This is a genomic window from Halorubrum sp. Hd13, assembly GCF_002252755.1.
In the GTDB taxonomy this organism is placed as follows: Archaea; Halobacteriota; Halobacteria; order Halobacteriales; family Haloferacaceae; genus Halorubrum.
Genome location: NZ_NHOY01000096.1, coordinates 1 through 54,583 on the forward strand (window position 1 = coordinate 1; position 54,583 = coordinate 54,583).

Sequence of the window (54,583 nt, forward strand, 5' to 3'; positions counted from 1 at the left end):
AGCTTATCTGAACACGAGGGTTCGGCGCGGGCATGGGTTTAAAAAGGACCGAGCGAGTACGACCCTCCGATGGCAGCACGCCCACCCGGCGGCGGTTCCTCAGAGCCCGACGCGATCGAGTTCGGCATCGCCGTGCTCGATGAGCGGGTCGAGGAGGCCGGCGTCTCGTTCCCCGCGACCGACGAGGAGATCGTCGACGCGCTCGAGGACGGCGCGATTCCGTACGACGCCAAGGGCCGCACGATCCGAATCTCCGAGGCGCTAAACGAGGTGCCACAGACCCGGTTCGAGAACGAGACCGAATTTCTCGACGCGCTGTACCCGGTGTTCGACCGCAAGCGTCGGGAGGGCGGCGGCTTCCTCACCAGCCTCCGCGACGCGCTCCCGTTTTAATCGGCTACGCGGACTGGCCGATCTCGGCTTCCTCTTCGTCGTCGCCGCCGGTGTCGAGCCGTTCGATGATGTCGTTGATCAGCACGACGTCGCCGACGGCGCGTACCCACCGGTACGGGACGATGACGCCCGTGTTCCTTTCGACGCGCCCGGCGAACAGCTCGTGGTTGAGCTGCGCGAGCGCGAGTCCGGTCACCGCCTGCGCGTCTAGATCGAGGCGCACGTCCTCGATCTCGCCGACGAAAACGCCGTTGTTCGAGTACACCTCACGACCGACGAGCGACGTGATCTCCTGTGGGGCCGCGTTCATATCACATACGGTCAGGAGCGCGCCTATTAAGCGTTCGTTGTCGAACGACGCCCGTCAGACGGGCGGCTCGGCGGTCGGGGGCGATGAGGCCGGCGGCGAGGGTCGGCGAGGGCCAGCGAGGGTCGGCGAGCGTCGGAGACGACCCCGACCGCCCGTCCCGGCCGCTCACTCCCGCGGCGCGACCAGCTCCACGGGGTGCATCGGCGCGTCGCCGAGCAGCGCGTCGATCTGCTCGGTACAGGAGGTGCCGGCGGCGACGACGGTGCGGTCGGTGTCGCCGAACTGCTCGCGGATAGGCTCGCCAACGTCCATGCTCAGCTCGTAGTAGTCGTTCTTGTAGCCGAACGAGCCGGCCATCCCGCAGCACTCGGTGTCGGAGACGCGCACGTCGTAGCCGAGCGCCTCCATCACCGCGGTGGCGTGCTCGCCCACGCCGATCGTCCGCGCCTGACAGTGCGGGTGGTAGGCGACGCGCTTGCCGGCCGCCACCGGGCCGGTGCCCTCGACCGGCGCGCGCAGGGCGGCCGGGTCCCCGCCGTTCTCCAGCAGGCCGAAGACGTACTCCATCACGTCGTAGCTGGCCGCGGCGAGCCGCTCGTGGGAGGTCTCCGGGAGGAACTTCTCGTACTCGCTCCGGAACATCGCGAGGTCGCTCGGCTCGATCACGACCACGTCGCGGCCGGCGTCGACGTGAGTCGCGAGCCCGGCGTACACGTCCTCGGCGGCCGACTCCGCCGTCGCGATCATCCCCTGCGAGAGCGGCGGGCGGCCGCTCCCCGGGAGGTCCGGGACCCGCACGTGGACGCCGAGCGCCTCCAGCGCGCGCACGGCCGCCTTCCCGCGGTCGACGTCGACGTAGTTCGTCGCCGTGTCGGGGTAGAGCACGGCCTCGCGCTCGGCCTCGGCCGCCGGCACCCGGGCGCCGCCGCGGGCCGCGAACCAGTCGACGAGGGGCTCGCTCGCGAACTCGGGGAGGTCGCGGCGGCGGTCGATCCCGGCGACCCGCTCGGCGAGCGCACGGAGCGGCCCCGCGTCCGAGAGCCGGTTCGCGACCGGCGCGGTCCGGCTCCCCCACTTCGCCAGCGTCTCGTAGTTGCCGACGAGGCGGGTGGCCAGGTCGAGCCCGGCCGGCTCCTCGTCCGGGACCAGCTCCTCGAACATCCAGTCCGTCTGGCCCGGGTCGGCCTCGCCGCGGTTGATGCGGTCGCGGACGACCGTGTTGATCCACGGGATGTCGATCCCGACCGGACACGCCGGGACGCACCGCGAGCAGCCGGTACAGAGGTCGTTGAACTCGGCGGCGGTGTCGAGCCCCTCGATGCCGGCCTCCCACCCGGTCGCGATGCCGCCGGAGTAGGTCTCGCCGCCGAAGGCGTGGCCCCCGACGCTCTGGAAGTTCCCGCAGGCGTTCGAGCAGGCGGAACACCGGATGCAGTACAGCGTCTCTTTCAGCTGCTCGTCCTCGCGCATCTCCATCCGGCCGTTGTCGATGAGCACGAGGTGGAAGTCGCGGTCGTCGCCCGAGCCGTCGGCGAGGGGCTCGTCGTCGCTCTCGAAGTCCGGCACCGGCGAGTCGACGGGCGGGGTCAGCGTGGAGATGTACGAGGTCACGTCCTGCCCGGTCCCGGAGCGGCCGATGAGCTCGACGAACGGCGAGAAGTCCTCGACGGTCGGGACGAGCTTCTCGACGCCCGCGACGGCGACGTGGGTGTCCGTCGCGCTCACCGTCTTCCGGGCGTTGCCCTCGCTGGTGACGAGCAGCATGGTGCCGGAGTCGGCGGCGACGAAGTTCGCTCCCGTCATCCCCACGTCGGCGCCCTCGACCAGCTCGCCGAGCCGCTCGCGGGCGAACATCGTGAGCTCCTCGGCGGTCTCCGGCGGGTCGTCGAGGTCGAACCGCTCCGCGAACAGCTCCGAGATCCCCTCGCGGGACTTGTGGATCGCCGGCGCGACGATGTGCGAGGGCGCCTCGTCGGCGAGCTGGAGCACCCACTCGCCGAGGTCCGTCTCGATCACCTCCACGCCCTCGGCCTCAAGCGCCTCGTTCACCTCGATCTCCTCGGAGGTCATCGACTTCGACTTCACGAGGCGGTCGGCGTCGCGCTCCTCGGCGGTCAGCTCGGTGACGTACCGGTTCGCGTCCGCCGCGTCGTCGGCGACGTAGACGGTGCCGCCGTTGGCCTCGACGGACGCTTTCACCTCGTCGATCAGCTCCGGGAGCCGAGCGATCGCGTCCTCCTTGATCTCGCGGGCCTCCGCCTTCAGCTCCTCGTAGTCGTCGAGCCGCCCCGTCGACTCGTACCGTCCCCGATTGAACCCGCGGGTGTTCTCGGCGACCGCGTCGCCCTCAGTCGCCATCAGCTCGCGGATGCGGTCCCCCTTGGCCGCGTCGCTACTCATCGGCGGTCACCTCCGACGACACGGAGTCGCGTCCGCCGGCGTCGCCCTCCCGCAACAGCACCACGTGCACCTCCTTCGGTCCGTGTGCGCCGTGGACGAGCCCGCCCATATCGGCGGTCGCGCTCGGCCCGGTCGCGAACACCACGTCGACCGACTCGTCGCGCGCCTTCGGGCCGAGCCACTCGAACGCGTCGGGCATGTCCGGGACGAGATCGGCCTCGCGGAGGACGACGACGTGGCGGTCGACGAAGAGGCTCACCGGTTCCGTGCCGGCGGCGTCGGCCTCGATCGCGACGCTCCCGTACGCGGCGACCCCGAGCGACGCGTCGGTGACGCCGGTGTGGGCCGCGCGGAACTCGGCCGTGGTCGGGTCCGTCTCGATCCGGTCCGGAAGGGAGCCGGCGTCGAGCTCGACCCCGACCGCCGGGTCGCCGGCGGCCTCGTCGATCAGTTCCGCGCATTCGCTCTCGGTCCCCTCGGTCACGATCACGCCGAGGGAGTCGAGACGACGCTTGAACGTCGAGCGGTCGGCGACTGACATACGTCATTATTCAACGGGATATATATGGGTGTTCCGCCGGCTCCCGCGCGTCGGTGATTCCGGCGGCCGCCCCGTCGCTCGCCGCGGCGGGCGCTCGCGCTCCCGACCGGTTCTGGTTCCCGTCTGCTCTGCGGGGTCAGGGGATTTTTCATAGTTCGACCGTGAAGGTTTCTCATGGCAACTAACACGCCGGACCCGGACCCGCGGGACGGGGGGGACTTCGACTACACCGGGGGCGAGACCGAGCGTCCGGAGCTCGTGGCCGCGCTCGAACGCCGAGTCGACGGTGACGTGCGGTTCGACGACTACTCGAAGCGGCTCTACGCGACCGACGCCTCGGCGTACGAGGTGACGCCCATCGGCGTCGTGATGCCCGAATCGACCGCGGACGTGGCGGCGGTCCAGGAGTACTGCTTCGCCGAGGGGATCCCCGTGCTACCGCGGGGCGGCGGCACGTCGCTCGCCGGGCAGACCGTGAACGAGGCGGTCGTCCTCGATCTCACGGACTCGATGGACTCCGTGCTCTCGACCGACCCGGACGCGGCGACGGCCCGGGTCCAGGCGGGGGCGTACGTAGGCGACCTCAACGCGGCGGTCGAGCCGCACGGGCTGAAGTTCGCGCCCGACCCGGCGTGGCGCGACAAGTCCGCGGTCGGCGGCGCGATCGGTAACAACTCCACCGGCTCGCACTCGCTGAAGTACGGGAAGACGGACCACTACGTCGAGGAGGCCGAGGTCGTGCTCGCGGACGGGACGGTGACGACCTTCGGCGAGGTCGCCGTCGACGACCTCCGCGAGTCCGCCGACGTCGACGCCGACGCGCTCCTCCCGCGGATCCACGCCGAAACCGTCCGGATCCTCGACGAGGAGGCCGACGAGATCGACGAGCGCTACCCCGAGATGAAGCGGAACGTCTCCGGCTACAACCTCGATCGGCTGCTCGCCGAGCACCGCGGCGAGTACGGCGAGGCGGGCGTCGTCAACCTCGCTCGGCTCATGGCCGGCAGCGAGGGGACGCTCGCGACCGTCACCGAGGCGACGGTCTCGCTCGTCGAGATCCCCCACACGAAGGCGGTCGCGCTGCTGACGTACGACGACCTCCTCGACGCGATGGAGGACGTGGCGCCGATCTTAGCGCACGACCCCGCCGCCGTCGAGGTGATGGACGACGTCCTGCTGGGGCTCGCCGCCGACACGCCGGAGTTCGCCGACGTCGTCGGGATGCTGCCCGAGGGGACGAGCTCCGTCCTCCTCGTCGAGTTCTACGCCGAGGGCGACGCGGACGGGAAGCAGAAGGTCGCGGACCTCGTCGCCGACCGGGTGGGCGCGACCGACGACCGTCCCCGGCCCGAGACGGAGTCGAACCCGAGCGAGGGCGCCGCCGACGTGACGAGCCAGCCGCGCCGCGCGGTCCACGCGATGGAGGCGCACGACGCCGAGCAGCGCGACCGGTTCTGGAAGATGCGCAAGTCCGGGCTCCCGATCCTCCTCTCGCGGACCACCGACGAGAAGCACATCTCCTTCATCGAGGACTGCGCGATCCCGCCGGAGCACCTCCCCGAGTACACCCGCGAGTTCCAGGAGATCCTCGAGGACAACGGCACGTTCGCGACGTTCTACGCGCACGCCGGCCCCGGCGTGCTCCACATCCGGCCGCTGATCAACACGAAGGAGGTCGACGACGTCGAGGCGATGGTCGACATCGCCGACCGCGTCACCGACGCCGTGGTCCGGCTCGGCGGGTCGGTCTCCGGCGAGCACGGGGACGGGCACGCTCGGACCCAGTGGAACCGGAAGCTGTACGGCGACGAGCTCTGGGGGTCGTTCCGCGACCTCAAGACCGCGTTCGACCCCGACTGGCTGCTCAACCCCGGGAACGTCTGCGGCGACTTCGACATGAGCGAGAACCTCCGGTTCGACTCGGAGTACGACTACGACGCCGGCTTCGACCCCGCGATGGAGTGGGCCATCGACAACGGGATGCAGGGGATGGTCGAGCTCTGTCACGGCTGCGGCGGCTGTCGGGGGCCACAGGAGACGACCGGCGGGGTGATGTGTCCGACGTACCGCGCCTCGGAGGAGGAGATCCAAGCGACTCGCGGCCGAGCGAACATGCTTCGGGGCGCCATCTCGGGGGATCTGCCCGACGACCCCACCGGCGACGAGTTCGTCACGGAGGTGATGGACCTCTGCGTCGGCTGTAAGGGGTGTAAGGTGGACTGCCCGAGCGGCGTCGACATGGCGAAGCTGAAGGCCGAGGTCGAGCACGCCCACCACGAGGAGCACGGGATCGACCTGCGGACGCGACTGCTCGGCAACTTCGAGTCGCTCGCGCCGCTCGGCTCGAAGCTCGCGCCGCTCTCGAACCTCCCGGGGAAGATTCCCGGCGCCGGTCTCGTCATGGAGAAGGCCCTGGGAATCGCGAAGGAGCGCGACCTGCCGACGTTCCGCTCTGAGACGCTGACGGACTGGTTCGAGGCCCGCGGCGGCGCCGGCGTTCCCCGCGACGAGGCCGACCGCGAGGTCCTCCTGTTCCCCGACGTGTACACCACCTACACGAACCCCGGCGCCGGGAAGGCCGCGGTCCGGGTGTTGGAGGCCGCGAACTGCCACGTCGAGATCCCGGACGTCGACGGGAGCGGGCGCCCGCCGCACTCGAAGGGGATGCTCGACGAGTCGCGCGCGGCGGCGAGAGACGCCGTGGAGACGCTCGCGCCCGAGGTCAGCGACGGCCGCGACGTGGTCGTCGTGGAGCCGACCGACGCCGTGATGCTCCAGTCCGACTACCACGACCTGCTCGACGGCGACGCCAGCGACGTGCCGGACGCCGACGTGGCGACCGTCTCGGAGAACACCTACGGCGTCATGGAGTACGTCGACGCCCACCGGCTCGACGAGGCGATCGACCTCGACGCCCCCACGGAGTCGCTCACGTACCACGGCCACTGCCACCAGAAGGCGACGAAGAAGGACCACCACGCGGTCGGCGTGCTCCGCCGCGCGGGCTACGGCGTCGACCCCTTGGACTCCTCCTGTTGCGGGATGGCGGGCTCGTTCGGCTACGAGGCCGAGCACTACTCGATGAGCAAGGCGATCGGCCGGATCCTCTTCGACCAGGTCGCGGAGAGCGACGGCGACGCGGTCGTCGCCCCCGGCGCCTCGTGCCGGACGCAGCTGAAGGAGCGCGACGCCGGCGCCCCGGAGCCGCCGCACCCGGTGGAGAAGCTCGCGGCCGCGCTGGCGTAAGCGGCGCCGGCGTCGGTGGTGGTCGCGTCGACGTGGGCTACGGCGGCGTCAAGCTCGGCTGCCGCGTTGCCCTCGCCGGTGGCTACGGGGCGCCCGCGGGCGGCTCGGTCGGTCTCGACGCGCCTCACCCCGCGTTCGAGCGCACGTTCGCCGTGACGAGGGCGATCAGGTACGAGAACGCCGGGAACGTCACCGCGACCACCGCGAGAAACGCCGGATCGAGTCCGGCAGGGTCGTCGGAGAGCCACCCGGTGTACTGGAGGACGGCCAGCGTGAGGACCACGACCGCCGTGTTGAGCGCGTACTCGGGGAGCGAGGGGCTCGGGAACCGCATACACCCGGCTGGCGCCGCCGCTCACTCAACGCTTTCGACGCGGTCCCGCTCGCGCTCGCGACGTCGCCCTAGCACCCGCTTGAACCCCTTCCCGGGACCGCCTTCGATAGGCCACCCCCTCGTTCGCCACTGGGGCGGTTCGGGCGAGAACTCCGGGCAGGAGCCCGAACACTCCCGCGCGGTCGGAACCTTCTCCTTCGCGGCGCAGTGCGGGACGAGCGACCGCCCCTCGCGGCGGAGCTCGAAGTGGCGGCAGTCCGGGCGCATCGTCTCGTGGTACGAGCGCCACCCCTTCCCGTAGGCGCGCTCGGCGATCTCCACGCGGAGGGTCTCCGTCTCGGGGTCGCGACGCTCGTCGCCTGCGGGCGCGAGGTCGCTCGGGTGCCACGCCACGCTCGCCGCGTCGGCGCGGACGCCGTCGGAGAAGTCGGTCGCGAGGATCCCGGCCTCGACCGGCATCTCGCGGAGCAGCGCGGGCTCGACGCGCTCGCCCGTCGTCTCGGTCGCGAGCCACGCCTCGTCGGCGAGGGCGGTGTCGACGTCGTGGGCGAGCTGGTCGGCGAGCCGGTCGGCCGCCGAGCGGTCCAAGTCGGGCTTGTTCTCGACCGCGACGATCCGGTCGACCCAGTCCGGGTACGGCCGCTTCCGGCGGAGCTGGATCCGGTTGTTCCGCCGGCGTTTTTCGATCAGGTCGCGGCCCGCGGCGCGGTGGACCGCCCGCCGGACGTAGCGCCACGGGTAGCCGGGGTGCGGGAGCGCGTCGCGGTACCACGACCACTCCGCCGGCGCGTGGCGGACGACGTGGAGGAGGTCGGAGTCGATGGCCCGCTCGCCGAAGGCGCGCCGAACCGCGAACGCGGCGGGGTCGACCTCGATCACGACCGTGTCCCAGCGGCGCTCCTTCGTGCCGAGCTGCCGGGCGACGATCGCGGGTCGCGGGCCGCCGCTCGGGTGCCACGCCAGCTCGGCGTACCGGCAGACGAGGAGCTCGTAGCCGAATTCGGCGTCCGGAGTCACGACTTCGGTAGTGCGGCACCAGTTAAAAGCGAACCGCCCGCGTTATCGCTCTGGCGTCGGTCGCCCGCTCGGACGGGGTCGACGGCCTCGATGCGGCGGAACCGCTCAGACGTAGTCGCCGGATTCCTCGTCCTTCCGCTCGTCGAGGTAGTCGTGAGCGTCCTCGAGGATCTCGCGGGGCCCGTTCTGGGTGATCGTGTTGAGCGCCTGGTCGTAGTCGCGCCACTGCAGGTCTCGGTGCTCGTTCGAGATCTCGGCGCTCGCCTCGAACGAGCGCGCGATGAACAGGTGAACCGTCTTGTGGATGGTGTTACCGTTCGCCTCGAACACGTAGTCGTACTCCTTGCGGAAGCCGTCGATCAGCCGGAAATCCTCGATTCCGGCCTCCTCCGACACCTCCCTGATCGCCGTCTGCTGGAGCTCCTCGTCCCCCTCGACCCCGCCTTTGGGGAACTCCCAGTCCCCCGGTCGGCTCTTCAGGAGGAGGTACTCCCGTTCGCCGCGGGTGTCGCGGAAGAGGATGGCTCCGGCACTGGTCGCTTCGACCGTCATTAGCGTCAGGTAAGCAAGCACCCTTAAAGAGCGTGTCGGACTCGCGAACGCCGCGGCGGGCGTCGGAGCGGCCGATCGGGGCCGACCGCCGTCGGTCCCGGGCTCCGCGGGTAGATGCGCTTTTACCCCTCCGCCGACGATGGGCTGACGACCCCCAGCCATGACATTCGTCACGAAACTCTCCTTCGCCTCCGGCGACCGCGACGTGCTCGCCGAGACGGTGGCGGACCTCAAGTCGACGCTCGAACGCAAGGGCGCGGAGTGTAAGGGCCCGCACGCCACGCCCGCCGAGACCGTCCGCGTCCCGCTGTATAAACAGCTCCGCGCCGGCGACGAGTTCTCGCCGTGGAGCTACTCGGTGTACAAGCGCTCGATGGAGATCCACGGCGCCGACGACGTCGCCCGCGAGGTCGTCGGCCGCGACTTCCCCGACTCGATCCACGTCGAGGTCGAGGTCGACCAGAAGAAGCCGCTCGGCCACCGCCGGGACTGATTTTATACGGGCGGCGGCCTCGCGGTTCGGTCCTCGTCGGCGACCGCGACGGCCGCGGCCCGTCGGTTCCGCCACGGGATCTTTTAAGCCCGCGCGAGGCCACACACGCCCATGAGCGCGCTCGAATCCGACGCCTACCGCGAGTTCCGCCGCGACCTCCACCGCCACCCCGAGCCCGCGTGGCGCGAGTTCTACACCACCGCCCGGATCGTCGAGGAGCTCAGGCAACGAGACCTGACCGAGCTGCACGTCGGCCGCGACGCTCTCGCGACCGAAAACCGCATGAACGTCCCCGACGACGACGAGCTCGCCGCGTGGGAGCAGCGCGCCCGCGACGCCGGCGCCGACCCCGACGTCGTCGACGAGCTCTCCGGGGGGTACACCGGCTGCGTCGCCGTCGTCGAGCGCGGCGACGGTCCCGTGATCGGGCTCCGCGTCGACATCGACGCGCTGCCGATCCGCGAGTCCGAGGACGCCGACCACGCCCCCGTCACCGAGGGGTTCCGCTCGGAGCGCGAGGGGTTCATGCACGCCTGCGGCCACGACGCCCACGCGACGATGGGGCTCGGGACGCTCGACGCGGTGCTCGACTCCGACTTCGCGGGCACGCTGAAGGTGTTCTTCCAGCCCGGCGAGGAGCAGGTGGCGGGCGGGAAGCCGATGGCCGAGTCCGGCCACCTCGACGACGTCGACTACCTGTACGCGGTCCACGTCGGCCTGGATCACCCCTCCGGCGAGGTCGTCTGCGGCGTCGACGGATTCCTCGCGGTCCGGCACTTCCTCGCCGAGTTCACCGGGGCGCCGGCCCACGCCGGCGCGCGACCGGAGCAGGGACGCAACGCCGTCCAGGCGATGGCGGCGGCGGTCCAGAACCTCTACGCGATCCCCCGCCACGCCGACGGTCCGACCCGGGTGAACGCCGGGCTCGTCGGCGGCGGCACCGCGACGAACATCATCCCCGAGGAGTCGTACGTCGAGGGGGAGCTCCGGGGCGCGACGACGGAATTGGCCGCGTACATGTCCGACCACGCCGATCGGATCCTGGAGTCGGCCGCCGCGATGCACGACTGCGAGGTCGACGTGGCGACGAAGGGAGAGGCCCCGAGCGCGACCAGCGACGACGCGCTCGCCGGGATCGTCGGCGGGGTCGCCGGCGAGACCGCGGGCGTCACGAGCGTCGTCGACAGCGACGACCTCGGCGGCTCCGAGGACGCCACCTACCTGATGCAGGCGGTTCAGGAGAACGGCGGGCTCGCCTGCTACGTCGGCGTCGGCACCGACCATCCGGGCGGCCACCACACGAGCACCTTCGACGTGGTCGAGGGCGACATCGCGATCGGCATCGACGTGCTGAGCGGGGCGATCCTGCGGGTCGCCGAGACGCGTCCGTGAGGCCGACGCGGCGCGCCGACGCGTGACGGTCGCGACCGGCCGCGCTCGTCGCCGCGACCGCTGCCGCGATCGCCGAGGCGGGCGGCTCGCACCGGGTGCGATCGCTTCCTCCGGCGGTAGGTTTAGGCGCCGCGAACCCCTCGTTCGAGGCATGGAGGCCGCCCTCTGGTACGTGCTCACCGGCACCCGCGGCGGCCCGAACAGGGTCCGGATACTCACGGCGATCGACGACCGGCCGCGGAACGCGAACCAGCTGGCCGAGCACCTCGACCTGGACTACACGACGGTGCGGCACCACCTCGACGTGCTCCGCGAGCACGACGTCGTCGAGCGCACGGGCGACGGCTACGGCACGGTGTACTACCCGACCGAGGGAACCCGGCGGCACTGGGACCTCGTCGAGGAGATCGCCGACGGGCTCCCGGTATGACTGCGACGACCCCTCGCGACCGCGACGGCGCGCCCGGGGTGTGAGCGATGGAGTGGGTCGACGTCGCGCGCGTCAGCGTCGCCGTCAACGTCGCGATGCTGTCCGCGCTCACGTGGGTGTGGGCGCGGAACTACCTCGCGTTCCGCTCGAAGCACTCGATCGGCCTCGCGGCGTTCGGCGCCGTGCTGTTGGCGCAGAACGCGCTGTCGCTGTACTTCTACCTGTATCACCCCGTGTTGGCCGGGTGGTTCGCGACCGACATGCCGTCGCTCGCGTGGCGGGCGAACGTCGTCGTCCACGTGTTCCAGACGGTCGCGCTGGCGTTTCTGATGTGGGTGACGTGGGACTGAACGCGCGGCCTCGGAGGGGTACCGGCCGGTCGACCGGCCCGCTCAGTACTTCGCGTCGGCGCCGGTCGTCTCGTAGATCCGGTCCATGATCGCGTCGCGCTCGCCGGTCCAGTTCGCCATCGCCGCCGGGCTGGTCGGGTACGACTCGTAGTGCGCGAGCAGCTCGTCCGCGAGCGACTTCGTCTGGTAGAAGTTCCGTATCGTCCCCCAGTAGCCGAAGCTCTTGACGGCGGCCTTCAGCTTCAGCCCGAACGACATCGACGTGGAGCCCTCGTACAGCGCCTCCGCGAGCTTCTCGCCCGGGAGGGCGGCGAGCAGCCCCATGAGGTCGTCCACGTCGACCGCGGTCGAGAGCACGTTGTACACGTCGAGCCCGGCGTAGCGCCCGCCGAAGTGGTCCATCACGCGGGTGTTGTACCGCCAGAGGTTCTCCTCGCTGACGTCGCCGTCGGAGACCGCCTTCACGGCCTGTTCGCCGGCGTACTTGCCCGCGTACGCCGCCCCGGCGATGCCGCCGCCGGTCGTCGGGTTGACGTGGCCCGCGGCGTCGCCGACCGCCATGTACCCCGGCGCGACCGCCGAGTCGTACGGGCGGCGGGTCGGGAGCGCGGCGCCGAGCTTATCGCGGACCTCGGCGCCCTCGAACTCGGGGCGGTCCCGGAGGTCGCGCTTCAGCGCCTCGACGAGCTGCATCGGCTCCTCGTTCATCTGGAACCCCAGCCCGGCGTTGATCTCGGTGCTGGTCCGCGGGAAGTACCAGAGGTAGCCGGCGGCGCGGTCGGTCGCCTTGAAGACGAGTGCGTCGTCCCACTCGACCGGCTCCGGCACCTCGACGATCTCGCGGTACGCGGAGCAGAACTGCGAGTAGCGCACGTTGGTGTCGAACGTCGTCCCCTCGAAGTCCGCCTTGTCCTGGAGCAGCGACAGCGACCCGGCGCCGTCGATCACGAGGTCGGCCTCGTAGGTGACGGGCTCGCCCGCCCGCTTCGCGCGTAGTCCCGTGACCCGCCCGTCGACGGCCTGAACCACGTCGTTGATCACGGTGTCGTAGTGGAACTCCACGCCCGCGTCCTCGGCGCCCGCGATGATCCGGCGGCCGTACTCCCAGCGGTCGATGACCGCCAGCTCGCCGGGCACGGGGATCTCGAGGACCGTGTCCTCCTGCGGGATCTCGAACCGGCCGTGGTCGACGCCGGTGTTCGTGAACGCCGGTTCGAGCCGCTCTTTCGGGATGGCTTCCGGGAAGGCGTCGGCGCCCTTCAGGGCGTCGCCGCAGGCGATGTGGCCCGCCTCTTCCTCGTCTTTCCGCTCGACGATGACGACGTCGAGCCCCTCGTTCGCGATCGTCGCAGCGGCGTAACAGCCGGCGGTCCCGGCGCCGGCCACGACGACGTCGTACTCGTCGATGGTCATGTCACGTGGGTCGTTCCCCCGGTGGCAAAACTCTTTGTTCCCGATTCGGTCCCCTCGGAACCGACACGAGGGACGGGAGCCGACGCTCGGTGGCGGATCGCGATCGGGACCGCTCCCGGTGAGCGGCGCTCCCCCGTCCGGCCCTCGTTTTTAACGGACGTGCGCCCCTGAAGCCGGTTATGACCGGACTCGACCACGTCGACACGGACCGGCTCCGGGCGTGGCTCCCGGAGGTCCGCGAGGGGGAGACGACCGCCGCGACGATGCTCGCCGTCGCGTACGACGAGGGAATCGGGGCGGGCGAACTCGCCTCGTGGTACGGCCGGTCGACCGAGTCGGTCGAGGAGACGATCGCGGCGCTCGACTCTCCCGACCAGGTCGCCGAGATCGCACGACTCGAAGGGGTCAACGTGGACGGGGTCGACCTCCCGTTCGCGGAGCTCGAGGAGCTTTCCGTCAGCGAGGCGGCGAGCGCGATCCGCGACCGCGCCGAAAGGGAGTGACCCGCGGACCGCGACGCCGGCCTCACTCCTCCGTCTCGTAGTGCTCGCCGGCCGCCTCCGGGAGCCGCGTCCGACCGACCAAGGCGAGGACGAGGATGACCACCACGAACGGGGTGATCCGGATGAGCTGGCGGGGGATCCCGATCCCCTGGAGTTGGAGCACGGTCTGGACCGCGTCGAGCCCGGCGAACAGCATCGTCGAGAGGAACGCCCCGACCGGGTTGTAGTTCCCGAACAGGTACGCCACGATGGCGATGAACCCCTTCCCGTTGACCATCGTCGGGCCGTTGCCGGTGAACTGGCCGAGGTCGAGCGACAGCGCCGCGCCGCCCATTCCCGCGAGCACGCCCGAGATCAGCACCGCCGCGTACCGGACGCGGGTGACGCTCACGCCCGCGGTGTCGAGCGCCTTCGGGTTCTCGCCGCTCGCGCGGATCCACCGGCCGAACGCCGTCCGCTCGAAGACGTACCACGAGCCGAAGACGGCGGCGAACAGCATGTACACCGACGGCGAGGCCGAGAAGAGCGCGCCGAAGAACGGGATGTCGGCGAGCACCGGCACCGTGATCGACGGCGACGTCGCCACGGTCGGCGTGTTCGGGCTGCCGTAGATCACCTGCGAGGCGAACGGGGCGAGCCCGAGCGCGATGAGCCAGACCGCGAGCCCGGCGATGATCTGGTCCGCGCGGAACCCGATCGTCACGACGGCGAACAGCGCCGCGAGCAGCGTGCTCGCGACCACCCCGCCGGCGAAGCCGACCCAGACCCCGCCGGTGAGGTCGGCGACGTAGATGGCGCTGAACGCCGAGATGATCAGGAGCCCCTCCAGCCCGATGTTGATCACGCCCGACTTCTCGGCGAAGATCCCGCCGAGGGCGGCGAACGCGATGGGCACGGAGAGCCGCAGCGCCGCCGCGAGCGTGTTCCGGCTCGTGAGCGCGTCCGAGAGCGTCCCGGCGATCGAGTCCGGGAACAGCAGCCCGGCGATCAAAAGCGCGACGACCGCGGCGACCGTCACGCCGGCGACGAGCGCCCGCGTCGTGTAGCGGTCGAGGAAGCCCGCTCCCTCGGCCTTCCCGGCGGCGGTCCCGGAGTCGGTGCGGTCCGCGGGCGCGTCACTCATCGGCCTCACCCCCCCGGTCGCCGTCGGTGCCGCCGTCGGTCGCGACCGCCTTCGGCTTCGATCCCGCGCCCGGCAGCCCGCGGGCCAGAAGCCGGAAGAACTCCGGCATCGCCACGAACAGGATGATGAGCCCGCGGAGGACCCCCACGAGCTGTGGCGGAACGTCGGTCGCGAACTGGACGACCGTCGTCCCGCTCTTCAGCACGCCGAACAGCAGCGCGGCGATGCCGACGCCGAGCGGGTTGTTTCCGGCGAGGATCGAGACGGTGATCCCGTCGAAGCCGTAGGCGGGGATCCCCGTCTGGAACGTTCCGAGCACCATCATCACGTACATCGCGCCGGCGATGCCGCCGAGCGCGCCGGAGAGCGTCAGGCTCGCGACGACGGTGCGCTTGGCGTCGACGCCGCCGTACTCGGCCGCCTCGGGCTGGACGCCGCTCGTCCGGACGTCGTACCCGAAGGCCGTGTGCTCGAGGACGTAGTACAGCGCGCCGACGGCGAGGAGCCCGAACAGCAGCGCGACGATCGAGAAGTCCTGGCGGCCGCCGAACAGCAGGGCCGGGAACTGCGCGAACTCCGGCAGCGGCACGGTCTGGTTCGCGGCGCTGTTCGGGTCCTTGAAGATCCCGCTGACCAGATACAGCGCGACCCCGGTCGCGATGAAGTTGAGCATGATCGTCGTGATCACCTCGTTGGCGTCGGCGTACGCCTTCAGCAGGCCCGGAACCGCGCCGTAGAGTCCGCCGAACACCGCGCCGACGAGAAGCCCGAACGGGATCAACACGACGGTGCCGAGGGTCCCCGACACGAGCGACGACGCCCAGAGGACGCCGAGCGCGGTCGCCAGCGCGCCGACGACCATCTGTCCCTGCGTCCCGATGTTGAAGATCCCGGCGCGGAACGCCAGCGCGACCGAGAGCCCGGTGAACAGAAGCAGCGTCGACTCCCGGAGCGTGACCGCGAACTGCCCGTTCGGCGACCAACTGCCGCTGAACGGGTCGCCGAGCGCTCCGAGGAAGAGGCGGTCGAAGACGACGACGGGGTCGTAGCAGAACCCGGTGCCGAAGTAGTACACCGCCTCGCCGGCGGTGCACGTCGTCATCCGACCGGCCACGAGCACCAGCACCGCGCCGATGAGCACGGAGAGGACGAGCGCCGCCGTGCTGATCAGGATCCGCTCGGTCGCTGACGCGTCGACGAGCCGAGAGAGCGCGTCCCGCGCGCGGTCGGCGGCGCTCACGCGCGCTCACCGTCCGCGGCGTCCGTGAGCTCCGTCGGCGCGTCCGACTCCGTCTCCCCCGCGTCTCCGCCCTCCGACGCCGCCGGTCCCCCTCCGCCCCCGCCGTCGTCTCCCGGCCGCTCGCCGGCCATCAGCAGACCGAGCTCCTCCTCGGTCGTCTCGTCGGGGTCGACCACGTCGACGAACTCGCCCTCGTAGGCGACGGCCAGCCGGTCCGAGAGCCCCTGTACCTCCTCCAGCTTCGAGGAGACGAGGAGGATCGCCACGCCCTGGCGACGGAGCTCCAGCAGCCGCTCGTGGATGAACTCGATCGATCCGACGTCGACCCCTCGGGTCGGGTGGGAGGCGACGACGAGCTCGGGGTCGCGCTCGAACTCCCGGCCGACGATGAACTTCTGCTGGTTGCCGCCGGAGAGCGACTCCGCCTCGGCGTCGGCGTCCGGCGGTCGGACGTCGTACTCGTCGATGATCGCCTCCGCGTGCCCCCGCGTCTTCGGCCAGTCGATCCGACCGTTGGAGGCGAGCTCGCGGCCGTGCTGGCTCCCCAACAGTCCGTTCTCGACCAGGTCGAACTCCATCACGAGGCCGCGGTCCTGCCGGTCCTCGGGGATGTACGCCATGCCGGCCTCAATTCGCTGCCGCCGCGAGGCGGTCGTGACGTCCTCGCCGCGGAACCGGATCTCGCCCGCGTCGGGGGTCCGAAGGCCGGTCACCGACTCGACGAGCTCTGACTGCCCGTTGCCGTCCACGCCGGCGATCCCGAACACCTCGCCGGCTCGGACCTCGAACGAGACGCCGTCGACCGCGCGAACCCCGCGCTCGTCCTCGACGACGACGTCCGAGGCCGAGGCGACGACCTCGCCCGTCTCCGCGGTCCCGTGGTCGACGTCCAAGAGGACCTCGCGACCGACCATCAGCTCCGCGAGCTCCTCCTGGCTGGTCGCGTCCGCGTCGACGGTCCCGACCTTCCGTCCGTCTCGGAGGACGGATATCTCGTCGGCCGCGCGCATCGCCTCGCCGAGCTTGTGGGTGATGAAGATGATCGTCTTGCCCTGTGAGGTGAGTTCGGTGAGCACGTCGAACAGCTCGTCGACCTCTTGGGGGGTCAACACGGCGGTCGGCTCGTCGAGGATCAGCGTGTCGGCGCCGCGGTACAGCGCCTTCAGGATCTCGACGCGCTGCTGCTCGCCGACGGAAACGTCCTCGATCCGCGCGTCGGGATCGATGTCGAACCCGTAGCGGTCGGCGAGGTCGACGACGGCCTCGCGCGATCCCGCCCGGTCGACGGCGAGCCCGCCCCACTTCCGCGGCTCGTTGCCGAGCGTGATGTTCTCGGTGACGGTCATCGGGTCGACGAGCATGAAGTGCTGGTGGATCATCCCGATCCCGGCGTCGATCGCGTCCCGCGGCGAGCCGAACTCGCGCGGCTCGCCGTCGAGCCGTACCTCCCCCGACGTCGGTTCGTAGAGGCCGTAAAGAACGTTCATCAGCGTCGTCTTGCCGGCCCCGTTCTCGCCGAGGAGGGCGTGGACGGTGCCGCGCTCGACTTCGAGGTCGACGTCGTCGTTCGCCACGACCCCGGGAAACCGCTTCGTGATCCCGTCGAGGTGGACGGCTGTGGCCATTGGTCTAGTACCCTCTGGTTTGAGGGCGGGTGAATATGTTTGGATATGCTCCGGTCCGGGCGGTACACCGGACCGGAGTACCTGTCCCGAGCGCTACATCTCGGCGGGAACGTCGACGTCGCGCCGCGTTAGACCTCCGATGGGACGTCGATGTCGCCGGCGATGATGTCCTCGCGCGCGGTCGCGACCTCGTCCTGGACGTCGCTGGGGATCTCGGAGCCGAGCTGGTCGCCGTAGACGAGCGCGACGCCCTCGTTGTCGAGGCCCAGCGCGACGTTCGAGCCCCCCGGGAACTCCTCGTCGACGGTCGCGTCGATCGCGTTGTAGACGGCCGTGTCGACGCGCTTGACCATGCTCCCGAGGATGACGTCGGCGTAGTCGGGGCGCGTGACCGACTGGTCGCGGTCGACGCCGATGGCGAACTTCTCCTGCTCCTGCGCGGCCTGGAAGACGCCGGTTCCGGTGTTACCCGCGGCGTGGTAGACGATGTCGGCGCCGCTGTTGTACATCGCGGTCGCCGCCTCGCGACCCGCCGCGGGGTCGTTGAAGCTCCCGGTGTAGTTGACGCTGACGTCGACGTCGTCGCTGCCGGCGGCGACGCCCGCCTCGAAGCCGGCCTGGAACTTCCGGATCAGGTCGGACTCGACGCCGCCGACGAAGCCGACGTTCGTGGAGTCGCCCGCAGTCGAGCCCGCGCCCGCCGAGAAGTCGCGGGTGGTGAGCAGGCTCGCCATGAGGCCCCCGAGGTACGATCCCTCGTGTTCCTTGAACGTGTAGCTCGCGACGTTGTCCGCGTCGACGACCGAGTCGACGATCATGAAGTCCTGGTCCGGGTACGACTCGGACGTGTCTGACAGCGAGTCGGCCTGGAGGAAGCCGATACAGCACACCAGGTCGTAGTCCGGATCGGTCGACTCCGCGAACTGCTGCTGGAACGTGCTGAACTGCGACACCTCGTCGGGCTGGGCCTCCCGGAACGAGATGTCGAGCTCATCTTCCGCCTGTATCGCTCCCTGTTGGGCCTGGTCGTTGAACGACCCGTCGCCGAGGCCGCCGGTCGCGTACACCATCCCGACGTTCGCCGCCGGGCCGCTCCCGCCGTCCTCGCCGTCGGACCCGTCCTCCGAGTCGTTGCCGTCCATCCCGTCGGAGCCGTCGGACCCGTCAGAACCGTCGTCGGAGCCGTCCGAGCCGTCGTCGCTCGGGCCGCCGCTGCAGCCCGCCAGGCCGATGAGGCCCGCTGCGCTTGCCGCCTTGACGAACCGCCGCCGATCGAGGTCGGATACCATGTCAGGTACAAGGGAGTGGGAACACGGCATAAATTCGTCGCTCTCGGCGCCCGAGAGCGGCCGTTCTCGGAGAAGGACGGAGGCCACGTCGCCGATTCGGTCGATCCGCCCCGCGTTTCAGCACCCCCCGGACGTGTCCGTGGCGGCCGGCGGGTTACGCGTTCTCGACCGCGGCCACCGCCTCGGCGACGACGCGCTCGACGTCGGCGATCAGGTCGGCGACGTCGTCGCTCTCGGCGTACACCCTGACGTACGGCTCCGTGCCCGAGGGACGGACGAGCGTCCACGACGCGTCCGGGAACTCCAGGCGCACCCCGTGGTCGGTGTCCACGGTCGCGCCGGGGAACGCCTCCGGGAGCGCCGTCTCCAGCCGCTCCATCGCGCCGGTCTTGGCGTCGTCCGGGCAGTCGACGCTGGCCTTGCGGTACGGGCGCTCCGTGATCGGCTCGCGCAGGCCGTCGAGCCCCTCGTCGGCGACGAGTCGAGCGATCACGGCCGCCGAGGCGACGCCGTCGATCCACTCGCCGAGGCCGACGTGGATGTGCTTCCACGGCTCCGCGGCGAAGACGACGCGGGTGTCGGTTCCAACTTCTCCGGCGGCGCCCGCCTCTCCGACCGCGCCCGCCTCTCCGAGGGCGCCCGCCTCGGTCGCGTCCGCCCGGACCGCGGCGATGCCCTCGTGGAGCGCGCCCAGGCGCACTCGCTCGACGCGCCCGCCCGCCTCGCGGACGCGCTCGTCGATCCGCCCCGAGGCGTTCGGCGTCGTGACGACCACGGGGTCGGCGGCGTCGCTCTCTCGCGTGTACCGCTCCGCGAGCATCGCGAGGACGGTGTCCTCGTGGACGACCTCGCCGTCGGCGTCGACGATGACGATCCGGTCTGCGTCGCCGTCGTGCCCGATCCCGAAGGCGAACCCCTCCGGGTCGTCGTTCCCGTCGCCCTCGCCGCCCTCGGCGTCGTCGTCGCTCACAGTCCGGCGGCCCGGGTCAGCGACGCCCTCGTTGGCGTCGGCCACGAACGCCCGGAGGTCGCGGAGCGTCTCCGGGGTCGGCTTGCTCCCACGGCCGGGGAAGTGGCCGTCGACGTTCCCGTTGAGCGTGACGACCTCGGCGCCCATCTCGCGGAGCGCGGTCGGCGTCGCCGGCGCGGCCATCCCGTTCCCGCAGTCCACCGCGACCCGGAGCCCGTCGAGCGGGGCGCCGAACCGCTCCGCGTACGCGCGGACGTCGGCGAGGTACCCGTCGAGCGGGTCGACGCGCTCCGCCTCGGTCCACGCGTCCCACGCCGCCGGCGGCGCCTCGCCCGCCACGCGCTCCTCGACGGCGCGCTCGGCCTCGCGGTCGAACTCGCTGCCGTCGCGGAACAGCTTGATCCCGTTGTCGGTCGGCGGGTTGTGCGAGGCGGTGAGCATGACTCCGTACCGCCCCCGCGAGGCGTGCGCGAGCGCCGGCGTCGGGAGCCGCCCCGCGCGCACAACGCGGACGCCGCCCGACGCGAGCCCCGACTCCATCGCCGCCGCGAGCGCGGGCCCGGTCACGCGACCGTCGCGGGCGAGCGCGATTTCGGCGGGGCGCGAGTCGTCCGCCGTCGACCCGTCTCCGTCGGTCTCAGCGTCCTGCCGTATCTCCGCCGCGACGGCGCGTCCCACCGCGAGCGCGAGCTCGGGGGTGACCCGCTCCGTCGCGCTTCCGCGGATCCCCGCGGTTCCGAACAGGTCCATACCCGCGGTGTCGGCGGCCGTTCGTTAGAAGTCGTCGGTTGCGGGCCGTCGACCGCGGCCGCAACGCCTCGGGCGTCGGGCGTCGCGTTTAAGACCGCGGCGGGCCCACGCTCGGCGTATGTCCGACCGCAGGCGAGCGCACGTGTACGTCTCGGGACGCGTGCAGGGCGTCTACTACCGTGCGACGACCCGCGACACCGCCCGCGAGAAGGGGGTCGACGGCTGGGTGCGCAACCTCGACGACGGGCGCGTCGAGGCCGTCTTCGAGGGACCGGAGGACGCGGTCCGGGAGACGGTCGCGTGGTGCGAGACGGGGAGTAAGGCGGCCGACGTCGACGACGTCGACGCGACGTACGAGGAGCCGGAGGGGCTGGACGGGTTCGAGGTGCGGTGGTGACCGACGAACGGTGACGGTTGGCTGCGCGAAGACCGCTCGTCGCGCGAGGACCGCTCGCCGCGCTAGGGCGTGACCCGATCGCCGGGACGGTCGCGGACGCCCAGCTCCTCCAGCGCGCGCAACACCACGATCGCTTCGACGACGTCGCGCTCCTCGGTGTAGGGGTCGTCGACCGCGTCGAGCGTCGCCTCGGCCTCGGCCGCCAGCCGTGACTCCAGCTCGGTCTGATCGGTTTCGCCTTTCACCGCCGACAGCAGGGCCTCGTGGTCCTCGCGGAGGTCGAGCGAGACGTGCGCCGCGTTGCACCGCGAGAGCGGGTGGGCGTCCATCTCGATGGCGAGGTCGCTCACGAGCTCCCAGTCGTCGGCGCAGAAGCGGAGCGTCACCGTCTCGACCACGTCGCGCCACGAGATGGGGCCGCCGTTCTCCATCAGCGTGAGCGCCCGCGGCGGCACCGCGATCCGGGTGTGGGTGTCGTCGCGACCGCAGAGGCAACAGGGGGTGTTTTTCAGTCCGGCGTACACGCGGATCCGTACGGACCGAGGGGACGTGTGCGTTTCGCCGGCGGGAGCCGGTGGCCGGCGACGCGGTTTATAAGAAGGGCGAACGCCGGCACTGACGGTTATAAAAATGAGCAGTGCGGCGGCGCGTGCCTGTGAGCGGCCCCTCGGGCCGCGAACCGCGCGCGCGAGGGAGCCCGCGGCCGCCATTGGCGGCCGCGGCGAGGCTGGGGAGGCGCGAGGCTGCAGTCGAGGTGCGGTCGGGTGGGACTCAAAGGGGCAGTCGCCGGCGGCTCCGCCGCCGGCTCCAGAGGCGCGAGCCCTCGCGGTTGGGGCTTTGGGGGGTGTTCACCCTCGATCCATCAGCAACCGCTTATAAACAAACGGCAGTGAAACCGAGTTTCACTTATAAGCGATCGCCGACCGCGTCACCGGATTCTACCCGCTACATTCGGCGAGCCACTCGTGGGCCCAGTCGTCGATCTCCTCGAAGACGGGCGCGAGCGACTCCCCCTTCGGCGTGAGGCTGTAGTACGTCGCCACCGGCGACTCCTCTTCGAGCCGGCGGTCGACGAAACCGGTCTCCTGGAGGTCGTCGAGCACGCGCGAGAGGGTCCGTGCGTTCGCGTCCGTCTCGCGCTTGAGCTCGTTGAACCGCGACTCGCCGTTCAACAGCTCGTGGAGGACGACGAGCCGCCAGCGCGAGCCGATCTGTTCGAGCGAGTCGACGACGGGGCACGGGGTGTCCGGGGCGGACGCGTCGCCCGTCTCGGCCTGCGTCTCTGTCGTTTCCGCCAGATCGGAGCCGGCGAGGTCCTGCGATGACATCGGTGTTACCTACTTACACTATTGTCCGGGAAGCGATAAATAGGTTACGTCCGTATACGTAGTTACACGATGTTAGCTGAATTCACGACGCTACCGCTACAGATCGACGCCCCGCTCGCGGGCGAACTGTTCCTTATCGGCCGGATCCTGTTCGGCGCGACGCTCGCGTTCATGGGCCTGAACCACTTCATGGACGTCGACACCATGGCCGGTTACGCCGAGTTCAAGGGGCTCCCGGCGCCCCGCTTCTCGGTGGTCGCCTCCGGGCTCGTGCTCGTGCTCGGCGGGCTCGGAATCGTCGTCGGCGTCTTCCCCGTGCTCGCGGCCGGCGCGCTCGCCGCCTTCCTGCTCGTCTCGGCCGTGACGATGCACGACTTCTGGTCGGTCGACGACCCGGAGGAGAAGCAGAACGAGATGACGGGCTTCCTCAAGAACGTCTACGGCGCCGGCGCCGCGGTCGCGCTGCTCGCCGTCGGCGGCACCGCGTGGCCCTACGCGCTGGGGATCGGCCTGTTCTGAACGGCCCGGACCGCGCCGAACTGAACGCGACCGCGCCGTACTGAACGCGGCCGCGCCGAGCCGACCGTCCCGTCTTCTGACCGCGGTTCCGAGCCGCCAGTACCACTAACTGACTCCGCGACCACTCGATTACACGATCATGACCGACGCCCCGCCCACCACCGGACTGCACCACGTGACGAACATCTGCACCGACATGGACGAGACGGTCGCGTTCTACGAGGACGCGCTCGGCTGGCACACGGTCAAGCGGACCCAGAACTACGACGACCCGGGGACGCCCCACTACTACTTCTCGTCCACGCCGGCGGGGGAGCCGGGGACCAACGTCACCTACTTCGAGTACCCGAACTCGCAGGGCGCGCCCGGCCCGGGCGCGAGCCACCACTTCGCGTTCGGCGTCGCGGACGAGGAGACGCTCCGCGAGTGGCAGGCGCACCTCCGCGAACAGGAGGTGCGCGTCTCCGAGGTGAAAGACCGCACCTACTTCAAGAGCATCTACTTCAGCGACCCCGACGGGCTCGTCTTCGAGCTGGCGACGGAGGGGCCGGGGTTCACCCGCGACGAGGAGGAGCCCGGCAGCGAGGAGATCGACCCGTTCGCCGAGGGGTACGAGAGCTGAATGGCGGACGAGCGCTTCGCTGACGACCGCCCCGACGACGACCCGGTGACCGAGGCGACCGGGGCCTCTCACCGCAGCGGCGAGCCGGACGCCTTCGGGTCGCCGTACCGCCTGCTCTCAACCGCGGTGACGCCGCGCCCGATCGCGTGGGTCTCCTCGCGGGGCCCGGCCGGCGAGAACCTCGCGCCGTACAGCTTCTTCAACACCGTCGCGATCGACCCGCCGGTCGTCGCGTTCTCGCCGGTGGCGACCGCGGCCGACCCGAAGGACACGCTCGCGAACGCCCTGGAGACGGAGGCGTTCGTCGTCAACGTCGTCACCGAGGACGTCGTCGAGGCGATGAACGCGTCGAGCGCGACGCTCGAGGCGGGGGAGAGCGAGTTCGATCACGTCGGGATCGACCGCGCGCCGTCGGCGCGCGTCGACGCGCCCCGGGTGGCCGCGGCGGCCGTGAGCCTGGAGTGCCGGCTGTACGACGCCGTCGAGATCGGCACCTCGACGCTGGTGCTCGGCGAGGTCGTGTACGCCCACGTCGCCGAGGCGGCGCTTACCGACGGGGCGATCGACGTGGACCGGCTCGACACGGTCGGCCGGCTCGCCGGCGGCTGGTACGCGAGCACCGACGACCGGTACGAGCTGGAGCGGCCGCCGTAGCGCGGCGCCGTCGCAGTTCGGTCGCTCTCGTCCGCTCGACGGACTCCCCTCGCAGTCCGCTAGCCCTCGGTCTCGTCCTCCACGAGCGCCGCGAACCGGTCGAGCGCGCGCCGACAGACCGGGACGTACCAGGCCGCGGCGATCGGCACCTCGACGACGACGCGGCTGCGGTCGGACGCCCCGGCGTAGCTGTCGACGCGGTGGCCGGTCGCCGGGATCCCGGCGACCCGCCAGTCCCAGCGCCGCCCGTTGCACGCGGTCACGCGGAACGGGACCCACGCGCCGCCGACCCGGACCCGTCCCCTCGTCCCCCGAGTCACGTAGCGGTCGTCGCTCTCGACCGCGTCGATCGCCGGCCCCCAGTCCGGCCAGGTGCGGGTGTCGCGGAGGGCCTCGGCGGCGACCGACGGCGCGACCGCGACGTCGCGACCCACGGCGAGCGTCGTTCCCTCCCGGACGACCGTCGACGCGGACTCGCCGCCGGACCCGCTCGGGCCGCAAAGCCCTTCGAGGTCCAAACCCCCGTCGAAATCGAAACGTCCGTCCGATTTATCGTTCGAACGAGACCGGTAATTCACGATCCGTCAAAGGATCTCGTCGTAGTTAAGCCGACGTATATTAATACCTTAAATGGTATCAGGACTCATTATCTCTTTCCACGAAGGGTTAATACGGGGATCATCGCTAGAGTAGTCCAATATGGCAGACGACCGCGACACCATGAAAGACGTCTCGCACACTGCACCGCACGACACATCGGCCAAGCGGGTCTGGGAACGAGGCCGAGGCCCGGTCGAGGAAGAGGAAGAAGAGGAGTAACGCACCGACACCGACTGCCCAGTTCTGACGACGCGGCCGATCAGCGGCGCGTCGTACGCCGAATCGGGAGCGGAGCGACCCTGAGCCTATCGCGCCCGGCCGACACCCTCTTTGAGGTCGTTTTTAAACACATCGTATGGTCGGAGTCGCACTCGGGTTGGCCGGGATCGTCGCGGTAACGGTGCTACTGGGATTCAGCGCGTTCTTCTCGAGCTCTGAGACCGCGATCTTCTCGCTTCCGGCGGAGTGGTTCGAGCGGCAGGCCGACTCGGACGACCCGCGGGGACACGTCCTGAAGGAACTCTACGACGACCCCCATCGACTGCTGGTGACGCTGCTCGTCGGTAACAACGTCGTCAACATCGCCATCTCGAGTATCGTGACCGTTCTGGTCGCCAGCCACCTCCCCTCCGGCGCCGCGGTCGTGGTGACGACCGTCTGTACGAGCGTTCTCGTCCTCGTGTTCGGCGAGATCGTCCCCAAGGCGTTCGGCCTCGGAAACGCCGAGACGTGGTCGCTGCGGATCGCGTCGCCGGTCCGACTCGTCGAGCGCGTCCTCTCGCCGCTCATCACGTTGGTCGACGGGATCAGCCGTCGGATGAACGCGTACATCAGCGGCGACGCGAACATCGAGAAGCCGTACACCGACTGACGCGGACGAACCGTCGGGACTTCTCGGCCGCCGGGGCGTCGATGTCGACCCGCGGCTTCCGACGGTCCGAGCGGTTCCGCTCCGGTGCCGCGAGCGACGCGGCTCCCTCGGTTCCGTTCTCGCGGGTGATAGCCGCGGAGGTGGGTTTAACCCGGCCCGCGGACGACCGGTCTCCATGATCGAGGTGGCGGGGTTGCGGAAGACGTACGGCGACTTCGCGGCCGTCGTCGACAGCGACTTCTCCGTCGAGGAGGGGGAGGTGTTCGGCATCGTCGGCCCGAACGGCGCGGGCAAGACGACGACGCTGAAGGTGCTCGCCGGGCTCGTCGATCCCACCGAGGGCGACGTCGAGGTCGCCGGCTACCCTTCGGACGACCCGGAGATGCGACGGCGACTCGGCTTCCTCCCCGAGGAGTCGCCCCTGTACGAGGAGATGACGCCGCTGTCGTACCTGCGCTTCTTCGCCGACCTGTACGACGTGCCGCGCGACGTCGCCGACGAGCGCATCGCGGCCGCGCTCGACCGGCTCGAACTCGACCACCGCGAGCGCCGGCTCGGCGACATGTCGAAGGGGATGAAACGCAAGGTCGCCATCGCGCGGTCGCTGGTCAACGACCCGGACGTGCTCGTGTACGACGAGCCGGCCTCGGGGCTCGACCCGGTGACGACGAACTCCGTGCTGGAGTTCACCCGCGAGCTCCGCGCCGCCGGGAAGACCGTCGTCTTCTCCGCGCACAACCTCTACCACGTCGAGTCCGTCTGCGACCGCGTCGTCGTGATGAACGAGGGGCGAATCGTCGCCCGCGGGAGCGTCGACGGGATCCGCGAGCGACACGGCGAGACGACGTACCACGTGTTCACCGACGTCGCGCCCGCCGCGACCGACCGGTTGACCGCGGCCGTCGGCGACACCGACGCCGCGACCGAGGAGGTCGGCGACCGGTTCCGCACCGCCGTCCCGGACATGGACGGGGTCGAGGCGGTCCGGGCGGCCGCCGCGGAGGCGGGCGGCGAGGTGGTCGACATCCGCACCCGAGAGCCGAGCCTGGAGGACGTGTTCCTCGACATCGTCGGTCGGCCGATGCCCGGCCGGTACACGGGCGGCGGCGGGGCGGTCGCGGACGGGAACGCGGGAGACGGCGACGAGGGGGGCGACGGCGGCGAGGGAGACGGCGGCGACGCGAACCGACCCGCCGAGCCGCGGGAGGGGGTCGAGTGATCGACCGCCTCGGGAGGGTTCTCCGGGTCGCCCGCTGGGAGGTCGCTCGCGCCGGGGGCGGCGTCGACCGCCGGACGTTGCTCGCGGCGCTCGCGCTCCTGCTCGTCGCCGGCGCCGTCCTCGGTGGGGGGCTCGCGGTCGGCGCCGTGGGGCTCGACGTCGACCGCGACGTGTACCGGGTCGCCGTCGACGGCGACTCCCCGTACGCGGACGCCGTGGACGAGGCGCCGGCGCTGACGCCGGTCCCCGTCGGAAGCGCGACGCTCGGTGAGACGGCGGATCTCGTCGTCCTCGACGTGGGGCGGGGGGAGTCCGGTGCGGTCGAGACAGTCGCCGTCCGCGCCAGCGACACGCGGAAGGGCGAGGCCGCGGCCGCCGAGTTCCGCGAGGCCGTCGAGGCGCACAACGAGCGGCTGATGGCCGACGAGGAGAACGCGACCGCCGCCTTCCCCGTCGCCGTCACCCTCCGGTACGTCGGCCGGACGAGCGCGCTCGACGACGGCTCGACGCTCGGGGAAGCGAGCGACGGCTCCGGCGGTGACGACGGCTCTGACGGCGACGACGGTTCGGGCGGCGACGACGGCTCTGACGGCAGGGGTGGTTCGGGCGACGGGAGCGGAAGCGACGGGACCGACGGGGACGACGACGCCGGCGGGGGGACGGGTGACGCCGCGCTCGACGGCGGCGCCTCGGGCGACGGGAGCGGAAGCGACGGGACCGACGGGGACGACGACGCCGGCGGGGGGACGGGTGACGCCGCGCTCGACGGCGGCGCCTCGGGCGACGGGTTCGCGGTGCCGTCGGTCGGCGGCGGGACGTTCGGCGCCGACACGGCGGGCTCGCCCGGATCGATCTCGCCGCCGTTCCCCTTCGTCTCGCTGCTCCTGGCGTTCGTGTTCCTCGTCCCGATGAACTTCCTCATCCAGGCGTACGGCTCGTCCGTGCTCGACGAGCGCACGAACCGGCGGGGGGAGCCGCTGCTCGTCACGCCGCTCTCGCCGGTGGACATCGTCGCCGGGAAGACGCTCCCGTACGTCGCGGCCGCGCTCCTCGTCACGACCGTCATCGCGGTCGCCGTGGGGGGCGGCGCCCTCTCGGTGATCGCCGTGCTGCCCGTCGCCCTGACCTTCCTCGCGGCCACGTTCGTCGGCGCGATGTTCGCGCGGTCGTTCAAGGAGCTCACCTTCGTCACGGTCGGCGTCAGCGTGCTCCTCACGACGTACGCGTTCGTCCCCGCCGTCTTCACCAACGTGACGCCGGTCGCGCTGGTGTCGCCCCTGACGCTCGTCGTCTTCGACCTGCAGGGCGAGGCCGTCTCGGTCGGCGAGGCGCTCTTCTCGACCGGGCCGATGGCGCTCGGCGCCGCGCTCCTGTTCGGCCTCGGGCTCGGGGTGTACCGCGAGGAGGACATGTTCACCCAGAAGCCGGTGACGCGGAAGCTCCTCGACGCGCTCGCGGTGCGGCTCTCGGCGGTCGACGACGCCGGACTCGCCGACCTCGCCGACCGCCGGCGGCTCCGCGCGCTCGGCTCGGTCGCGTTCCTCACCGCCTGCGCGATCCCCTTCGTCTTCGTCGTGGAGCTGCTGGCCGTCGCGACGCTGTTCGCGCTTCCGGTGACGGTCTCGGTCCCCGTCCTCCTCGTGACCATCGCCTTCGTCGAGGAGGTCGCCAAGAGCGTCGGCCTCTACGCCGGGTTCGAGCGCGGCGTCTTCGCCCGGACCGACCGGGTCGCCGTCGCGGTCGGGCTCGCCTCCGCGGTCGGCTTCTTCCTCGCCGAGAAGGCCACGGCGGTCGTGCAGGCGGTCGGCCTCACCGAGCTGTACGTCGGTCGAGCGGCGTTCGGGAGCGTCGCCGGCGTCGACGGGCTCTCCCCCGTCGCCGCCGCGGCGCTGCTGTTCGCCCCTCTCCTGCTCCACGGGTTCGCCACGACCGTCGCCGCGGTGGGCGCGAGCCGGGACCGGACGGCGTACGCGCTCACGCTGGCGCTGGCGACGCTGCTCCACGCCGCGTACAACTTCGGGGTGGTGAGCGTTCATGGGTGACGCGGAGCGCCGCGGGGGGACCGCCGGACGAAGCAGCCGACTGACCATCGCCGGTCGCGAGCTCGCGGGCCTGAGCGCGGAGAAGACGATCCTGCTGGCGGTCGCGATACAGCTGTTCATCGCCGCGTTCTCGTCGTTCCTCGTGGTCGGGCTCGTCTCGATGTACGACCCCGGCGCGCTCGGCGGCGCGGAGGTGGAGGTGGCCGGCGCGGGCGACGCGGTGAGCGATCTCGAGCGAGCCGCGAGCGAGGTCGACGGGGCGTCCGTCACGCGCTACGAGGACGCGGGCGCCGCGCGGCTCGCGTTCGAGCGCAACGCCGCCGACGCGGTGGTGGTCGCCGATCGGAACCACGAGGGGCGGATCGTCGCGCGCGTCACGGCGCCGGACGCGACCGTCGAGACGACCGTGATCGTCGTCCAACTCCGCGAACTGCTCCGGACGTACGAACTGAACGAGCGCGCCGACCGGACCGCGTACCTGACCGAGTCGCCGCTCCCGCTGCCCGAGCGGACCGGCTCCAGCCCGTACTTCACGTTCACCTACACCGTGTTGATCCCGGTGTTGGTGTTCCTCCCCGTCTTCATCTCGGGGTCGCTCGTAGTGGACTCGATCACCGAGGAGATCGACGAGGGCACCCTCGAACTGCTCCGGGTCGCCCCGGTCACGCTGGGGGAGATCATCGACGGGAAGGCGCTCGCGGCGGTCGCGATCGCCCCCGGACAGGCGCTGTTGTGGCTGCTGCTTCTCCGCGCGAACGGCACGCCAGTCGCCAACGTCCCGTCGATCCTCGCGCTGATGACCGCGCTGACGACGCTCGTCGTCGCGCTGGCGGTCGCCATCTCGGCGCTCGCGCCCGACCGCCGGGCCGCGCAGTTCCTCTACTCTATCGGCGTGCTCGTTCTGTTCGGCGGCGCCACGGCGATGGCCGGAGGGCCGGCGAACGCGGTCGCGCGGCTCGCGATCGACAGCGCCGACGCGAGGACGACCGCCCTCGTCGTCGCCTACGTCGCCATCGCCGCGGTCGCGTACGCCGGGGTCAGGCGGCTGGTCGCGGCGAACGGGTTCGGGGACTGAGGGACCGGCGCACCGCGATCCCGAAAAGTTAGAAAAATAATAGTTTTTAGGTCCCGCGCGGTCGTCGTGGAACGCGGTGATCACATGTCTTCGCCGTCAGCGGTCGACGCGTTCCCCGGATTCGTCGCGCTCGACGCGCTAGCGGTGCTCGAGGGAGAGCGCCCCGGTGCCAGCGTCCAGCTGACGGAGGGGTACTTACACGGCCAACAGCGGATGCTGGAGGCGATTGACCGCCCCGACGTCACCGACGACCGGGTCGACACCTGTCAAGAGTCCCGGCGGATCTGGGGGGACCTCCACGTCGACATCGGCTCTCGTACCGAGGGGAACCTCCGAGAGGCGTCGACCCGTCTCCGCGACCTACTCCGCGGGCTCCCGGAGGTCCGGTATCTCAGGGATCGGTACCCGGAGACCTGTTTCGTCGTTCCGGAGTGGCTCCGGACGCCGGGCGAGGTCCAGTACGGGGCCAGAGTGTACTTCTTCGCCGACGAGGCGCCCGCGCCTGACGAGATCCTGGATCGAAACATCCGGGCCGTGCTGGACGAGTCGCCGGGAGCGTTCGACCGGTATCTGGGCTCGCTCCACGGCTATCCGGAGTGCTGTGTCGACTACTACGCGGGGGCGACGCGGTCGCCGACGGCCGAATCGCCGGAAGCGAGGTCGATCGCTCCGCTCGCGGATATCGTGGACGAGGAGCGGGTACACGGAGGGGCTCCCTCGTCGTCGTCCGTCACCGAGATACTGCCGGGGTTCTTCGAGCGCCCGCAGAGCTACGCCTTCTTCGCGCACGCGTTCTACCCGGAGCCGGAGTGTGACGCGGCGCGGCGGACCGGCGTCTCGATATACGAGACGCTCGCCGAGAGCCTCCCCGAGTCGCTGGTCCGGGACTACTTCCGGGTTAATTTCGGCTGGTCGTACCTCCTCGAGAGATCGGCCCGACGACGAGTCGACTGCGTCCCCGAACCGGGAGCCTTCGGGCGTGAGCACGCGTTGCTGTATCTCCCGCTGCAGATACTGCTGGAGACCGGGGTCTACTGAGACGGACGTCGGCACCCGGGTCGATTCGGCGCTCGCCGGTCCGAATCACCGCTCGCCGGTCCGAATCACCGCTCGCCGGTCCGAATCACCGCTCGCCGGTAACGCGGTCGGCGAGGCGCTGGACCCACCCGGCGGTCGGTAGCTGCCAACCGTACGCGACCGCGACCAGTCGGGTCCCGACGGTCACCGCGGCGCACGCGCCGGCGGCGAGTCCGCCGAGGCCGCCCGGCGCACCGAGGCCGCCGAGCGCGCCGACGGCCCAGTACGCGCTCCCGCCCAGCACCGCGCAGCTGGCGTAGAAGTCGTCGAAGAGGATGAAGGGCGCGCGGTCGAGGAGGACGTCCGCGAACGCGCCGCCGCCGGCCGCGTTGATCGTCGCGACCGCGACGACGCCGAAGGCGGACACGCCGGCGTCCGTCGCGACGATCGCGCCGGCCGTGGCGAAGGCGGCGAGGCCGACGGCGTCGGCCGCGAGCGTGATCGGGTGCGTGTCCGGCGATTCGAGGACGACGCTGAGGGCGATCGCCAACCCGACGCCGACGAGTCCGAGCGCGATCTCGACCGGCGACTGGAGGGCGAGCGGGACCCGGTTCACGAGCAGGTCGCGCGTCACCCCGCCGGCGAACGCCATCGCCAGTCCGACGATCGCGACGCCGAACAGATCGAACTCCTCCCGGATCGCCTTCGTCGAGCCCACGAGGGCGAACGCGACCAGGCCGACCGTGTTCATGACGGCGAACGGGTCGCCGAACAGGGTCGACGCGAGCCCCCCCGTCACTCCCCGAAGGCCCCCAGGCTCGACTGCAGCTCTCGGCCCGCCGCCTCGTCGGTGAGCTCGCGGCCGACCAGCTCGCGGGTGTCGACCGCGTACGTGGACCCGCCGCGGTCGAGCACCAACACCCGCCCCTTCCAGCCGCGCACGGTCCCGGCCGCCATCGTCTCCGCGACGGGGCGTTCGTCGAGGTCGAGCCCGTAGTCGAACGCGAAGCGCTCGATCGGGTCGAAGCGTTCGAGGAGCGCCGCCCACGCCGACTCGTCGACCGCGCGGCCGAACCCCGCGAGCTTCGTCGGCACCCGAACCCGGTCGACGAGGTCGTCGCGGTCGGCCAACTCGGCCTCCACCTGTCGGGCGACACGCCCGTCGGGCAGGGTTCTGACGTGCGCGGCCCGGTCCGCGCCCTGCTCGCGGAGCCGCGTCTCCAGCCGCCACAGCCGCGTCACCCCGACCTTCAGCACGTCGGGGGCGAACGCGGCGAGGTAGAGCGCGTGCTCCTCGTGACAGTCCATCTCGTCTTTCAGACACGTGCCCGTGCACCGCGCGCACACCCAGACGCCCCCGTGGGCGTCGCAGTAGGGGGCATCGGAGGCGTCGCAGGCGACGTGCTCGCCGTCGTGGACGGTCCCCGCGCAGCGGCGGTCGCCGAGCCCGTAGGCGAGCTCCGTCCCGGCGGTCGCCTCGACGAACTCGACCGCGCCGCCGCTGGCGACGTAGAGCCCCTCGCCCGACTCGTAACCCACGACTTGCACGCGCCCCCGTACGGGGAGCCGCGACTTATGCGCGTCGTCGGCGGAGCCCGAGACGGACGCGACCCGGGAGGCACCGGCGCAAGAGTCAACACTCTTCGAGCCTCCTAGACGATCTTTGATGATGGACTCTGACGACCCGCTCGCGGACGTCTTCGTCGCGAACGTCATGACCGAACCGGTCGAGACGATCGACCCCGAGGCCTCGGCGGCGACGGCGGCCGAACGACTGATCGAGTCGGACATCGGCTCGATTCTGGCGGGCGCCGAGTCGCTGCCGCCGGACGGCATCCTCACGGAGTCCGACTTCGTCCGCCTCGCGGCCGAGGGGCGTGATCCCACGGCGACGACCGTCGGGGAGTGTATGAGTTCCCCCGTGATCACGGTGCGCCCGTCCGACTCGATCGGGGAGGCGGCCCGGACGATGGCCGACCGCAACGTCAAGAAGCTTCCCGTCGCCGAGCCGCAGACCGACGGGCTCGTCGGGATCGTCACCACGACCGACGTGGCGAGGTACGTCCCGATCCACGAGTTCCACCCGGAGGAGACGGAGTGAGCGACCAGAGACGGCCGAACCTCGCGCCGGTCGCGGACCGGCCGCGGTCTTTATTCCGTGTCGCGTGCGATCGCCCCGCATGATCGACGCCGCGCTCGCGACGGACGAGGGCGACGAGGGGGTCGACCTCGCGCTCACCGTGACGAACGATGCCGAGGACCCGGTCACGCTCCGGTTTCGGACCGGTCAGCGCGCCGACTTCGCGGCCTTCGAGTCCCCCGCCGCCGACGCGGCGGGCGACCCCCGTCGGAGCACCGCCGGGCCGGTCTGGCGACACGGCGAGGGCCGGGCGTTCACGCAGGCGCTCGGCACCGAGACGCTGGCGCCGGGCGGGTCGGCGACGTACGAGGGGACGTGGCGGAGCCCGCGACCGGGCGTCTACCTCGTCGTCGGGACGCTGACCGCAGAGGAGCACGACGCGGAGGCGACCGCGACGGTCACGGTCGGGTGACGTCCGGCGGGCGCACCTCAGTCCGAGTCGGCGCCGTGGACCGCCTCCTCGACCGCCGCCGCGAGCCGCTCGCGCGTCCGGTGGCTCGACTCGGCGTCGGTCCGGACCTCGATCAGGTGCGAGCCGTCGGCGTCGCGGGCCCGCTCGCACGCCGACACGAGCTCCGCGGCGGTCTCGGCGGGGTCCCCGACCGCCTCGGGCCTCGCGTCGATCCGCGCGTACGCCAGCCCGTGGAGGTCGGCCATCGGCTCGAACTCGATGCCGTGCGGGGTCTTGAACGACTCCGTGAACGGCGGCTCGAACGACTCGATCGGCAGGGCGTGGAAGATCCCGCCGCCGTCGTTGTTGATCAGCACGACCGTCGCGTCGACGTCGCACCGGTCGAGCGCGAGCAGGCCGTTGGCGTCGTGGTACAGCGCCAGGTCGCCCACGACGAGGGTGAGGTCGTCCGTCGTCGCCGAGCCCGCCCCGAGCGCGCTGGAGACGATCCCGTCGATCCCGCTGACCCCACGGTTGCCGAGCGCGGTGACGCTCGCCGTCGTCGGCCCGACGAACCGGTCGAGGTCGCGGACGGGCATCGAGTTTGAGACGAACAGCGTCGCCGGGTCGGGGAGCGCGTCGGCCACGGCGCGGAGCGCGTCGCCCTCGTGGAAGCCGGCCGGGTCGCCGTCGGCCGAGAGAGCGTCGCCGCCCTCGCTCCCGGTCGCGGCTCGCTCTCGGTCGTGTATCTCCCGAGCGACGCGGTCGGCCTCCTCCCACTGCGCTCGCCAGTCCGGGTCGCCGCCGCCACCGCCGGCGAGCCGCGAGAGGCGGGCGCAGAGCCGGCTCGGCTCGGCGACGACGAGGTCGGTCGCGGCGAACTCCGCCTCCCGCCAGCGCCCCGCGGGGTCGACCTGATACTGGTCGGCGCCGGTCCCGGCGAGGTACTCGCGGAGGTTCTTCGAGGTGGGCGACGCGCCGAGGCGGAGGACGACCTCGGGGTCGGCCCACTCGGTCGCCGGGTCGGACCCCCCGGCGTCGTCCCCGGCGACCGACGCAGAGAGGTACGCGTCGTACGCCCCGATCACGGGCGCGACGCGGGTGTGACCGCCGTACCGGACGTTCGAGAGCGGGTCGGCGAGCACCGGGAACCCGGTCGCGTGCGACAGCGCCGTCACCGACTCCGCGTCGAGGCCGGGCGGGTCCGCGGGGCCGGCGACGATCAGCCCGCGGTCGACCACCGAGAGTTCGTTCGCGAGCGCGCGGAGCTCGTCGTCGCCCGGCTCGGGCGATCCCGGCGTCACGTCGACGTAGGGGCCGTCGCGACCGGCCGCGGAGACCGGGTCGAGGTCGGCGGGCACGTCGCCCGGCACCCGCGTCGGCTCCAGCGGCTTCTTGAACGGGACGTTGAGGTGAACCGGGCCGGGGTCGGCCCCCTCGGCGGTCGCGACGGCTCGGCCCACGGTGGTCCGCAGCGATCGGAGCGCGCGGTCGTTCGGCGCCGGCTCGGGGAGGTCCTTATAAAAACGGACGGCGTCGCCGTACAGCTTCTCCTGATCGGCGGTCTGGTTCGCGCCCGAGTCGCGCAGTTCCGGCGGGCGGTCGGCCGTGAGCGCGAGCAGAGGGACGCGGGCCTGGCTCGCCTCCATCACGGCCGGGTGGTAGTTGGCGGCGGCGGTGCCGGAGGTGCAGATCAGCGGCGTGACGCTCCCCGTCCGCCGGGCGCGGCCCAGCGCGAAGTAGGCGGCGGAGCGCTCGTCCAGCTGCGAGAAGACGCGGAGGTCGTCGCGGTCCGCGGCGGCCATCGTCAGCGGCGTCGATCGGCTGCCCGGGGAGACGACGACGGCGTCGACGCCCGCGGCGACGAGCTCGTCCACGAGCGCCCCCGCCCACAGCGCGTTCCGGTTCGGCGCGGTCATTGCCACCGCTTGGTGGTCGATATTTAAATACTCCCGCGGGTCGGCCTGGCCGGATTCGTTATACCCGGTCCAGCCGCGAGAGCCCGTGCCACACCGCGTCGACGAGGCGGTCCTCGCCCTCGCCCTCGGCGTCCTCCCAGCCGCGGGCGATGGCGTCCTCCAGCACCGGCACGGGGTGATTCTCGAAGTTGTTCATCCCGCGGAACGTCTCCAGCGCCTCGCGGTGGGGCTCGCCGAAGGCGTCGCCCTCGGCCGCCTCGCTCCCGGCCGCGTCGCCCTCGGGCGCATCGCTCTCGTCGAGGAACCCGAGGTCGGCGAGCGTCGCCGCGACGGCCGCGGCCGCCTCGCCCGTCAGCTCCCGGGTCTCGTCGGGCGCCTCGCGCTCCAGCAGGGTGACGTCGTACAGCTTGAACACCCGCTCGAGCTCGTCGATCGGGCCGTCGTGGTCGTCGACGCGCACGTCGATCCAGCGGTCGTTCCGGCCGTCGTACCCGCCCTCGGGCTTCGCGACGTACAGCGCCGCCGACTGCTCGCCGCGCTTGTCGCCGCCAGCCTCGTTGCCGGCGTGGAGCGCGGCGATGAGCCGCTCGGGGAGGCCGCCGTCCGTCTCCTCGAACGCGTCCGCCATCGCGGTCAGCGTCTCGGCGTTCTCCAGGATGTTGCCCTGCACGGTGTAGCCGTCGCCCTGCAGGTCGCCGGCGTAGTCGTGGCACTCGTCGCCGGTGAACGCGGCCGGCTCGCCGTCGAGGCCGACGACGCCGACCTGTCGGGAGGGCGCCTCGTCGTCCGCGCTCGTGAGCGCGTCGACGACCGCCTCGGCGTCGCGGCCCTCCCGGAGGCGGTCGAGGCCGTCGGGGCCGTAGGCGACGTTCGCGAAGCTCTGCGTGGCGACCGCGCCGGCGTCCGCGCTGACGAACGGGACGACGGCGCCGACGCTGACGAACTTCGACTGGACCGCGACGCCGACGGCGTCGGTCTCCGGGTCGCGGGCGGCGATCGAGAACGTCGAGGGACGAGGTGGCATGCGGATACACGGATCGACGGCCGCCCTCATAAGTTCGGTCGGGTCGTCCGGGCGGTCCGCCCCTCGTCGACGTCGGCGTCGCCGACGCCGCGCCCCGCGCCGCCGCTCGCGGTCGCGTTCTGCAACGCTTATGCACGCCGACCGACTTCGATCGGGTATGAGCGACGACGACGCCGTCGACGTCGAGGTCGAGTCCTCCGACGACGCCGCGGCCGACGCGGCGAGCGCGAACGGAACGGCGGAGGCGACCGCCGGGGAAGCGAGCGGCGAGCCGGCGCGCGGGACCGACGCGGAGAGCGACGTGACCGACGCCGAGGCCGACGCGGACCGCGAGGCGCTGGCCGCCGCCGTCGCCGAGCACGACGAGGCGCTCGCGCGGGAGGTCGCCGAGCTGGAGGCGGAGCTCGCGGAGACGCGCGCGGACCTCCTCGAGACCGAGGAGGAGGTCGAGGAGCTGACGAGCAAGCTCGCCCGCGTGAAGGCGGACTTCAGCAACTACAAACAGCGCGCGAAGCGCAAGCAGGACGAGATCCGCGAGCGCGCGTCCGAGAAGCTCGTCGAGCGGATCACCCCGGTCCGCAACGACCTCCTCCGCGCGCTCGACCAGGAGGCGGGGAGCGATCTCCGCCCCGGCGTCGAGTCGACGCTGGAGAAGTTCGACGAGGTGCTCGCCGAGGAGGGCGTCGAGCCAATCGCGCCCGACCCGGGCGACGAGGTCGACCCGTCCCGCCACCAGGTGATGCTCCGCGTCGAGAGCGACCAGCCCGAGGGCACCGTCCACGAGGTGTACGAGCCCGGCTACGAGATGGGCGACCGCGTCGTCAGCGAGGCGAAGGTCACCGTCAGCGCCGACGGGTCGTAGTCGACGGCCCGGGCCCCCGTCCCGTTTTCACTCCTCGCTTGCGTACCGGCCCGCGATCTCGTCGAGCCCCGCGTCCGGCTCGGCGGCGTGGGGCACCGACAGCGGCGAGACCGACACCTCGCCGTCGACGACCGCCCGCCTATCGGTGCCGATCGGGTCGGGCACGTCCTCGGGCGTCATCCGCCCCCAGATCGGATCGGAGATGGCGACGCCGCCGTTGCCGTCGGAGGTCGCCTCCATCCCGTACCACTCGGACGGCGTGGTGACGCGCATCGGCGCGGGGTCGACGGCGCGGTCCGAGCCGCCGGGGTCGGCCGCGACCGGCTCCGAGCCGCCGTCGGCCTCGGCCGACGCCGCCATCGGCGCGTTGACGTTGAGGTAGTCGGCCCGCTCGAAGGCGCCCGCCGCCGGGGCCTCGTTGACGAGGAACCGCGTGGCGCGCACGGCGTGCGCGAACGACGCCGGCGGCAGGTCCCGCTTCCACCAGTCGTCGCCGCCCGGCACGTACATCGACGTCGCGATTCCGGGGACGCCGAAGAAGGCGCCCTCGACGGCCGCCGAGACGGTCCCGGACCGTCCGAGCGTGTACGCGCCGAGGTTGGCGCCCTCGTTGCACCCGGCGACCACGAGGTCGGCGTCCGGGACGAGCTCGTCGAGGCCGGCGACGACGCAGTCCACGGGCGTCCCGTCCACAGCGTACCCCAGCTCGTGCTCGCGGACCTCGACGTCGGCGGAGATGGCGCGCCCGATCGAAGAGCGGTCGCCGGTCGGCGCGACCGCGACCACGTCGTAATCGGCCGCGAGCGCGTCGTACAGCGCGCGGAAGCCGACGGCGTCGACGCCGTCGTCGTTCGTCAGTAGGATCCGCTCGACGCTCATACCAGTACATCGGGCGGTTCGGACAAAAGCCCACCGTCGGCGGCGGGCTGTCGGCGCCGCCGCGCCGAACGGAAAAGCCCACGTATCCCGGGGCCCCATCGTGCGACATGGGATTCGGGGACACGGCCAAGAAGATCCAGACGCTCGCCGACAAGGCCGAGCGCACGTACCAGAAGATCAACGAGCTCCGCAACGAGGTCGAGGAGACCCAGACGACCGTGGTCGACACCTCCGAGCGCGTCCAGCGGCTGGAGAACGAGATGGCCGAACAGCGGGCCGTCCTCGACACCGTCGCGCGCGAGGTCGGCGTCGACTTGGAGAGCGTCAGCACCGAGGCGCACATCACCGAGGCGGAGCGCGCCGCCGCGGAGAGCTCGCCCGGGAGCGCGACCGGGGGCGCCGGATCGGCCGAGAGCGACGGCGGCGAGCCGGGGGACGCGACCGACGGGGCGAGCGAGGACGCGGCGTAACCCCTATTCGGCCGGTTCCGCCGTCTGGTCGGCCGATTTCTCTCCGTCGGCGGCCCGCGACACCACCTCGGCCGGCACGCCCGCGACCGTCGTTTCCGGCGGGACGTCGGCGGCGACGAGCGAGTTCGCGGCGACCTGCGCCCCCTCGCCGACCGTGACGCCCGGGAGGACGACAGCGCCCGCCCCGATCATCGCGCCCTCCTCGACGACGACGTCGCCGAGTCGGTACTCGTCGCTGAGGAACTCGTGGCACAGCAGGGTCGCGTCGTAGCCGACGATCGCGTCGTCGCCGACGGTGATCCGCTCCGGCCAGAACACGTCGGGCGTCGACTCCAATCCCCACGCGACGCCGGTCCCGACCGCGACGCCGATCCGCCGCAGCAGCCAGTTCTTCAGCCGCAGGCTCGGGCAGACCCGCGCGAGCACGATCACGACGTAGTTCCGGACGACGACGAGCGGCGACTTCGCGTCCGGCCACGACCACAGCGAGTTCCGCGGGCCGGGCGTCGCGTGGCGGTCGAGTCGCTCGGTCCGGGAGTCGTCCGCCGCATGGTCGGCCGCGGTCGCGCCCGCGGCGTTCGTCGGTTCGGCCGCCGCGCCACCGTCCTCGTGAGTCACGAGGGCCCGTTCGGGCGGCTCCGGTAAAAGGGTCGCTGACGGGGGCGCGCTACTCCCGCAGCTCGTCAATGTGTTCGATCCGCCGCTCGACGAGGTCGGCCGTCCCGACGTCGTGGCGGATCCGGAGCCCGTCGCCGGCGGCAGAGAGCCCGTCTTCGGCCTGTCGCTCGGCGGCGGCGATCGAGTCGCCGCGGCCCACGACCGCGAACGAGCGCGAGGTGGTCGTGTACAGCCCGTCGTCGCGCTCGTCGACGCTGGCGTAGTAGAGCAGCGCGTCGCCGACGCTCTCCTCGTCGACCGCGATCCGCGCGCCCGCGTCGGGGTCGACCGGGTAGCCGTCCGGCACGGCGTACTTGCAGACGGTCGCCTCGCCCGAGAAGGCCAGTTCGGGGAGCGCGCTGCCGTCGCGCGCGGCCGTCAACACGTCGACGAAGGGGGTATCCAGCACCGGCAGCGCGTTCATCGCCTCCGGGTCGCCGAAGCGCGCGTTGAACTCGACGACCTTCGGCCCCGCGTCGGTGAGCATGAACTGGCCGTAGAGGACGCCCTTGTAGTCCGGGAGCGCGTCGACGACCGCCTCCAGCACGTCGACGGCGGCCTCGTAGTCGCCGTCGTCCATGAACGGGAGCGAGCGGCCCGTGTCCGAGTACGAGCCCATCCCGCCCGTGTTCGGGCCCTCGTCGCCCTCGTAGGCGCGCTTGTGGTCCTGCACCGCGGGCGTCGTCCGGACGTCGCCGTTCGCGACGAACGCCTGGACCGTGAACTCCTCGCCGACCAGGCGCTCCTCCAACACGACGCGGTCGTAGCCGGAATCCCGGAGGTACGCCTTCGCCTCCTCGGCGGTCACCTGATCGCCGATCACCTTCACGCCCTTCCCGCCCGTGAGCCCGGCCGGCTTCACGGCGAGGTCGCCGTCGGCCGCGTCGATGTAGTCGCAGGCGGCCTCCGTGTCGTCGAACACCGCGTAGTCGGGACAACCGGGGATCGACGCCTCCTCCATGAACTCGCGCTGGTACGCCTTGTCCGTCTCCAGGCGCGCCTCCGCGGCCCGCGGGCCGAACGCGTACACGCCGGCGTCGTCGAGCGCGTCGGCGACCCCCGCCGCGAGCGCCGACTCGGGACCGATCACGGCGAGGTCGGCGCCGACGTCGGTCGCGTAGTCGGCGACGGCCTCGGCGTCGGTCTCGTCGATCGACTCGAACCCCTCGGCAAGCCGTCGGATGCCCGGGTTCCGGTTGCTCGCGCAGGCGTACAGCGCGCAGTCGTCGGCGACCGCGCGGGCGATCGCGTGCTCGCGTCCGCCGCCGCCGACGAGGAGTACGGTCTCGGTCATGCCCGACGGATACGTACATGGTAGTGTAAGCTTTACTTTCCACTCGCACCGAGATAGCCATATACGTGGATCGTTTGCGGGAGCGACGCCCGAACCCGCCCCTCGTGTGAGGCTTTTTGCCTCGCCGGGGCGAACCGCGGGTATGACACAGCCGACGGAGCGGAACCGCCTCGACGACGAGGCGAGCCCGTACCTCCGACAGCACGCCGACAACCCGGTCCACTGGCAGCCGTGGGGCGACGAGGCGTTCGAGCGCGCCCGAGAGCACGACGTGCCCGTGTTCGTCTCCATCGGCTACTCCTCCTGCCACTGGTGTCACGTGATGGCCGAGGAGAGCTTCGAGGACGAGGGGGTCGCGGACGTCCTCAACGAGTCGTTCGTCCCGATCAAGGTCGACCGCGAGGAGCGCCCCGACGTCGACAGCACGTTCATGACCGTCTCACAGCTCGTCACTGGCGGCGGCGGCTGGCCGCTCTCCGCGTGGTGTACCCCAGAGGGGAAGCCGTTCTACGTCGGGACCTACTTCCCGCCCGAGCCGCGCCGGAACCAGCCCGGGTTCCGCGACCTCTGCGAGCGCATCGCCGACTCGTGGGCCGACCCCGAGCAGCGCGAGGAGATGGAGCGGCGCGCCGAGCAGTGGACGACGAGCGCTCGCGACGAGCTGGAGTCCGTGCCCGACGCGGGCGCGGCGGGCGACACGGAGGCGCCCGGCGCCGACCTCCTCGACGAGGCCGCCGCCGCCGCGGTCCGCGGGTACGACGACGAGTACGGCGGGTTCGGGAGCGGCGGCGCGAAGTTCCCGATGCCCGGGCGGATCGACCTGCTCATGCGCGCCTCCTCCCGGAGCGGCCGGGACGCCGCGCTCGCGGCCGCGACCGGGACCCTCGACGGGATGGCGCGCGGCGGGATGTACGACCAGATCGGCGGCGGCTTCCACCGGTACGCGACCGACCGGCGGTGGACGGTGCCGCACTTCGAGAAGATGCTGTACGACAACGCGGAGCTCCCGCTGGTGTACCTCGACGGGTACCGCCTCACCGGCGACCCGGCGTACGCCCGCGTCGCGAGCGAGACGCTGGGGTTCCTCGACCGCGAGCTCCGCCACGAGGCGGGCGGCTTCTTCAGCACGCTCGACGCGCGGAGCGCGCCGCCCGAGAGCCGGCGGGGTGACGCGAGCGGGAACGGAAGCGGTCACGCCGACGTCGAGGGCGCCTTCTACGTCTGGACGCCCGGCGAGGTCGACGCGGTCCTCGACGAGCCGGCCGCGTCGCTGGCGAAGGAGCGGTACGGGATCGAGTCGGGCGGGAACTTCGAGCGCGGCACGACCGTACCGACGATCGCGGCGTCGGTCGCGGCGCTCGCCGAGGACCGCGACCTCTCGGTCGAGGAGGTCCGCGAGCGCCTGACCGAGGCCCGCGTCGCGCTGTTCGAGGCGCGGGAGTCGCGCCCGCGGCCCGCCCGCGACGAGAAGGTGCTCGCGGCGTGGAACGGCCGAGCGGTCTCCGCGTTCGCGAGCGCGGCGGGCGTCCTCGGCGAGGAGTACGCCGCGATCGCCCGCGAGGCGCTCGACTTCTGTCGCGACCGGCTGTACGACGCGGAGACGGGTGCGCTCGCCCGGCGGTGGCTCGACGGCGACGTCCGCGGCCCGGGGTACCTCGACGACCACGCGTTCCTCGCGCGCGGCGCGCTCGACGTCTACGCCGCCACCGGCGACCCGGAGCCGCTCGGGTTCGCGCTGGAACTGGCCGAGACGATCGTCGCGGAGTTCCACGACGCGGACGACGGAACGATCTACTTCACGCGGGACCCGGAGGCGGGCGAGGGTGACGGGACGGCCGGGGACGGCGATGGGCCCCCCGCCGGCGACGGCGCCCTGTTCGCCCGCCCGCAGGAGTTCACCGACCGCTCGACGCCGTCGAGCCTCGGCGTGGCGGCGGAGACGCTGGCGCTCCTCGACGGGTTCCGGACCGACCGCGAGTTCGCCGCGGTCGCGGAGGCGGTGGTGACGACCCACGCGGACCGGATCCGGGCGAGCCCGCTGGAGCACGTCTCGCTGGTGCGGGCGGCCGAGCGCGTCGAGACCGGCGGGGTCGAGGCGACGGTCGCCGCCGACGCGGTGCCGGACGCGTGGCGCGAGACCCTCGGCGAGCGGTACCTCCCGGGCGCGCTCGTCGCGCCGAGACCGCCGACCGAGGCGGGGCTCGACGAGTGGCTCGACCGGCTCGACATGGACGAGGCGCCGCCGATATGGGCCGGGCGCGACGCGGTCGACGGCGAGCCGACCGCCTACGTCTGCGAGGGTCGGACCTGCTCGCCGCCGGAGGCCGACCTCGACGCGGCGCTGGCGTGGCTGGCGGAGCGGCGGTAGGCGAGCGACTCCGGACCGGCGGTTCGAGTGCCTCTCGGACAGCCGGCGGCGCGAGTAAGCCGCGGCGTAATTATATGCGTCCGTCACGACGCTCCGTCCATGCACGATTTCATCGTCGTCGGCGCCGGCCCCCCGGGCTCGCGGTTCGCCAGGCGGGCGGCCGAGGCCGGCCGCGACGTGGTCGTCTTCGAGAAGGGGACCGTCGGCGAGCCGCTGGCCTGCTCGGGCCACGTCTCCGACGACGTCTGGGCGTACGTCCCCGACGAGGCACGCGACCGGCTCCTCCAGAACCGCGTGTACGGCGCGCGGTTCCACGTGGGCGGCCCCGGCTCGAAGGCGCACCCATTTTATAAAGAACGGCCGGTCTCGAACGTGATCGACCGCGTCGGGCTCGACCGGACCCTCGCCGACTGCGCGCGGGACGCGGGCGCCGACGTCCGCGAGGGGCACACCGTCCTCGACGTCGACGAGCGGTCGGATCGGGTCGCCGTCGAGGTCCGGACTCCCGACGGCGACGTCGAGACGGCGGAGGCCCGGATGGTCGCCGGCTGCGACGGCCCCACCTCTCGCGTGCGTCGATCGCTCGACCTCCCGGAGCCGGACGAACTGCTCCACGGCGTGCTCGCGTTCGACGACGCGCCCGACGCCGGCGACCTCGTCGACGTCCACCTCACCGCGCCGACCTTTTTCGCGTGGCGGATCCCGCGGGGGGACGCCGGCGTCGAGTACGGCCTCGCGGCGCCCCCGAGCGACGACGTCACGGCGATGTTCGACCGGCTCACCGACGCGTACGGCGCGACGACAGACCGGTTCTGCTCGGGGGCGATTCCGGTCGGGCCGCCGGACCGCGTCACGACGGACCGCGCGTTCCTGATCGGGGACGCGGCCGCGCAGACGAAGCCGTTCACCGGCGGCGGGATCCTGTACGGGATGACCGCGGCCGACGTGGCCGCGGACGTCGTCGACCCGGCGGACCCGGCGACGCTCGCCGACTACGAGGCCGGCTGGCGCGACGAGATCGGCCGCGAGATCCTGCTCGGAAAGGGGATCCGTCGGTGCTACTCGCTGCCGGAGCCGGTCCAGCGGCTCGGGCTGCGGGCGCTGTCGGGCGAGATCGGCGTCCACATGGACCGGCCGACCTCGTTCTTCTCGCCGGCGCACCTCCGTCGGCTGTTCTCGCGGAGCGACCCGCCGGAGTGAGCCGGGACCGGTCGGGGAACCGCCGCGGCGGAGTCCGCCCGTTACTCGCCGACGACCTCGGCGAACGAGACGTTCTCGCGGACGCTCGTGATCTCGACGGTCGGCTCGTCGCCCGGCTGGGAGTCGGGGACGATGACGACGTAGCCGCGTTCGATCTTCGCGATCCCGTCGCCCTTGTCGCCGAGCGTCTCGATCGTGACCTCGCGGACGTCGCCCTCGGAGACCGGCGGGCCGGCGGCGTCGGTCGGGGTTGTGCGGGCCGCGGAGGTGCCGGCACCGTTCCCCGCGACGTCCCGGTCCGGGGACGCGTTCGCCGCTGACTCGGTGGAAGCGGTATCCGCTCCTCCCTCTCGCTGTATCAATGCGACCCGATACGTCTCACCGGGGGTGACCGTCTCGTGTTCTATCTCCGACGACGGGACCGTGACGACGTGGTCCCCGTCGCGCTCCTCGACTTCCCCGGTGAACAGACACGCGAGCGAATCGGTGATCTCGACCATGCGTGACGTTGCGAACACGGTAATGAAAAGGTCCCTATTATTACCCGCGGTGAAAACGCCGTCAGAGGTCGGTCGCAGCCGCGCGGATTCCCGCCCGGACACCCGCCGAACATAAACGTTTACCCTGTTCCGAATGAATCGCCGGTCATGAGCCGAAACTACGAGTCGCTCCACGATCCGAACGCGGAGTACACGATGCGGGAACTCTCCGCGGAGACGATGGAGGTCACGGGCTCGCGCGGCGGTCGCCGCGACGTCGAGATCACGGACGTCCAGACGACGATGGTCGACGGGAACTTCCCGTGGACGCTCGTCCGCGTGTACACCGACGCGGGCGTCGTCGGCACCGGCGAGGCGTACTGGGGCGCGGGCGTCCCGGAGCTGATCGAGCGCATGAAGCCGTTCGTCGTCGGCGAGAACCCCCTCGACATCGACCGGCTGTACGAGCACCTCATCCAGAAGATGTCGGGCGAGGGCTCGGTCGAGGGCGTCACCGTCACCGCGATCTCCGGGATCGAGGTCGCGCTCCACGACCTCGCCGGCAAGATCCTCGACGTGCCCGCCTACCAGCTGCTCGGCGGCAAGTACCGCGACGAGATGCGCGTCTACTGCGACTGCCACACGGAAGCGGAGGCGGACCCCGACGCGTGCGCCGACGAGGCCGAGCGCGTCGTCGACGAGCTCGGCTACGACGCGCTGAAGTTCGACCTCGACGTCCCCTCGGGGTTAGAGAAGGACCGCGCGAACCGCCACCTCCGCCCCGGCGAGATCCGCCACAAGGCGGAGATCGTCGAGAAGGTCACGGAGCGCGTGAAGGACGAGGCCGACGTCGCCTTCGACTGTCACTGGACGTTCTCGGGCGGCTCCGCGAAGCGCCTCGCGGACGCCATCGAGGAGTACGACGTGTGGTGGCTCGAAGACCCCGTGCCGCCGGAGAACCTCGACGTGCAGGAGGAGGTCACCAAGAACACGACCACGCCGATCGCGGTCGGCGAGAACCGCTACCGCGTCACCGAGCTGCGCCGGCTCATCGAGAGTCAGGCGGTCGACATCGTCGCGCCCGACCTGCCGAAGGTCGGCGGGATGCGCGAGACCCGCAAGATCGCCGACGTGGCGAACCAGTACTACGTCCCGGTCGCGATGCACAACGTCGCCTCGCCGGTCGCGACGATGGCGGCGACGCACGTCGGCGCCGCGATCCCGAACTCGCTGGCGATCGAGTACCACTCCTACGAGCTCGGCTGGTGGGAGGACCTCGTCGAGGAGGACGTCATCGAAGACGGCTACATCGAGGTCCCGGAGAAGCCGGGCCTCGGCGTCACGCTCGACATGGACGCCGTCGAGGCGCATATGGTCGAGGGCGAGACGTTGTTTGACGAGGCGTAAGCCGGATCGAGCCAGCAGCGCGGAGCGCTGCGTTGGTCGACTGAGCGAAGCGAAGTCGAAGGGGCCGGCGCGCCGAGCGTCGGATCCGACCGATATCGACGCCGGACATCTTGACAACCAAATAATATTTTATACCCGGACATGGTATACGATGGCGGAGTCGACGACGCCCGAAGAGGAACGGCGGCAGCGTGCGGCGACCGCAATTCAGGAGGGCTCCGATCATGGACATCGATGACACTCCCGGCGACGAGTCGACGAGAACAGGGCTGAGGGAGGTCGCACTCTCGCACCGCTATCGATGGCGGCTGCTCTACTGCCTGTTCACGTATGCGAATCCGATGTGGCTCCCCGACGTCGCTCACCAACTCACGGTCTGGGACCGCGACGACGTCGACACCAGAGAGCGGCTCCGGATCTACAACGCGCTCTACCACGACCACGTGCCGCCGCTGCGAGAGGCGGACCTCGTGGCGTATCATCAGCCCGACGACGAGGTCGAGTTGGGGCCGGCGGCGGAGGCGGTCGAACCGGTCATCAGCGATCGGCTGGCGTCCGAGATCGACGACCTGCTGACAGCCGAGCGGACCGATACGGACGTCGCCGATCCGGTGGACTGATCGTCCGGTTCGGCCGTCCGGCGGCGGGTCCGGCACGATACCGGTCCGCCGTCGAACGGCAGAATCGAACGCGAGACGGATGTGCGTCAGGCCCGGGACGCCACCTGGTCCAGCCGGACCGGGTCGAGCCCCCGCCGGTCCAGCTCCGTCTCGATCTCGCGGAGCCGAGGCGCGATCTCGTCCGGCTCGTGACTGTCGGTGCCGACGGTCACGCGCGCGCCGGCGTCGACGAGCCGGTCGAGGAACGCCGGAGCCGGGTGGAACGTCCCGTACTCGTCGAGCGCCCTACCGGCGTTGATCTCGGGGACGGTCCGCGACCCTCGGAAGGCGTCGGCGATCGCGGCGTAGTGGTCCTCGGTCGCGAACCCGCGGAGGTGCGGGTTCCGCTCGATCAGGTCCGGATGCGCGGCGACCGCGAACAGCTCCGAGTCGACGAGCGCGGTCAGCTTCTCGAAGTACCGCTCGACGAGCGCGCGCCGCTCCGACTCGGACTTGTCAGCGAAGTGCGAGCGAGCGTGGACGTTCGCGCCGTCCAGCTCGTGGACGCTCCCGACCGCGTAGTCGAAGTCGGCCTCGGCGAGGAAGTCGGCGATCGCCGCCTCGTGTGCGGGGTCGTAATCCATCTCCACGGCGTCGAACACGTCGACGTCGGCGTCCTCGCGGACCGCCTCGATCGCCTCCCGGCGCCGCTCGTACGTCAGGTCGAGGTTGAACCCGAGCGCCCGCTTGTACCGCTCCGCACCGGGCTCGGGCGAGACGTTGCAGTGGTCCGCGAACCCGATCCCGTCGAGGCCCGCGTCCGCGGCCGCGTCCACCATCCACCGGAGGAACGCCCCGTCGGAGTAGTTCGTGTGGGCGTGGTAGTCGTGCACGCGACGTCGTAGGTCGCGCGGCGACTCGTAGCTTCTGGTCGACGAGCGACGCCGGCGGCGACTCAGTACCCAGTGCCCAGCGCCGAGTTCGCGACGAGCACGGCGAACGTGACGCCGAACAGGGCCGCCAGGATCGCGAAGGAGACGCCCCAGCCGAACAGGTCGGCCGCGAGCCCGACGCCGAAGGAGCCCGCCGAGCCGATGACGGTGTAGACGGTCCGGACGAGTCCGAAGCCGGCGCCGCGCTCCGCGTCGCCGAGCGCGTCCATGAACCGCGGGTCGATGGCGGAGAAGAAGCTCGCGCCGGAGCCGGCCAGCAGCACCGCGACGGCGACGCCGACGAGCCCGGGACCGAAGACGAAGGCGGCGATACCGACCGCGCCGGCGAGCATCGCCGCGCCGATGGCGACGTCGCGGCCCGCCCGGTCCGAGAGCCGGCCGAGCCCGACCTGCGCGACCGCCCGAACGACGAAGAAGGCGGAGAAGACGCCGGCCGCGAACGGCGGCGAGAACCCCCGGAACTCGACGAGGAACGTCGGGAGGAACGACATCACGCCCTGGACGACGTACGTGCCGGCCATCGCGATGAACAGCGGGAGGAGAATGCTCGGCCGCGAGAGCAGCTCGACGAGGGGCGCGACCGCGAACCGGTCCCGCATCGGCTGGTCGGGGCGCCGCGGCTCGGTCGGGCGGACGCGCCACGCGAACAGCAGGAACACCGGCACGCCGACCAGCGCGGCCAGCGCGACCGCGGGGCGCCAGCCGTACCGGACGCCGACCCAGGCCGCGGCGACCGGGGCCACGAGCCCGGCCAGCGGGCCGCCCGCGGAGTGGAGCCCGAACGCCGTGCCGATGTCGTCGAACGTCCGCGAGAGCAGCGTCGTCGCCACCGCGTAGTGGAGTCCGGCGACGAGCCCGAGGAGCACCGCCGCAACCACGAAGGCGGGGAAGACGGGCGCGAGCGCGAGCACCGCGCTCATCGCGGCTGTGCCGCCGACGGCGACGAGGATGACCGTCCGCTCGCCGTGGCGGTCCGCGAGCACGCCGCTCGGGAACTGGGCGGCGCCGTACGCCAGCCACATCCCGGAGAGCGCGACCCCGATGGCGGTGTTCGACACGGAGAAGTCGTCGACGATCAGCGGGACGACCGGGCTGATCGCCAGCCTGGCGAAGTAGGTCACCAGGAACGCGAGCATGCACAGCGACAGCACCGTGTGACGGTACTGCCAGCTCATCCCGCTGTCACTGACAAGGGGTGGGTCCGGTCGGGGGTCAACGCTTTCGATTCCGGACGGAACCGATCCCGACTCACCCGCCGTCGGCCGCGGGCGCGCCGCTCGTCGTCACCCGACGGCGGCCGGGTCGACCCGGCTCCCGACCCACAGCAACGTGGCGAGAAGCCCGAGGACCGCGACCGGGAGGAACCACTGCACGACCGCGAGCAGCCCCGCGGAGGCCTGGACGCCGATCACCACGAGGAGCGTCGGACCGCAGCAGGCGAACCCCGACAGGAGCCCGGGGAGCCCCGCGGCGGCGCCCGCCCCGGCGCCGATCCGACACGCCGCGGGGCCGCGCCAGGCGACGACGGAGACCGCGAGGGTGACGCCGACGAGCGCGGCGAGTCCCAGCCCGATGGCGGCGTTGACGGGCGCGAACAGGTACTCGACCGGACCGGCCGCGACCAGCGCGACGGGCTCGTACTGGAACGGTCCGACTCGGCGGGTCAGGAGCGAGAGCGGGTCGCTCGCAACGGTGACGTCGACGACGGGCTCCGAGCCGGTCCGCGCGACCCCGGTGTCGCGGAGTCCGAGGTGACGCAGTCCCGCGGCGTACGCGAGGAGGTACGCGACTGCGACGACCACCGTCGTCGCCCGACCGTCGCGCCGACCGAGCGCCGCGCGGACGGCGAACCCGGTCCGGCGGACCAGCCCGGCCGCCCACGCCGCCGGCGCCTCGGTCGGAGAGACGGACTCAGCGGCCATACCCCGCCTCCGTGTGCTCGCCGACGAACGCCGTCTCGGGGTAGAACCCCGCCCACGCGAACCACATCGCGTCGAGCGCGAGCACCGGCTCCAGCGGGAGGTCGCCCGCGGCGATCCCGCCGCCCTCGGAGCCGACCCGATAGGCGTCGCCGTCGGGCTCGACCCGGAGACCGTCCGGGTTGCGGTAGACGTGACCGGTCGAGAGCCCCGGGTCGGCGACGGCGACGACGTCGTCACCGTCCCCGCCGACCGAGCCGGTCAGGACCCGCTCCGAGAGCAGCGTCGCCTTGTCGAACGCGACGGCGCCGCGCTCGGTCCGCGCGCCGATCACGACCGACTTCGCGTGGCCCTCCTCGGGCGACGACAGCGGCCGGAACATGGTGCCGTCGCGGGCGTAGTAGCCGCCGAGCGGCGCGTAGCTCCCGTACGGGTCGGTCTCGTATCTCCGCACGTACCCGGTGTCGTCGGTCATGACGAGCGACTCCGGGTGGCGCTCGGCCCACGCCGCCGCCGTCGTCCACACGACGCGGAACTCGTCGAGCGTCTCGCCGCTCATCGGCCCGTCGATGGCCGTGGCGAGCATCTGCGGCCACCAGCTGTCGGTCGTCCGGTCGTACATGATCAGGTTCGAGTTGACGAGTTGCCCCGACACCCCGAACGTCGCCTCGCCGCGGCGGAACCCCTGCGCCGTGCCGGTGAGCGGGCAGTAGGTGACCGCGACCGGCTCGCCACCGATCTCGTCGTTGACGATCTCGTGGTGGGAGAGGACGTGTTGGGGGTACGCCTTCGCCTCCCCGTCGCGAACGACGCCGAACACCGGCACCCCCTCGGCGTACGTCACGTCCGCGATCGGTTGGAACGACGGGTCGTCGATCGAGGGGATCCCGTCCTTCCCGACGCCGCCGCTGAGCGATTCCGTTACCAGGGTTTCCGGATCGTACGCGAGGTGGTAGTCGGTATCGACGGTCGGCGGACCGTTCTCGCCGTCCGAACCGTCGCCGTCAGCACCGTCAGAATCGTCGCCGTCACCGCCGTCCGAACCGGCACCGCCGTTGCCGCCGTCACCGTCCGAACCGTCGCTCCCGTCGGCGGTATCGAGGACGCCGCCGCCGAGACAGCCGGCGACGCCGACGGTACCGATCGCCGCGATACCGGCCAGCGCCGACCGACGAGAGCGGTTCATGCGCTCGCTTCGGCCTCGATAGTATAAAGATCGAAGCGCGGGTGTGAGACTCACACACAGCCGCGAGGGGCGTCCCTACCCGTTCTCTTCCGGGTGACTCCCGTCGACCGGGCGCTCGCGAAGCCGGTCCGCGACGGCGGCGCCCGCGGCCCGCGGGTCCGGCTGCGCGACGTCGACGGGGTCACCGACGGCGACGCGCCCGGGCTCGACGACATCGCAGCAGAGCCCGCCGCGGTTCCGCAGCGCGGACGCGAGCCCCGCCTCGCCGGCCAGCGACTCGACGTGCGCGCAGGGCGGGCGCCGCCGGGTCGGTCGCAGGCGCGCGCCCCCGACCGCGACGGTCGCCTCCAGCAGGTCGTCCATCGCCGCTCCGAACCCCTCGACGACGACGTTCCGTCGGTGACGGCCGTCCGAGACGTCGACCCCGGTCTCCGCGCGGACCGCGTCGAGGGCCTCGGCGGCGACGAGGGTGACGGCGCAGCCGTCGAGCTGGAAGTGTCTGTCGCCTCGGCGGTATCGATCGCCCTCGACGCCGCCCGGGCGGATCGCGACGGTCTCCCGCAGTTCTGGCGGAGCCCCGCCCTCGGGCGCCGTGACCAGACTCCGGACGGTGCCGGTCGCCTCCTCGTCGCCGGTCACGGCGTCCCTCCGAGCAGCGACGGGTCGCCCGGCTTCAGCCACTCGCGGTGCGCGTAGTAGACGGCGGCGACCGGCGGCGCGACCAGCGCGGCGAGCGCGTACAGCCATTTGAACGGTCCGAAATCGGCGACGCCGCGCTCGTCCAGCGACAGCGCGTCGAGGAGGACCGCGGCGGTCGCGAGCGGCGCGAGGAGGTAGCCGTGGGCGAACGCGACGGCGGCGCCGGCCGGGGTGCCGGCCGAGAGCAGCGCCCAGTCGAGCGCGTAGAGGACGGTCCACCCGCCGGCGGCGACGGCGAGGACGAGGAGCCACGGGCCGTCGAACCGCCTGCCGGGCTGTTGGGCGGCCGACCCGTCGGGGTCGTCGGCCGGTGGTTCGGCGTGGGTGCTCACGGCGGAACTGGGCGCCCGACGATACTCAACGTTCGGGTCGCCTGCGGTTCGCGGGCGGTGTGCTCGCGACCGGGAACCGACCTACTCGTCGAAGGTGCCCGCGGAGAGGTAGCGCTCGCCGCTGTCCCAGAACACGGTGACGACGAGCGGCTCATCGCCCTCGTACGCGCCCGTCTCGCGGAGCTCCGCGGCGACGTCCTTCGCCGCGAGGTTCGAGGCGCCGGAAGACTGTCCCGCGAGGATCCCCTCTTCGCGGGCGAGCCGGCGGCACTCGGCCTCGGCGTCGTCGATGTCGACCGTGTGGACCTCGTCGATCAGGTCGACATCGAGGTTCGGCGCGACGAACCCCGGTCCCATCCCCTGAAACGCGTCGCTTCCGGGCTCCCCGCCGGAGAGGACGGCGTTGTCGCTGGGCTCGACCGCGTCGATCCTGACGCCGGGGAACGCCTCGCGGAGCCGGCGGCCGATCCCGGAGAGGGTGCCGCCGGTCCCGACGCCGGCGACGAGCGCGTCGACGGTCCGGTCGCCGACCTGCTCGACCACTTCCTGACCGGTCGTCTCGTAGTGGGCCCGCGGGTTCGCGGGGTTCTCGAACTGGCGGAGCTGGACCATCCCGGCCTCGGCCTCCAGTTCGTCCGCGCGCTCCTTGGCCGCGGAGATGTCGCCGTCGACGGTCTCGAGGTCGGCCCCGTACGCCCGCATGATGCGCCGGCGTTCCATCGACTTGCCGTCGGGCATCACGAGCGTCACGTCGTACCCCTTCACGGCGCCGACCATCGCCAGCCCGATACCGGTGTTGCCGGACGTGGGCTCGACGATCCCGTCGCCGGGCTCGAGATCGCCCGCCTCCTCGGCCGCCTCGACCATGTACCGCGCGGGGCGGTCCTTCGCAGAGCCGCCCGGGTTGCGCGACTCGACCTTCGCGGCCACCGTCGTCTCAGGCGGCGATTCGACCCGTACCAGCCGCGAGCCGAGTCCCACCAACACGTCGTCGTCCATTGGGTCAACGGACGGGACCGTCACTCAAATGCCCGACGGACCGCGGCAAAACGCGTGCGGCTCGCGGCGGGAGCCGATCGCCGCGCCGCGGGACGCGTTCGCGCCGTTCGTCCCGCCGCGGGACGCGTTCGCGCCGTTCCCGGGACGCAGTTGCCACCGACGCGCGGTTTACAAGCCCTCCCGGCGTACCGAGGCGCATGACGCTCGAAACGCTCGCGCCCGACGCGGCCGCCGGCGACGCGCTCGACGACGAGGTCCTGGCGGCACTCGGGTCCGACGACTACCGATTCAAGGTGTGGGGCGGCGACTGGTGCGGCGACTGTCGGCGACAGCTCCCCGCGTTCGCGGCGGCGCTCGACGCCGCCGGCGTCCCCGACGACCGGATCGAGGACTTCCCGGTCACGAAGGGGCCGAACGGCAAGGAGGGCGACCGAGTCGAGGAGTACGGGATCGAGCTGATCCCGACCGTCGTCGTCGAAAGCGCCGACGGCGAGGAGCTCGCCCGCTTCGTCGAGGAGGCGGACGTCTCGATCGCGGAGTTCCTCGCGCGCGAACTCTCCGAGGCCGAGGCGAGCGCCTGAGTCGGACCCCCGGTCTTCTTTTCAGATTCGGTTCAGGCGTCCAGTTCAGCGACGATCCGCTCGCGGATCGCCCCGGCGTCCACGGGCGCCCACGCCTCGATGTCGTACGTCACGTCGGCGAGGACCTCCAGTCGGTCGGCGTCGCCCTCGCCGATCGCCGCGACGGCGTCCTCGGAGAGCCGCGCGCGGACCGCCTCCGAGAGCGCCTCGCGGTCCACGTCGCGCTCGGGCACGTCGAGGATGTGCGGGAGGTCCGCCGCGCCCTCCGGCAGCGAGGGGAACGCCGCGGGCCCGACCGCGAGGGCGACGGCGTCGGCGTCGAGCCTCTCGTCCGGGTCGACGACGTCCGCGAGGGCGCCGCCCGCGTCTCCCGACGTGTCGCCCGCCTCCGACAGCGCCGCGGGCGGCGCCGGGACCAGGGCGTACTCCGCGACGGCGACGTCGATGGCGGCGGCGATGGCGTCGCCGTCGACCTCCGTTCGCTGTTTAAACGCGAGTTCCGAGAGCGCCCGCGAGAGCTCCGCGCGGGTGAGCCATCCGAACAGGTCCACGACGCCGGCGAGGTCGTCCCGGGCGGCCACGCTGGGCGCGTCGGTCGCGGTGCCGTCGGGCCCGTCCGCACCCGGCATCCGTCAGTCCTCCCCCGGCGCCGGATCGATGGAGGGCTCCGTCGACGGCCGATGGCCGTTCCCCCTGACGTCGGCGTCGCCGAGCGCCCCGCCGGCCCGTGTCGCTCCGCCGCTCGTTTTGCCTCCCGCTTCGTCGGCCGCCGCCGCGAGGTCCGCCCGGGCCGCCTCGGCGACCTCGGCCGGCGTTACCGGCGCGTCGCGCCACGCCGGGAGGCGGGTGTCCGGCCCCGGCTCGCCGAGGGCGTCGGCGTACGTCGCCACCTGCGAGCGCTCGTCGGCGCGGTCGTAGTCGAGGCCGTTGAACGCGGCGTCGGTCTCGTACCCCGCGATCATCGCCTCGGCGGCCTCGCGGTAGCGGTCGCCGAGGCCGTCGTAGTCGATGGCCACGCCGCCGTCCTCGACCGCCCGGAGGGTCGCCTCGCCGACCGCCCGGCTCATGTCCGCGAGGCCGGTCGGGCCGTCGACGGAGCGGTGGTCGTGCTCGTAGCGGCCGAGATCAACCTGCGCGCTCCCCGCGAAGCCGGCGTGCGCGTACGCCTCGCCGAGCGTTCCGGCCTCCAGGCCCCACCCGCGCTGGACGCGGAGCTCGGAGACCAAGTCCGTCGTCGCCGCGAACTCCCCGGCGAGCGCGTATCGGAAGGCGTTGAGGTACTCGATCACGCCCGCCTCGCGGCGCTCGGTGGCGTCGGCGAGCGCGCGGACGAGCGGCCTGAAGAACAGCCTGAACAGCCGGCCGTACAACGCCCCGTCCTCGACGCGGGCGTAGTACCCCTTCGCGAAGGAGTGTCCGTTCGCGACCGGGAACAGCAGTCGGTTGACGAACGACGGCGAGTACGTCTTCGTGTCGGCGTCGTGGACGACGACGTACTCCTCGTTCAAGG

The 54,583-nt window shown here is 71.8% G+C and carries 57 protein-coding genes (1 of these 57 cut by a window edge); 25 read left to right on the forward strand and 32 right to left on the reverse strand.

Annotated elements, in window-relative coordinates:
- The first annotated feature begins 69 nt into the window (after positions 1-69).
- Positions 70-393 carry a hypothetical protein gene (locus DJ81_RS12445; protein ID WP_094525584.1) on the forward strand — a complete coding sequence of 108 codons (324 nt, stop codon included), beginning with the start codon at positions 70-72 and terminating at the stop codon, positions 391-393.
- A gap of 4 nt (positions 394-397) precedes the next feature.
- Here DJ81_RS12445 and DJ81_RS12450 read toward each other — a convergent pair whose 3' ends face one another.
- From DJ81_RS12450 to DJ81_RS12460, 3 genes are all read right to left on the reverse strand, one after another.
- A complete protein-coding gene (locus DJ81_RS12450) occupies positions 398-703 on the reverse strand; it encodes a PRC-barrel domain-containing protein (RefSeq protein WP_094525585.1) in 306 nt (101 codons plus the stop codon).
- Positions 704-868: 165 nt separating this feature from the next.
- Positions 869-3,103, reverse strand: coding sequence for an LUD domain-containing protein (locus tag DJ81_RS12455; protein ID WP_094589962.1), 2,235 nt, complete (start codon positions 3,101-3,103; stop codon positions 869-871).
- Complete coding sequence (locus tag DJ81_RS12460; protein ID WP_094558464.1) at positions 3,096-3,644, reverse strand: LUD domain-containing protein; 549 nt, start codon at positions 3,642-3,644, stop codon at positions 3,096-3,098. Before DJ81_RS12460 ends, DJ81_RS12455 begins: the two co-directional genes overlap by 8 nt.
- A gap of 174 nt (positions 3,645-3,818) precedes the next feature.
- Between DJ81_RS12460 and DJ81_RS12465 the strand changes: the two genes are divergently transcribed.
- A complete protein-coding gene (locus tag DJ81_RS12465) occupies positions 3,819-6,890 on the forward strand; it encodes an FAD-binding and (Fe-S)-binding domain-containing protein (protein ID WP_094558465.1) in 3,072 nt (1,023 codons plus the stop codon).
- 124 nt (positions 6,891-7,014) lie between these two features.
- Here the strand turns inward: DJ81_RS12465 and DJ81_RS12470 are convergent, their stop codons facing one another.
- The 3 genes from DJ81_RS12470 to DJ81_RS12480 all read right to left on the reverse strand — a co-directional run bounded on the left by DJ81_RS12470 (position 7,015) and on the right by DJ81_RS12480 (position 8,793).
- Entirely contained in the window at positions 7,015-7,224 is a 210-nt protein-coding gene (locus tag DJ81_RS12470; RefSeq protein ID WP_094525592.1) for a hypothetical protein, read from the reverse strand.
- A gap of 21 nt (positions 7,225-7,245) precedes the next feature.
- Positions 7,246-8,241: a DUF5787 family protein gene (locus DJ81_RS12475; protein WP_094589964.1), complete on the reverse strand. Its 996-nt coding sequence runs from the start codon at positions 8,239-8,241 to the stop codon at positions 7,246-7,248.
- Between the two features lie 105 nt (positions 8,242-8,346).
- Positions 8,347-8,793 (reverse strand): bis(5'-nucleosyl)-tetraphosphatase, encoded by a 447-nt coding sequence (locus DJ81_RS12480; protein ID WP_094526139.1) that lies wholly within the window; start codon positions 8,791-8,793, stop codon positions 8,347-8,349.
- A gap of 160 nt (positions 8,794-8,953) precedes the next feature.
- On the opposite strand from DJ81_RS12480, the gene DJ81_RS12485 reads away from it, so the two are divergent.
- The 4 genes from DJ81_RS12485 to DJ81_RS12500 all read left to right on the forward strand — a co-directional run bounded on the left by DJ81_RS12485 (position 8,954) and on the right by DJ81_RS12500 (position 11,458).
- Positions 8,954-9,286 carry an uS10/mL48 family ribosomal protein gene (locus DJ81_RS12485; protein ID WP_094525597.1) on the forward strand — a complete coding sequence of 111 codons (333 nt, stop codon included), beginning with the start codon at positions 8,954-8,956 and terminating at the stop codon, positions 9,284-9,286.
- 111 nt (positions 9,287-9,397) lie between these two features.
- Complete coding sequence (locus DJ81_RS12490; RefSeq protein WP_094525599.1) at positions 9,398-10,678, forward strand: amidohydrolase; 1,281 nt, start codon at positions 9,398-9,400, stop codon at positions 10,676-10,678.
- Between the two features lie 151 nt (positions 10,679-10,829).
- Positions 10,830-11,108, forward strand: a complete 279-nt coding sequence (locus DJ81_RS12495) for a winged helix-turn-helix domain-containing protein (protein WP_094525601.1) — start codon at positions 10,830-10,832, stop codon at positions 11,106-11,108.
- A 47-nt stretch (positions 11,109-11,155) separates the two neighbouring features.
- Complete coding sequence (locus DJ81_RS12500; protein WP_094525603.1) at positions 11,156-11,458, forward strand: hypothetical protein; 303 nt, start codon at positions 11,156-11,158, stop codon at positions 11,456-11,458.
- Positions 11,459-11,500: 42 nt separating this feature from the next.
- Here the strand turns inward: DJ81_RS12500 and DJ81_RS12505 are convergent, their stop codons facing one another.
- Positions 11,501-12,871, reverse strand: a complete 1,371-nt coding sequence (locus DJ81_RS12505) for a geranylgeranyl reductase family protein (protein ID WP_094525605.1) — start codon at positions 12,869-12,871, stop codon at positions 11,501-11,503.
- Positions 12,872-13,050: 179 nt separating this feature from the next.
- Here DJ81_RS12505 and DJ81_RS12510 point away from each other — a divergent pair, with 179 nt between their 5' ends.
- Entirely contained in the window at positions 13,051-13,374 is a 324-nt protein-coding gene (locus DJ81_RS12510; protein ID WP_094589966.1) for a hypothetical protein, read from the forward strand.
- Positions 13,375-13,396: 22 nt separating this feature from the next.
- On the opposite strand, the gene DJ81_RS12515 is transcribed toward DJ81_RS12510, so the two are convergent.
- The 5 genes from DJ81_RS12515 to DJ81_RS12535 form a co-directional block, all read right to left on the reverse strand.
- Entirely contained in the window at positions 13,397-14,497 is a 1,101-nt protein-coding gene (locus DJ81_RS12515) for an ABC transporter permease (protein WP_094526141.1), read from the reverse strand.
- Positions 14,490-15,737 (reverse strand): ABC transporter permease, encoded by a 1,248-nt coding sequence (locus DJ81_RS12520; protein WP_094525610.1) that lies wholly within the window; start codon positions 15,735-15,737, stop codon positions 14,490-14,492. Before DJ81_RS12520 ends, DJ81_RS12515 begins: the two co-directional genes overlap by 8 nt.
- Positions 15,734-17,362, reverse strand: a complete 1,629-nt coding sequence (locus DJ81_RS12525) for an ABC transporter ATP-binding protein (RefSeq protein ID WP_094526143.1) — start codon at positions 17,360-17,362, stop codon at positions 15,734-15,736. Before DJ81_RS12525 ends, DJ81_RS12520 begins: the two co-directional genes overlap by 4 nt.
- Before the next feature lie 128 nt (positions 17,363-17,490).
- Positions 17,491-18,651, reverse strand: coding sequence for a BMP family protein (locus DJ81_RS12530; protein WP_094589968.1), 1,161 nt, complete (start codon positions 18,649-18,651; stop codon positions 17,491-17,493).
- A gap of 154 nt (positions 18,652-18,805) precedes the next feature.
- Positions 18,806-20,371: a phosphomannomutase gene (locus tag DJ81_RS12535; RefSeq protein WP_094589970.1), complete on the reverse strand. Its 1,566-nt coding sequence runs from the start codon at positions 20,369-20,371 to the stop codon at positions 18,806-18,808.
- Between the two features lie 118 nt (positions 20,372-20,489).
- On the opposite strand from DJ81_RS12535, the gene DJ81_RS12540 reads away from it, so the two are divergent.
- Positions 20,490-20,768, forward strand: coding sequence for an acylphosphatase (locus DJ81_RS12540; protein WP_094524712.1), 279 nt, complete (start codon positions 20,490-20,492; stop codon positions 20,766-20,768).
- A gap of 62 nt (positions 20,769-20,830) precedes the next feature.
- Here DJ81_RS12540 and DJ81_RS12545 read toward each other — a convergent pair whose 3' ends face one another.
- On the reverse strand, positions 20,831-21,292 hold the full coding sequence (locus DJ81_RS12545) for a hypothetical protein (RefSeq protein ID WP_094526146.1): 462 nt from the start codon (positions 21,290-21,292) through the stop codon (positions 20,831-20,833).
- 414 nt (positions 21,293-21,706) lie between these two features.
- A complete protein-coding gene (locus tag DJ81_RS12550; protein WP_094589972.1) occupies positions 21,707-22,096 on the reverse strand; it encodes a helix-turn-helix domain-containing protein in 390 nt (129 codons plus the stop codon).
- 69 nt (positions 22,097-22,165) lie between these two features.
- On the opposite strand from DJ81_RS12550, the gene DJ81_RS12555 reads away from it, so the two are divergent.
- From DJ81_RS12555 to DJ81_RS12565, 3 genes are all read left to right on the forward strand, one after another.
- Positions 22,166-22,615, forward strand: coding sequence for a DoxX family membrane protein (locus tag DJ81_RS12555; RefSeq protein WP_094524709.1), 450 nt, complete (start codon positions 22,166-22,168; stop codon positions 22,613-22,615).
- Positions 22,616-22,754: 139 nt separating this feature from the next.
- Positions 22,755-23,237 (forward strand): VOC family protein, encoded by a 483-nt coding sequence (locus DJ81_RS12560; protein WP_094524708.1) that lies wholly within the window; start codon positions 22,755-22,757, stop codon positions 23,235-23,237.
- A complete protein-coding gene (locus DJ81_RS12565; RefSeq protein ID WP_094589974.1) occupies positions 23,238-23,891 on the forward strand; it encodes a flavin reductase family protein in 654 nt (217 codons plus the stop codon).
- 59 nt (positions 23,892-23,950) lie between these two features.
- Here DJ81_RS12565 and DJ81_RS12570 read toward each other — a convergent pair whose 3' ends face one another.
- Positions 23,951-24,409, reverse strand: a complete 459-nt coding sequence (locus DJ81_RS12570) for an SRPBCC family protein (RefSeq protein WP_094589976.1) — start codon at positions 24,407-24,409, stop codon at positions 23,951-23,953.
- A 437-nt stretch (positions 24,410-24,846) separates the two neighbouring features.
- On the opposite strand from DJ81_RS12570, the gene DJ81_RS12575 reads away from it, so the two are divergent.
- From DJ81_RS12575 to DJ81_RS12595, 5 genes are all read left to right on the forward strand, one after another.
- Positions 24,847-25,362, forward strand: coding sequence for a CNNM domain-containing protein (locus DJ81_RS12575; RefSeq protein WP_094589978.1), 516 nt, complete (start codon positions 24,847-24,849; stop codon positions 25,360-25,362).
- A gap of 175 nt (positions 25,363-25,537) precedes the next feature.
- On the forward strand, positions 25,538-26,581 hold the full coding sequence (locus tag DJ81_RS12580; RefSeq protein ID WP_094526150.1) for an ABC transporter ATP-binding protein: 1,044 nt from the start codon (positions 25,538-25,540) through the stop codon (positions 26,579-26,581).
- Positions 26,578-28,623 (forward strand): ABC transporter permease, encoded by a 2,046-nt coding sequence (locus DJ81_RS12585; RefSeq protein ID WP_094589980.1) that lies wholly within the window; start codon positions 26,578-26,580, stop codon positions 28,621-28,623. The genes DJ81_RS12580 and DJ81_RS12585 overlap by 4 nt, the downstream gene beginning before the upstream one ends.
- Positions 28,616-29,698, forward strand: coding sequence for an ABC transporter permease (locus DJ81_RS12590; protein ID WP_094589982.1), 1,083 nt, complete (start codon positions 28,616-28,618; stop codon positions 29,696-29,698). The genes DJ81_RS12585 and DJ81_RS12590 overlap by 8 nt, the downstream gene beginning before the upstream one ends.
- 84 nt (positions 29,699-29,782) lie before the next feature.
- Complete coding sequence (locus tag DJ81_RS12595) at positions 29,783-30,736, forward strand: hypothetical protein (RefSeq protein WP_141212587.1); 954 nt, start codon at positions 29,783-29,785, stop codon at positions 30,734-30,736.
- 85 nt (positions 30,737-30,821) lie between these two features.
- Here DJ81_RS12595 and DJ81_RS12600 read toward each other — a convergent pair whose 3' ends face one another.
- Positions 30,822-31,514 (reverse strand): trimeric intracellular cation channel family protein, encoded by a 693-nt coding sequence (locus DJ81_RS12600; RefSeq protein ID WP_170938317.1) that lies wholly within the window; start codon positions 31,512-31,514, stop codon positions 30,822-30,824.
- Positions 31,511-32,263: a DUF2797 domain-containing protein gene (locus tag DJ81_RS12605; RefSeq protein ID WP_094589986.1), complete on the reverse strand. Its 753-nt coding sequence runs from the start codon at positions 32,261-32,263 to the stop codon at positions 31,511-31,513. Before DJ81_RS12605 ends, DJ81_RS12600 begins: the two co-directional genes overlap by 4 nt.
- A gap of 121 nt (positions 32,264-32,384) precedes the next feature.
- Here DJ81_RS12605 and DJ81_RS12610 point away from each other — a divergent pair, with 121 nt between their 5' ends.
- Together DJ81_RS12610 and DJ81_RS12615 are read left to right on the forward strand one after the other, a co-directional pair.
- Entirely contained in the window at positions 32,385-32,816 is a 432-nt protein-coding gene (locus DJ81_RS12610; RefSeq protein WP_170938318.1) for a cyclic nucleotide-binding/CBS domain-containing protein, read from the forward strand.
- Between the two features lie 79 nt (positions 32,817-32,895).
- Positions 32,896-33,267: a BsuPI-related putative proteinase inhibitor gene (locus DJ81_RS12615; RefSeq protein ID WP_094589988.1), complete on the forward strand. Its 372-nt coding sequence runs from the start codon at positions 32,896-32,898 to the stop codon at positions 33,265-33,267.
- Between the two features lie 17 nt (positions 33,268-33,284).
- Here the strand turns inward: DJ81_RS12615 and menD are convergent, their stop codons facing one another.
- Positions 33,285-35,165 (reverse strand): 2-succinyl-5-enolpyruvyl-6-hydroxy-3-cyclohexene-1-carboxylic-acid synthase, encoded by a 1,881-nt coding sequence (menD, locus tag DJ81_RS12620; protein WP_094589990.1) that lies wholly within the window; start codon positions 35,163-35,165, stop codon positions 33,285-33,287.
- Between the two features lie 58 nt (positions 35,166-35,223).
- Entirely contained in the window at positions 35,224-36,189 is a 966-nt protein-coding gene (locus tag DJ81_RS12625; protein ID WP_094589992.1) for a DUF1028 domain-containing protein, read from the reverse strand.
- 157 nt (positions 36,190-36,346) lie between these two features.
- Between DJ81_RS12625 and DJ81_RS12630 the strand changes: the two genes are divergently transcribed.
- On the forward strand, positions 36,347-37,051 hold the full coding sequence (locus tag DJ81_RS12630) for a nucleotide exchange factor GrpE (protein WP_094589994.1): 705 nt from the start codon (positions 36,347-36,349) through the stop codon (positions 37,049-37,051).
- Positions 37,052-37,078: 27 nt separating this feature from the next.
- On the opposite strand, the gene surE is transcribed toward DJ81_RS12630, so the two are convergent.
- The gene (surE, locus tag DJ81_RS12635) at positions 37,079-37,930 is read right to left on the reverse strand and encodes a 5'/3'-nucleotidase SurE (protein WP_094589996.1); all 852 of its coding nucleotides are present in this window, start codon (positions 37,928-37,930) and stop codon (positions 37,079-37,081) included.
- A 107-nt stretch (positions 37,931-38,037) separates the two neighbouring features.
- Between surE and DJ81_RS12640 the strand changes: the two genes are divergently transcribed.
- Positions 38,038-38,400 (forward strand): DUF5798 family protein, encoded by a 363-nt coding sequence (locus DJ81_RS12640; RefSeq protein WP_094589998.1) that lies wholly within the window; start codon positions 38,038-38,040, stop codon positions 38,398-38,400.
- A 3-nt stretch (positions 38,401-38,403) separates the two neighbouring features.
- Here DJ81_RS12640 and DJ81_RS12645 read toward each other — a convergent pair whose 3' ends face one another.
- Together DJ81_RS12645 and purD are read right to left on the reverse strand one after the other, a co-directional pair.
- Positions 38,404-39,018, reverse strand: coding sequence for an acyltransferase (locus tag DJ81_RS12645; protein ID WP_094524724.1), 615 nt, complete (start codon positions 39,016-39,018; stop codon positions 38,404-38,406).
- 49 nt (positions 39,019-39,067) lie between these two features.
- Positions 39,068-40,351 (reverse strand): phosphoribosylamine--glycine ligase, encoded by a 1,284-nt coding sequence (gene purD / locus DJ81_RS12650; RefSeq protein WP_094590000.1) that lies wholly within the window; start codon positions 40,349-40,351, stop codon positions 39,068-39,070.
- 142 nt (positions 40,352-40,493) lie between these two features.
- Here purD and DJ81_RS12655 point away from each other — a divergent pair, with 142 nt between their 5' ends.
- Positions 40,494-42,719 carry a thioredoxin domain-containing protein gene (locus tag DJ81_RS12655; protein WP_094590002.1) on the forward strand — a complete coding sequence of 742 codons (2,226 nt, stop codon included), beginning with the start codon at positions 40,494-40,496 and terminating at the stop codon, positions 42,717-42,719.
- A gap of 99 nt (positions 42,720-42,818) precedes the next feature.
- The gene (locus tag DJ81_RS12660; RefSeq protein ID WP_094524721.1) at positions 42,819-43,919 is read left to right on the forward strand and encodes a geranylgeranyl reductase family protein; all 1,101 of its coding nucleotides are present in this window, start codon (positions 42,819-42,821) and stop codon (positions 43,917-43,919) included.
- A gap of 41 nt (positions 43,920-43,960) precedes the next feature.
- Here DJ81_RS12660 and DJ81_RS12665 read toward each other — a convergent pair whose 3' ends face one another.
- Positions 43,961-44,419, reverse strand: a complete 459-nt coding sequence (locus DJ81_RS12665) for a TRAM domain-containing protein (RefSeq protein WP_094590004.1) — start codon at positions 44,417-44,419, stop codon at positions 43,961-43,963.
- 147 nt (positions 44,420-44,566) lie between these two features.
- On the opposite strand from DJ81_RS12665, the gene DJ81_RS12670 reads away from it, so the two are divergent.
- Positions 44,567-45,805, forward strand: a complete 1,239-nt coding sequence (locus DJ81_RS12670) for a mandelate racemase/muconate lactonizing enzyme family protein (RefSeq protein ID WP_094526161.1) — start codon at positions 44,567-44,569, stop codon at positions 45,803-45,805.
- Between the two features lie 224 nt (positions 45,806-46,029).
- Positions 46,030-46,425, forward strand: a complete 396-nt coding sequence (locus DJ81_RS12675; protein ID WP_141212031.1) for a hypothetical protein — start codon at positions 46,030-46,032, stop codon at positions 46,423-46,425.
- 86 nt (positions 46,426-46,511) lie between these two features.
- Here the strand turns inward: DJ81_RS12675 and DJ81_RS12680 are convergent, their stop codons facing one another.
- The 7 genes from DJ81_RS12680 to DJ81_RS12710 form a co-directional block, all read right to left on the reverse strand.
- On the reverse strand, positions 46,512-47,297 hold the full coding sequence (locus tag DJ81_RS12680) for a PHP domain-containing protein (RefSeq protein ID WP_094524717.1): 786 nt from the start codon (positions 47,295-47,297) through the stop codon (positions 46,512-46,514).
- A gap of 62 nt (positions 47,298-47,359) precedes the next feature.
- On the reverse strand, positions 47,360-48,532 hold the full coding sequence (locus DJ81_RS12685; RefSeq protein ID WP_094590006.1) for an MFS transporter: 1,173 nt from the start codon (positions 48,530-48,532) through the stop codon (positions 47,360-47,362).
- Positions 48,533-48,640: 108 nt separating this feature from the next.
- On the reverse strand, positions 48,641-49,279 hold the full coding sequence (locus DJ81_RS12690) for a hypothetical protein (protein WP_094523965.1): 639 nt from the start codon (positions 49,277-49,279) through the stop codon (positions 48,641-48,643).
- Positions 49,269-50,462, reverse strand: a complete 1,194-nt coding sequence (locus DJ81_RS12695) for a DUF3179 domain-containing protein (RefSeq protein WP_094523966.1) — start codon at positions 50,460-50,462, stop codon at positions 49,269-49,271. The genes DJ81_RS12690 and DJ81_RS12695 overlap by 11 nt, the downstream gene beginning before the upstream one ends.
- A 75-nt stretch (positions 50,463-50,537) precedes the next feature.
- On the reverse strand, positions 50,538-51,101 hold the full coding sequence (locus DJ81_RS12700) for an MOSC domain-containing protein (protein ID WP_249269131.1): 564 nt from the start codon (positions 51,099-51,101) through the stop codon (positions 50,538-50,540).
- Complete coding sequence (locus DJ81_RS12705) at positions 51,098-51,493, reverse strand: hypothetical protein (RefSeq protein WP_094526165.1); 396 nt, start codon at positions 51,491-51,493, stop codon at positions 51,098-51,100. The genes DJ81_RS12700 and DJ81_RS12705 overlap by 4 nt, the downstream gene beginning before the upstream one ends.
- A gap of 81 nt (positions 51,494-51,574) precedes the next feature.
- Complete coding sequence (locus tag DJ81_RS12710) at positions 51,575-52,492, reverse strand: PLP-dependent cysteine synthase family protein (RefSeq protein WP_094590010.1); 918 nt, start codon at positions 52,490-52,492, stop codon at positions 51,575-51,577.
- 197 nt (positions 52,493-52,689) lie between these two features.
- Here DJ81_RS12710 and DJ81_RS12715 point away from each other — a divergent pair, with 197 nt between their 5' ends.
- On the forward strand, positions 52,690-53,073 hold the full coding sequence (locus DJ81_RS12715; RefSeq protein WP_094523970.1) for a thioredoxin family protein: 384 nt from the start codon (positions 52,690-52,692) through the stop codon (positions 53,071-53,073).
- Between the two features lie 32 nt (positions 53,074-53,105).
- Here DJ81_RS12715 and DJ81_RS12720 read toward each other — a convergent pair whose 3' ends face one another.
- Together DJ81_RS12720 and DJ81_RS12725 are read right to left on the reverse strand one after the other, a co-directional pair.
- Positions 53,106-53,702, reverse strand: coding sequence for a hypothetical protein (locus DJ81_RS12720; RefSeq protein WP_094590012.1), 597 nt, complete (start codon positions 53,700-53,702; stop codon positions 53,106-53,108).
- 3 nt (positions 53,703-53,705) lie between these two features.
- A protein-coding gene (locus DJ81_RS12725; protein WP_094590014.1) for a glycosyl transferase family 2 crosses the window boundary here: on the reverse strand, positions 53,706-54,583 show its 3' portion. 352 nt of this gene lie beyond the right edge of the window; 878 of the gene's 1,230 nt are visible here — the last part of the coding sequence; its start codon lies off the right edge, out of view — the gene reads right to left on this strand; the stop codon is at positions 53,706-53,708.

What these genes read in the sequence shown, in the direction of transcription:
- DJ81_RS12445 (WP_094525584.1), top strand. Translation starts at nt 70, where the DNA reads ATGGCAGCACGCCCACCCGGCGGCGGTTCCTCAGAGCCCGACGCGATC.
- DJ81_RS12450 (WP_094525585.1), bottom strand. Translation starts at nt 703, where the DNA reads ATGAACGCGGCCCCACAGGAGATCACGTCGCTCGTCGGTCGTGAGGTG.
- DJ81_RS12455 (WP_094589962.1), bottom strand. Translation starts at nt 3,103, where the DNA reads ATGAGTAGCGACGCGGCCAAGGGGGACCGCATCCGCGAGCTGATGGCG.
- DJ81_RS12460 (WP_094558464.1), bottom strand. Translation starts at nt 3,644, where the DNA reads ATGTCAGTCGCCGACCGCTCGACGTTCAAGCGTCGTCTCGACTCCCTC.
- DJ81_RS12465 (WP_094558465.1), top strand. Translation starts at nt 3,819, where the DNA reads ATGGCAACTAACACGCCGGACCCGGACCCGCGGGACGGGGGGGACTTC.
- DJ81_RS12470 (WP_094525592.1), bottom strand. Translation starts at nt 7,224, where the DNA reads ATGCGGTTCCCGAGCCCCTCGCTCCCCGAGTACGCGCTCAACACGGCG.
- DJ81_RS12480 (WP_094526139.1), bottom strand. Translation starts at nt 8,793, where the DNA reads ATGACGGTCGAAGCGACCAGTGCCGGAGCCATCCTCTTCCGCGACACC.
- DJ81_RS12485 (WP_094525597.1), top strand. Translation starts at nt 8,954, where the DNA reads ATGACATTCGTCACGAAACTCTCCTTCGCCTCCGGCGACCGCGACGTG.
- DJ81_RS12490 (WP_094525599.1), top strand. Translation starts at nt 9,398, where the DNA reads ATGAGCGCGCTCGAATCCGACGCCTACCGCGAGTTCCGCCGCGACCTC.
- DJ81_RS12495 (WP_094525601.1), top strand. Translation starts at nt 10,830, where the DNA reads ATGGAGGCCGCCCTCTGGTACGTGCTCACCGGCACCCGCGGCGGCCCG.
- DJ81_RS12500 (WP_094525603.1), top strand. Translation starts at nt 11,156, where the DNA reads ATGGAGTGGGTCGACGTCGCGCGCGTCAGCGTCGCCGTCAACGTCGCG.
- DJ81_RS12505 (WP_094525605.1), bottom strand. Translation starts at nt 12,871, where the DNA reads ATGACCATCGACGAGTACGACGTCGTCGTGGCCGGCGCCGGGACCGCC.
- DJ81_RS12510 (WP_094589966.1), top strand. Translation starts at nt 13,051, where the DNA reads ATGACCGGACTCGACCACGTCGACACGGACCGGCTCCGGGCGTGGCTC.
- DJ81_RS12515 (WP_094526141.1), bottom strand. Translation starts at nt 14,497, where the DNA reads ATGAGTGACGCGCCCGCGGACCGCACCGACTCCGGGACCGCCGCCGGG.
- DJ81_RS12525 (WP_094526143.1), bottom strand. Translation starts at nt 17,362, where the DNA reads ATGGCCACAGCCGTCCACCTCGACGGGATCACGAAGCGGTTTCCCGGG.
- DJ81_RS12530 (WP_094589968.1), bottom strand. Translation starts at nt 18,651, where the DNA reads ATGGTATCCGACCTCGATCGGCGGCGGTTCGTCAAGGCGGCAAGCGCA.
- DJ81_RS12535 (WP_094589970.1), bottom strand. Translation starts at nt 20,371, where the DNA reads ATGGACCTGTTCGGAACCGCGGGGATCCGCGGAAGCGCGACGGAGCGG.
- DJ81_RS12540 (WP_094524712.1), top strand. Translation starts at nt 20,490, where the DNA reads ATGTCCGACCGCAGGCGAGCGCACGTGTACGTCTCGGGACGCGTGCAG.
- DJ81_RS12550 (WP_094589972.1), bottom strand. Translation starts at nt 22,096, where the DNA reads ATGTCATCGCAGGACCTCGCCGGCTCCGATCTGGCGGAAACGACAGAG.
- DJ81_RS12555 (WP_094524709.1), top strand. Translation starts at nt 22,166, where the DNA reads ATGTTAGCTGAATTCACGACGCTACCGCTACAGATCGACGCCCCGCTC.
- DJ81_RS12560 (WP_094524708.1), top strand. Translation starts at nt 22,755, where the DNA reads ATGACCGACGCCCCGCCCACCACCGGACTGCACCACGTGACGAACATC.
- DJ81_RS12565 (WP_094589974.1), top strand. Translation starts at nt 23,238, where the DNA reads ATGGCGGACGAGCGCTTCGCTGACGACCGCCCCGACGACGACCCGGTG.
- DJ81_RS12575 (WP_094589978.1), top strand. Translation starts at nt 24,847, where the DNA reads ATGGTCGGAGTCGCACTCGGGTTGGCCGGGATCGTCGCGGTAACGGTG.
- DJ81_RS12580 (WP_094526150.1), top strand. Translation starts at nt 25,538, where the DNA reads ATGATCGAGGTGGCGGGGTTGCGGAAGACGTACGGCGACTTCGCGGCC.
- DJ81_RS12590 (WP_094589982.1), top strand. Translation starts at nt 28,616, where the DNA reads ATGGGTGACGCGGAGCGCCGCGGGGGGACCGCCGGACGAAGCAGCCGA.
- DJ81_RS12595 (WP_141212587.1), top strand. Translation starts at nt 29,783, where the DNA reads ATGTCTTCGCCGTCAGCGGTCGACGCGTTCCCCGGATTCGTCGCGCTC.
- DJ81_RS12610 (WP_170938318.1), top strand. Translation starts at nt 32,385, where the DNA reads ATGGACTCTGACGACCCGCTCGCGGACGTCTTCGTCGCGAACGTCATG.
- DJ81_RS12615 (WP_094589988.1), top strand. Translation starts at nt 32,896, where the DNA reads ATGATCGACGCCGCGCTCGCGACGGACGAGGGCGACGAGGGGGTCGAC.
- menD (WP_094589990.1), bottom strand. Translation starts at nt 35,165, where the DNA reads ATGACCGCGCCGAACCGGAACGCGCTGTGGGCGGGGGCGCTCGTGGAC.
- DJ81_RS12625 (WP_094589992.1), bottom strand. Translation starts at nt 36,189, where the DNA reads ATGCCACCTCGTCCCTCGACGTTCTCGATCGCCGCCCGCGACCCGGAG.
- DJ81_RS12630 (WP_094589994.1), top strand. Translation starts at nt 36,347, where the DNA reads ATGAGCGACGACGACGCCGTCGACGTCGAGGTCGAGTCCTCCGACGAC.
- surE (WP_094589996.1), bottom strand. Translation starts at nt 37,930, where the DNA reads ATGAGCGTCGAGCGGATCCTACTGACGAACGACGACGGCGTCGACGCC.
- DJ81_RS12640 (WP_094589998.1), top strand. Translation starts at nt 38,038, where the DNA reads ATGGGATTCGGGGACACGGCCAAGAAGATCCAGACGCTCGCCGACAAG.
- purD (WP_094590000.1), bottom strand. Translation starts at nt 40,351, where the DNA reads ATGACCGAGACCGTACTCCTCGTCGGCGGCGGCGGACGCGAGCACGCG.
- DJ81_RS12655 (WP_094590002.1), top strand. Translation starts at nt 40,494, where the DNA reads ATGACACAGCCGACGGAGCGGAACCGCCTCGACGACGAGGCGAGCCCG.
- DJ81_RS12660 (WP_094524721.1), top strand. Translation starts at nt 42,819, where the DNA reads ATGCACGATTTCATCGTCGTCGGCGCCGGCCCCCCGGGCTCGCGGTTC.
- DJ81_RS12665 (WP_094590004.1), bottom strand. Translation starts at nt 44,419, where the DNA reads ATGGTCGAGATCACCGATTCGCTCGCGTGTCTGTTCACCGGGGAAGTC.
- DJ81_RS12670 (WP_094526161.1), top strand. Translation starts at nt 44,567, where the DNA reads ATGAGCCGAAACTACGAGTCGCTCCACGATCCGAACGCGGAGTACACG.
- DJ81_RS12675 (WP_141212031.1), top strand. Translation starts at nt 46,030, where the DNA reads ATGGACATCGATGACACTCCCGGCGACGAGTCGACGAGAACAGGGCTG.
- DJ81_RS12685 (WP_094590006.1), bottom strand. Translation starts at nt 48,532, where the DNA reads ATGAGCTGGCAGTACCGTCACACGGTGCTGTCGCTGTGCATGCTCGCG.
- DJ81_RS12690 (WP_094523965.1), bottom strand. Translation starts at nt 49,279, where the DNA reads ATGGCCGCTGAGTCCGTCTCTCCGACCGAGGCGCCGGCGGCGTGGGCG.
- DJ81_RS12695 (WP_094523966.1), bottom strand. Translation starts at nt 50,462, where the DNA reads ATGAACCGCTCTCGTCGGTCGGCGCTGGCCGGTATCGCGGCGATCGGT.
- DJ81_RS12710 (WP_094590010.1), bottom strand. Translation starts at nt 52,492, where the DNA reads ATGGACGACGACGTGTTGGTGGGACTCGGCTCGCGGCTGGTACGGGTC.
- DJ81_RS12715 (WP_094523970.1), top strand. Translation starts at nt 52,690, where the DNA reads ATGACGCTCGAAACGCTCGCGCCCGACGCGGCCGCCGGCGACGCGCTC.
- DJ81_RS12720 (WP_094590012.1), bottom strand. Translation starts at nt 53,702, where the DNA reads ATGCCGGGTGCGGACGGGCCCGACGGCACCGCGACCGACGCGCCCAGC.